At 54.8% G+C, this 57,671-nt stretch carries 54 protein-coding genes (2 of these 54 running past the window's edge); 36 read left to right on the plus strand and 18 right to left on the minus strand.

Annotated features, from left to right (window positions below):
- The 5 genes from ABH899_RS09445 to ABH899_RS09465 form a co-directional block, all read right to left on the minus strand.
- Positions 1 to 208: the start of a response regulator transcription factor gene (locus ABH899_RS09445; RefSeq protein ID WP_369995766.1), read on the minus strand. The gene continues 494 nt to the left of window position 1, outside the view; the window shows 208 of its 702 coding nt (coding positions 1-208); the start codon lies at positions 206 to 208; its stop codon lies beyond the left edge, outside the window.
- Positions 209 to 543: 335 nt separating this feature from the next.
- Complete coding sequence (locus tag ABH899_RS09450; RefSeq protein WP_369995768.1) at positions 544 to 2,445, minus strand: glycosyl hydrolase family 18 protein; 1,902 nt, start codon at positions 2,443 to 2,445, stop codon at positions 544 to 546.
- A gap of 131 nt (positions 2,446 to 2,576) precedes the next feature.
- Positions 2,577 to 2,852, minus strand: a complete 276-nt coding sequence (locus ABH899_RS09455) for a DUF2653 family protein (protein WP_009674362.1) — start codon at positions 2,850 to 2,852, stop codon at positions 2,577 to 2,579.
- Positions 2,849 to 3,280: a hypothetical protein gene (locus tag ABH899_RS09460; protein ID WP_016424029.1), complete on the minus strand. Its 432-nt coding sequence runs from the start codon at positions 3,278 to 3,280 to the stop codon at positions 2,849 to 2,851. Before ABH899_RS09460 ends, ABH899_RS09455 begins: the two co-directional genes overlap by 4 nt.
- Positions 3,281 to 3,493: 213 nt before the next feature.
- Positions 3,494 to 3,655 (minus strand): DUF1540 domain-containing protein, encoded by a 162-nt coding sequence (locus ABH899_RS09465; protein ID WP_218229964.1) that lies wholly within the window; start codon positions 3,653 to 3,655, stop codon positions 3,494 to 3,496.
- A 233-nt stretch (positions 3,656 to 3,888) separates the two neighbouring features.
- Between ABH899_RS09465 and ABH899_RS09470 the strand changes: the two genes are divergently transcribed.
- From ABH899_RS09470 to ABH899_RS09510, 9 genes are all read left to right on the plus strand, one after another.
- Positions 3,889 to 4,431: a DUF309 domain-containing protein gene (locus tag ABH899_RS09470; RefSeq protein WP_369995769.1), complete on the plus strand. Its 543-nt coding sequence runs from the start codon at positions 3,889 to 3,891 to the stop codon at positions 4,429 to 4,431.
- On the plus strand, positions 4,428 to 5,156 hold the full coding sequence (locus ABH899_RS09475; protein ID WP_369995771.1) for a response regulator transcription factor: 729 nt from the start codon (positions 4,428 to 4,430) through the stop codon (positions 5,154 to 5,156). The genes ABH899_RS09470 and ABH899_RS09475 overlap by 4 nt, the downstream gene beginning before the upstream one ends.
- Positions 5,143 to 6,672 (plus strand): sensor histidine kinase, encoded by a 1,530-nt coding sequence (locus ABH899_RS09480; RefSeq protein WP_369995772.1) that lies wholly within the window; start codon positions 5,143 to 5,145, stop codon positions 6,670 to 6,672. The genes ABH899_RS09475 and ABH899_RS09480 overlap by 14 nt, the downstream gene beginning before the upstream one ends.
- A gap of 163 nt (positions 6,673 to 6,835) precedes the next feature.
- Positions 6,836 to 7,522, plus strand: coding sequence for a hypothetical protein (locus ABH899_RS09485; protein WP_369995773.1), 687 nt, complete (start codon positions 6,836 to 6,838; stop codon positions 7,520 to 7,522).
- A 3-nt stretch (positions 7,523 to 7,525) separates the two neighbouring features.
- The gene (locus ABH899_RS09490) at positions 7,526 to 9,235 is read left to right on the plus strand and encodes a permuted SH3 domain-containing protein (RefSeq protein WP_369995775.1); all 1,710 of its coding nucleotides are present in this window, start codon (positions 7,526 to 7,528) and stop codon (positions 9,233 to 9,235) included.
- Between the two features lie 27 nt (positions 9,236 to 9,262).
- Positions 9,263 to 9,973 (plus strand): ABC transporter ATP-binding protein, encoded by a 711-nt coding sequence (locus ABH899_RS09495; RefSeq protein WP_369995776.1) that lies wholly within the window; start codon positions 9,263 to 9,265, stop codon positions 9,971 to 9,973.
- Positions 9,970 to 11,148: an ABC transporter permease gene (locus tag ABH899_RS09500; protein ID WP_009674345.1), complete on the plus strand. Its 1,179-nt coding sequence runs from the start codon at positions 9,970 to 9,972 to the stop codon at positions 11,146 to 11,148. Before ABH899_RS09495 ends, ABH899_RS09500 begins: the two co-directional genes overlap by 4 nt.
- Before the next feature lie 32 nt (positions 11,149 to 11,180).
- Positions 11,181 to 13,460 (plus strand): COG1361 family protein, encoded by a 2,280-nt coding sequence (locus tag ABH899_RS09505; RefSeq protein ID WP_369995777.1) that lies wholly within the window; start codon positions 11,181 to 11,183, stop codon positions 13,458 to 13,460.
- Between the two features lie 258 nt (positions 13,461 to 13,718).
- Positions 13,719 to 14,915, plus strand: coding sequence for an MFS transporter (locus tag ABH899_RS09510; protein WP_009674336.1), 1,197 nt, complete (start codon positions 13,719 to 13,721; stop codon positions 14,913 to 14,915).
- 142 nt (positions 14,916 to 15,057) lie between these two features.
- Here the strand turns inward: ABH899_RS09510 and ABH899_RS09515 are convergent, their stop codons facing one another.
- Both ABH899_RS09515 and ABH899_RS09520 read right to left on the minus strand, forming a co-directional pair.
- A complete protein-coding gene (locus ABH899_RS09515; protein WP_009674331.1) occupies positions 15,058 to 15,660 on the minus strand; it encodes a beta-class carbonic anhydrase in 603 nt (200 codons plus the stop codon).
- A 66-nt stretch (positions 15,661 to 15,726) separates the two neighbouring features.
- Positions 15,727 to 16,050 carry an iron-sulfur cluster biosynthesis family protein gene (locus ABH899_RS09520; RefSeq protein WP_009674353.1) on the minus strand — a complete coding sequence of 108 codons (324 nt, stop codon included), beginning with the start codon at positions 16,048 to 16,050 and terminating at the stop codon, positions 15,727 to 15,729.
- A 110-nt stretch (positions 16,051 to 16,160) separates the two neighbouring features.
- Between ABH899_RS09520 and ABH899_RS09525 the strand changes: the two genes are divergently transcribed.
- From ABH899_RS09525 to ABH899_RS09600, 16 genes are all read left to right on the plus strand, one after another.
- Entirely contained in the window at positions 16,161 to 17,681 is a 1,521-nt protein-coding gene (locus ABH899_RS09525) for a carboxypeptidase M32 (protein ID WP_369995779.1), read from the plus strand.
- A gap of 155 nt (positions 17,682 to 17,836) precedes the next feature.
- Entirely contained in the window at positions 17,837 to 18,844 is a 1,008-nt protein-coding gene (locus ABH899_RS09530) for an ABC transporter substrate-binding protein (RefSeq protein ID WP_218229975.1), read from the plus strand.
- An 85-nt stretch (positions 18,845 to 18,929) separates the two neighbouring features.
- Positions 18,930 to 19,721 carry an ABC transporter ATP-binding protein gene (locus tag ABH899_RS09535; protein WP_369995780.1) on the plus strand — a complete coding sequence of 264 codons (792 nt, stop codon included), beginning with the start codon at positions 18,930 to 18,932 and terminating at the stop codon, positions 19,719 to 19,721.
- The gene (locus tag ABH899_RS09540) at positions 19,718 to 20,602 is read left to right on the plus strand and encodes an ABC transporter permease (RefSeq protein WP_369995782.1); all 885 of its coding nucleotides are present in this window, start codon (positions 19,718 to 19,720) and stop codon (positions 20,600 to 20,602) included. Before ABH899_RS09535 ends, ABH899_RS09540 begins: the two co-directional genes overlap by 4 nt.
- Positions 20,603 to 20,710: 108 nt before the next feature.
- Positions 20,711 to 21,697 (plus strand): aromatic acid exporter family protein, encoded by a 987-nt coding sequence (locus ABH899_RS09545; protein WP_009674324.1) that lies wholly within the window; start codon positions 20,711 to 20,713, stop codon positions 21,695 to 21,697.
- Positions 21,698 to 22,098: 401 nt separating this feature from the next.
- Positions 22,099 to 22,248, plus strand: coding sequence for a hypothetical protein (locus ABH899_RS09550; protein WP_218229978.1), 150 nt, complete (start codon positions 22,099 to 22,101; stop codon positions 22,246 to 22,248).
- Positions 22,249 to 23,509: 1,261 nt separating this feature from the next.
- Entirely contained in the window at positions 23,510 to 24,073 is a 564-nt protein-coding gene (locus ABH899_RS09555) for an outer spore coat protein CotE (protein WP_009674367.1), read from the plus strand.
- Between the two features lie 101 nt (positions 24,074 to 24,174).
- Positions 24,175 to 25,683: a putative amidoligase domain-containing protein gene (locus ABH899_RS09560; protein ID WP_369995783.1), complete on the plus strand. Its 1,509-nt coding sequence runs from the start codon at positions 24,175 to 24,177 to the stop codon at positions 25,681 to 25,683.
- A 52-nt stretch (positions 25,684 to 25,735) separates the two neighbouring features.
- Entirely contained in the window at positions 25,736 to 28,459 is a 2,724-nt protein-coding gene (gene mutS / locus ABH899_RS09565) for a DNA mismatch repair protein MutS (RefSeq protein WP_369995785.1), read from the plus strand.
- 131 nt (positions 28,460 to 28,590) lie between these two features.
- Positions 28,591 to 30,030, plus strand: a complete 1,440-nt coding sequence (locus ABH899_RS09570) for a S41 family peptidase (RefSeq protein WP_369995786.1) — start codon at positions 28,591 to 28,593, stop codon at positions 30,028 to 30,030.
- 6 nt (positions 30,031 to 30,036) lie between these two features.
- Positions 30,037 to 32,403, plus strand: a complete 2,367-nt coding sequence (gene mutL, locus ABH899_RS09575) for a DNA mismatch repair endonuclease MutL (RefSeq protein WP_369995787.1) — start codon at positions 30,037 to 30,039, stop codon at positions 32,401 to 32,403.
- A gap of 202 nt (positions 32,404 to 32,605) precedes the next feature.
- Entirely contained in the window at positions 32,606 to 33,379 is a 774-nt protein-coding gene (locus ABH899_RS09580; protein ID WP_369995789.1) for a class I SAM-dependent methyltransferase, read from the plus strand.
- Complete coding sequence (gene miaA, locus ABH899_RS09585; RefSeq protein ID WP_369995790.1) at positions 33,373 to 34,347, plus strand: tRNA (adenosine(37)-N6)-dimethylallyltransferase MiaA; 975 nt, start codon at positions 33,373 to 33,375, stop codon at positions 34,345 to 34,347. Before ABH899_RS09580 ends, miaA begins: the two co-directional genes overlap by 7 nt.
- A gap of 56 nt (positions 34,348 to 34,403) precedes the next feature.
- A complete protein-coding gene (hfq, locus tag ABH899_RS09590) occupies positions 34,404 to 34,649 on the plus strand; it encodes an RNA chaperone Hfq (RefSeq protein WP_009674373.1) in 246 nt (81 codons plus the stop codon).
- Between the two features lie 152 nt (positions 34,650 to 34,801).
- Positions 34,802 to 37,372: a transglycosylase domain-containing protein gene (locus ABH899_RS09595; protein WP_369995792.1), complete on the plus strand. Its 2,571-nt coding sequence runs from the start codon at positions 34,802 to 34,804 to the stop codon at positions 37,370 to 37,372.
- A 149-nt stretch (positions 37,373 to 37,521) separates the two neighbouring features.
- Entirely contained in the window at positions 37,522 to 37,857 is a 336-nt protein-coding gene (locus ABH899_RS09600) for a hypothetical protein (RefSeq protein WP_369995793.1), read from the plus strand.
- A 145-nt stretch (positions 37,858 to 38,002) separates the two neighbouring features.
- On the opposite strand, the gene ABH899_RS09605 is transcribed toward ABH899_RS09600, so the two are convergent.
- The 3 genes from ABH899_RS09605 to ABH899_RS09615 all read right to left on the minus strand — a co-directional run bounded on the left by ABH899_RS09605 (position 38,003) and on the right by ABH899_RS09615 (position 40,130).
- The gene (locus ABH899_RS09605; protein ID WP_009674360.1) at positions 38,003 to 38,224 is read right to left on the minus strand and encodes a hypothetical protein; all 222 of its coding nucleotides are present in this window, start codon (positions 38,222 to 38,224) and stop codon (positions 38,003 to 38,005) included.
- Between the two features lie 217 nt (positions 38,225 to 38,441).
- Positions 38,442 to 39,311: an SDR family oxidoreductase gene (locus ABH899_RS09610; protein ID WP_369995794.1), complete on the minus strand. Its 870-nt coding sequence runs from the start codon at positions 39,309 to 39,311 to the stop codon at positions 38,442 to 38,444.
- Between the two features lie 45 nt (positions 39,312 to 39,356).
- The gene (locus ABH899_RS09615) at positions 39,357 to 40,130 is read right to left on the minus strand and encodes a GNAT family N-acetyltransferase (protein WP_369995796.1); all 774 of its coding nucleotides are present in this window, start codon (positions 40,128 to 40,130) and stop codon (positions 39,357 to 39,359) included.
- A gap of 210 nt (positions 40,131 to 40,340) precedes the next feature.
- Here ABH899_RS09615 and lplA point away from each other — a divergent pair, with 210 nt between their 5' ends.
- Both lplA and ABH899_RS09625 read left to right on the plus strand, forming a co-directional pair.
- Positions 40,341 to 41,351, plus strand: coding sequence for a lipoate--protein ligase (gene lplA / locus ABH899_RS09620; protein ID WP_369995797.1), 1,011 nt, complete (start codon positions 40,341 to 40,343; stop codon positions 41,349 to 41,351).
- Complete coding sequence (locus ABH899_RS09625) at positions 41,351 to 42,265, plus strand: hypothetical protein (protein WP_369995798.1); 915 nt, start codon at positions 41,351 to 41,353, stop codon at positions 42,263 to 42,265. The genes lplA and ABH899_RS09625 overlap by 1 nt, the downstream gene beginning before the upstream one ends.
- Before the next feature lie 152 nt (positions 42,266 to 42,417).
- On the opposite strand, the gene ABH899_RS09630 is transcribed toward ABH899_RS09625, so the two are convergent.
- Positions 42,418 to 43,131 (minus strand): hypothetical protein, encoded by a 714-nt coding sequence (locus ABH899_RS09630; RefSeq protein WP_369995799.1) that lies wholly within the window; start codon positions 43,129 to 43,131, stop codon positions 42,418 to 42,420.
- Positions 43,132 to 43,328: 197 nt separating this feature from the next.
- Between ABH899_RS09630 and ABH899_RS09635 the strand changes: the two genes are divergently transcribed.
- From ABH899_RS09635 to glnA, 5 genes are all read left to right on the plus strand, one after another.
- Positions 43,329 to 44,294 (plus strand): AAA family ATPase, encoded by a 966-nt coding sequence (locus ABH899_RS09635; protein ID WP_326055180.1) that lies wholly within the window; start codon positions 43,329 to 43,331, stop codon positions 44,292 to 44,294.
- A 353-nt stretch (positions 44,295 to 44,647) separates the two neighbouring features.
- Complete coding sequence (hflX, locus tag ABH899_RS09640) at positions 44,648 to 45,967, plus strand: GTPase HflX (protein WP_218229990.1); 1,320 nt, start codon at positions 44,648 to 44,650, stop codon at positions 45,965 to 45,967.
- Positions 45,968 to 45,986: 19 nt separating this feature from the next.
- Entirely contained in the window at positions 45,987 to 47,237 is a 1,251-nt protein-coding gene (locus ABH899_RS09645; protein ID WP_369995801.1) for a methionine gamma-lyase family protein, read from the plus strand.
- Between the two features lie 193 nt (positions 47,238 to 47,430).
- Complete coding sequence (locus ABH899_RS09650; RefSeq protein WP_369995802.1) at positions 47,431 to 47,844, plus strand: MerR family transcriptional regulator; 414 nt, start codon at positions 47,431 to 47,433, stop codon at positions 47,842 to 47,844.
- A 29-nt stretch (positions 47,845 to 47,873) separates the two neighbouring features.
- Positions 47,874 to 49,208 carry a type I glutamate--ammonia ligase gene (gene glnA / locus ABH899_RS09655; RefSeq protein ID WP_009674351.1) on the plus strand — a complete coding sequence of 445 codons (1,335 nt, stop codon included), beginning with the start codon at positions 47,874 to 47,876 and terminating at the stop codon, positions 49,206 to 49,208.
- 150 nt (positions 49,209 to 49,358) lie between these two features.
- Here glnA and lexA read toward each other — a convergent pair whose 3' ends face one another.
- Positions 49,359 to 49,970, minus strand: coding sequence for a transcriptional repressor LexA (gene lexA / locus ABH899_RS09660; RefSeq protein ID WP_369995804.1), 612 nt, complete (start codon positions 49,968 to 49,970; stop codon positions 49,359 to 49,361).
- A gap of 144 nt (positions 49,971 to 50,114) precedes the next feature.
- Between lexA and ABH899_RS09665 the strand changes: the two genes are divergently transcribed.
- From ABH899_RS09665 to ABH899_RS09675, 3 genes are all read left to right on the plus strand, one after another.
- Positions 50,115 to 50,648, plus strand: a complete 534-nt coding sequence (locus tag ABH899_RS09665; protein ID WP_369995805.1) for a LysM peptidoglycan-binding domain-containing protein — start codon at positions 50,115 to 50,117, stop codon at positions 50,646 to 50,648.
- A 222-nt stretch (positions 50,649 to 50,870) separates the two neighbouring features.
- A complete protein-coding gene (locus tag ABH899_RS09670) occupies positions 50,871 to 51,053 on the plus strand; it encodes a DUF896 domain-containing protein (protein WP_009674341.1) in 183 nt (60 codons plus the stop codon).
- Between the two features lie 38 nt (positions 51,054 to 51,091).
- Entirely contained in the window at positions 51,092 to 51,904 is an 813-nt protein-coding gene (locus ABH899_RS09675; protein WP_369995806.1) for an HAD family hydrolase, read from the plus strand.
- Positions 51,905 to 51,996: 92 nt separating this feature from the next.
- Here the strand turns inward: ABH899_RS09675 and ABH899_RS09680 are convergent, their stop codons facing one another.
- The 6 genes from ABH899_RS09680 to ABH899_RS09705 form a co-directional block, all read right to left on the minus strand.
- Positions 51,997 to 52,539 carry a 1,2-dihydroxy-3-keto-5-methylthiopentene dioxygenase gene (locus ABH899_RS09680; protein ID WP_369995808.1) on the minus strand — a complete coding sequence of 181 codons (543 nt, stop codon included), beginning with the start codon at positions 52,537 to 52,539 and terminating at the stop codon, positions 51,997 to 51,999.
- A 285-nt stretch (positions 52,540 to 52,824) separates the two neighbouring features.
- On the minus strand, positions 52,825 to 53,019 hold the full coding sequence (tatA, locus tag ABH899_RS09685) for a twin-arginine translocase TatA/TatE family subunit (RefSeq protein ID WP_009674378.1): 195 nt from the start codon (positions 53,017 to 53,019) through the stop codon (positions 52,825 to 52,827).
- A 44-nt stretch (positions 53,020 to 53,063) separates the two neighbouring features.
- Positions 53,064 to 53,795 carry a twin-arginine translocase subunit TatC gene (gene tatC, locus ABH899_RS09690; RefSeq protein WP_009674369.1) on the minus strand — a complete coding sequence of 244 codons (732 nt, stop codon included), beginning with the start codon at positions 53,793 to 53,795 and terminating at the stop codon, positions 53,064 to 53,066.
- A 39-nt stretch (positions 53,796 to 53,834) separates the two neighbouring features.
- Positions 53,835 to 55,556 carry a GMC family oxidoreductase gene (locus tag ABH899_RS09695; protein WP_369995809.1) on the minus strand — a complete coding sequence of 574 codons (1,722 nt, stop codon included), beginning with the start codon at positions 55,554 to 55,556 and terminating at the stop codon, positions 53,835 to 53,837.
- Between the two features lie 19 nt (positions 55,557 to 55,575).
- Complete coding sequence (locus ABH899_RS09700) at positions 55,576 to 56,361, minus strand: gluconate 2-dehydrogenase subunit 3 family protein (protein ID WP_369995810.1); 786 nt, start codon at positions 56,359 to 56,361, stop codon at positions 55,576 to 55,578.
- Between the two features lie 186 nt (positions 56,362 to 56,547).
- Entirely contained in the window at positions 56,548 to 56,970 is a 423-nt protein-coding gene (locus ABH899_RS09705) for a c-type cytochrome (protein ID WP_369995812.1), read from the minus strand.
- Positions 56,971 to 57,222: 252 nt separating this feature from the next.
- Between ABH899_RS09705 and metH the strand changes: the two genes are divergently transcribed.
- Positions 57,223 to 57,671, plus strand: the start of a protein-coding gene (gene metH / locus ABH899_RS09710; RefSeq protein ID WP_369995813.1) for a methionine synthase. It continues 2,995 nt past the right edge of the window; 449 of the gene's 3,444 nt are visible here — the first part of the coding sequence; it begins with the start codon at positions 57,223 to 57,225; the stop codon falls past the right edge of the window.

A 57,671-nucleotide genomic window follows, 5' to 3' on the forward strand; every position in this document is an offset into this window, starting at 1 on the left:
TCCTGCATAAATCATATCCTTCTCCATCTGGCAGCATAATATCTAGCAAAATAAGCTCAGGATTATACTCCTGAAACTTTTCCCAACCCTCCGCAACGGTCCCGGCAGTTACAACGTCTGCAATACCTTCTTTATGTAAAACTGTCTTCATCAGACGCGCTAAATCATCTTCATCGTCAATGATTAAAACCCATTTATGACTTACCATTTGTTTCCCTCCATAACACACTCTTTATCTACATTATAAAGTACCCTTTAATTCTTTCGTAAACAAATTCACGGTTCATACCCATGAAGCCGCTGAACACTTCCAAGTATTGGAATAAATCCCTGGTTTATTCGATGAATTCAGACTGGGTATAGCTAGTTGTTGATTCACAAGTACCAGTCATTGATGAGATGTTCTTATTAATTCTTTAATATAATAGCTGCTGAAGATATTGACGGTAGTTTGCATAATTAAGCGAGTGTGTATGATTTTTCACCTAGAATTTTAAGAATTCCATCCCAAAAAAAGCTGGCACCCAAAGGTGCCAGCTTTTTCTATTTCTCCTGCAGCATCATTTCCCACAGCTGCGGGGTGTCGTAGCCGAGACGCCAGGCGGCGACGCCGGCTAAGTCGTACTTGCGCGCGATAGCCAGGCGCTGCTTGACCGTGTCGTTGTCTTCCAGCCAGAACACGTGCTTTTTGCCGTCTTCGGTATAGTCGACCCGGTACTGCTTGAACTCGTTGTCCCACGTTTTAACGGCTTTTTTGGCCGTGATGAGCGCGGGGATGTCCTTGAGCAGGATCGCCTTGTTCTCTACTGGCTTGCCAGCGGCATCCAGGGTCCAGTCACGGACGTAGTAGGGGATGCCCATGATCAGCTTGTCGCGCGGAATCCCATAGCTCAGGAATTCGATCACGCCCTGCTCGGCCCAGGGGAGACCGGATACGGAGCCCGGCTCCGTGCTGCCTTTCCAATATTGGTCGTAGGCCATGATGGCGATGTAATCCACGTACGAAGCGAGTTTCTCATGGTCATACGCGGTTTTGTCGTTCCATTTGATGCTTCCGCGTGGCAGATCGATCGAAACGCTCAATTTTTTCGCGTGAGCGGCATCCGCAAACTGCTTGACGAAAGCAGTGTAGCTCGCCCGGTCTTTGGCACTCAGGCTTTCAAAGTCGAGATTGAGTCCGTCCACTTTCAAAGCGGCGGCTTTGTCGACGATCTGGCGGATGAAGGCGGTCTGCGCAGCGGGATTCGCCAGGAAAGCCGAGGTCATTTCCGCATTAAACTGATTGTTGATCAGGGGATACACGGTAAATCCCTGTTTTTTGAGCCAGTCGACCGTAGCCGCTTCGGATTTGTCGTCGACTTTGCCGCTCGCGTCCGCGAGCTGGAAGTAGGTAGGCGATACCACATCAAGGCCGACGGTGCCGGAAGCTTGCGCTTGGATGGTCGAGGCCGCGGAAGATCCCGTCCAGCCCCAGTACTGCATTTTGCGGAGATTATCCCAGATGACGTTGCGGTCCAGAGTGCGGATCGTGCTGTTCGAATATTTGGATGCGTACTCCAGCGCTTGGGGAATGGTGTTAAAATCCCCGATCAGCGTATTGTTCTGCAAAACTTGATAATATGGATAATTGCTCCAGATAATTTTGCCGTTGTAAGAGATTTCGCTGTGTGCCCAGCGGGAAGCGTATGCCGCAGCCGCGTCCAGCGATTGGAATTCACTCAGAAAATTGTCGCTCTGATACACTTTGTAGGAAGCCTCGTTCGTATGCACAACCGCATTGTCGGTCGTTCTGACGACTTTGGAACCTCCCCATTTGAGAGATTCGTTGACCGCGTCTTCCAGATAAGCGAAGCTCCAGGCGGGCGGCGAATATGTATCCTGATAGACCCGGTAGACAGGCGTTCCGGAACGGAGCGAGCTTTTGTCGGCGGCGCTGATGTTGTCCCAGACCCACTTGTTCGTGCCCAGGTCGATGATATGGGCGTGCCTCCACTTACGGGCTTCGGCGGTCGCGTCGGCCAGCGTCGTGAAATCCCACGATGACTGCGTGTTGTCGCCCTGATAAACACGGTATCTGGGATAGTTGTTCCAAACCCAGCCGCCGCTCTGCAAATCTCTCACGCTCGCATGTCCCCAGCGTCTGGCTTCAGCAACGGCCGCGTCCAGAGTAGGAAACGTCCATTGAGGCTGTGTAAAATCATATTGAAACACCTGATAACGGGGAAAGTTGTTCCAAAGCCACTTGCGTGTGGAGATTTCTTCGACGTGGGAATTTTTGAACTGCTTGGCATAGACCTCGGCCTGACTGTAGTCGGAGAGCTCCGTTACGATTTTGTTGTTCTGGTAAACCCGGTATTTCGTGGTTTTGTCCGCCGCCTGAGCCTGCAGGGGGGAGCAAAGACTGACGACGACGGCTCCTGTTAGTATCCAACGCACTGCTTTCATTTATCACGCCTCTTTCTATCAATCTTCCTACTATTTGACGTTCGGCCGGGCCGTTTAGTTGCGTTTTCCGGGATAAAAAAGAAAAAGCCTCCCCGGCCTCTGCCGGAAAAGGCTTTTTCCAATCTCATCGTCTACTCGTGGATATAAGCGACGATTTCGTCTTCGAGATCGAGCTGGATCTGATCGCGGAAAACGCGGATTTGCTGCTGGCTCAGATACTGCATGATGGCCTCATAAATGTTAGCCTCGATCAGAATCTGATTGCGGCCTTCCGCGAATACTTCCGCCGAGAATCCGAGATCCTCGTCCCACATGAGGACAACCTCGACTTGGGAAGGGTGGAGCTGTTTGCGCTGCGCCATGTTGACGCATAACGCGTTTGTGATTTCCTGTTCGGTCAGTTTCATGTCAGGTTGTGCTTCTCCTTCAGCTTATCGGCTTTACGCTTGTCCATGAAGTAGACGACAATGCGGCGGATCACCATTACGATGAGCAGGATCGCAAGCATGTTGACCATGAAGCCGAGTACGTTGCCGAGCATTCCCATGCCGCCGAACAATCCTCCGAAGAGCATGCCGGCCAGACCGCCGATCAGAAGGCCTTTCATCAGACCGCCGCTGAAAAATCCGCGTTTTTGAGTCGGAGCGGTAGACGTCGTTTTGGACGAATTGCTTGGTGTCGATTTGTTCACGCTTGAATCGTTGGATTTATTGGTTGTGGACGGTGTATACGATTTTTTGGTGGAGCTGTACGACTTCTTGGCCTCGACGGTTCCAGGCATAGTCACCGAAAACGTAAGCATGCAGGCCATAACTAAAAGCAACCATTTCTTCAAAATATATGTCCCCCTTAAATAATTATGCGAACGATGTTCGTCTGCAAACATGTTATACGTGCCGGAGCGGGAGACGGTTTCACTTTTTTATAAAAATTTTAGGGGAGGCCCAAAATTTCGACAATCACTGATAATAATTATCATTATTGGTTACAATGGCTTTAGGAAAACAAAAAAAGAGGCCCGTGAAAGGCCTCTCTTTTCCGGAAAGCATCAGGACAATTTCGTTTCGAACGTTTTGCAGTCGGTTTCTTCGGAATGACGGGCCTGATTGCCGCCGTGGTGGCTCACGACATAAATCGATTCGGCCGCGCATTTGTTTCCGTTGGACCAGTGTTTGCAGGAATTCACTTCACACAGAACATCTTTAGCCATGCGGATTCACCTCCCTTTTCCAGCTTTATTAGGGTGGGCGTATTCGGCATGGTTTTATACGTGCGCGGCCAATAAAATTTTAAATTTTACGGGCATCCGGCAAGTTTTTTTAGCGATGTTCCGATCTCTGGGGATATCCGTCTAAGGCGACGTTGGACGATGCCGCGTATTTTGGTTAACATGGAATGGAAGGCATGATGTCGGCGATTATTTGGGATGAGGGGAAACGGACTATGGAGCGTTATCCGAAAGAGGTACTGGATTATTTGGTTCATTTTCACGGGGACCGTGATTTTTTTGAATGTCACGAGATTTTGGAAGAATACTGGAAAGAAAATCCGGGCCTTCCGTATGCGGAAACGTTGGTCGGTTTGATCCAGGTGGCCGTCGGCCTCTACCATCAACGGAGAGGGAACAAGGCGGGGGCCGTTAAAATGCTGGGCAGTTCTCTCTCTTATCTGAAAGAGGAAGATTTGAAAGGTCTCGGCATGGCGGGGGAAGACCTGGTTGCCCGGGTGCGGCAAAGAGTGCGGGAAGCGGAGCTTGATACGGTGCCGTACGCAGATCTGGACCTTCCCGTAGAAGATCCTTCCTTGCTGGAAGCGTGCAAGCGTGAGTGCGCTCTGCGCGGATTCGGTTGGGGAGCGGCGAGCGACGCGGGCAATCTCATGCTGATCGACCGCCACAAGCTGCGGGACCGCAGCGATGTCGTGGAGGAAAGAGCGCGCCAGCTGGAAGCCAGGAAGCTGCGACGGAAGGGAGGCGAGGACCGATGAAGGACAAAATCGCGGTCGTCGACGACGAGCCGTACATTGCCGAAGTGGCCCGCCTCTATCTGGAGCATGCCGGGTACCAGCCGCTGATCGTGGATCACGCGGCGGAGGTGCTCCCTCTGCTGCGGGAGCAAAATCCGTCGCTCGTGATCCTTGACGTGATGCTGCCGGACGGGTCCGGCTTCGACGTGTGCCGCTCGATTCGCTCCATGAACAAGCCGCTCTGCGACGTCCCGGTCATTATGCTGACCGCGCGCGGCGAAGCGTTCGACAAGCTGGAGGGCTTCAATGTCGGAGCGGACGACTATCTCGTGAAGCCCTTCGATCCCAGCGAGCTGATCGCGCGGGTCAAAGCGGTTCTCCGGCGCAGCAAACCGGAAGAAACGGCCGCCGCGCCCACCGATCCGTCGCTGCCCCAGCCGATCCGCATCGGCACCCTGACCATCGACTTCGCCCGTTACCGGGTCGAGCTGGAGGGGAGCCGGATCGATTTGACGCCGAAGGAGACGGAGCTTCTCTATTTCCTCGCCAGCAGGGCGGGGAGGGTGTTTTCACGGGACGATCTGCTCGCCGGCGTCTGGGCGTTCGATTTTCCGGGCGGCACGAGAACGGTGGATGCCCACGTCAAAAATTTGCGCAAAAAGCTGGGCAGCCAACCCGAATGGCGGATCGAAACGCTTTGGGGGATCGGCTATTCGTTCGAGGTGACGGCGCATGAGAAGGGCTGAGCGCCTTCTGGAGTTTTGGCGGGGGCGGTTCGGCAGTTTGTACCTGCGGGTCTTTCTTTTGTTCCTTGCCGTGTGCGTGCTGTTTTTCGTGGGACTGGCCTTGTTCTGGAACATGTATTTCCAAAATTTCTTTTACAAAGACAAGCAGGAATTTCTGAAGAAGGGCTACGTGGAGGTAACCAAGCTGCTGTCTCCATTCCAGGAAGGAACCCTGTCCACCCGGGAGCTGCGGATGGCGACACGCATCGTCGCACGCGGAGTGAACGGGCGGATTTTTCTCGTGGACGGCAAAGGAGTTATTCTGAACGGGTCCACCGAATACGAGACGTTCAAGCTGCCGCCGACCCTGGAAAAATCGCTGGGCAGCGGCCTGGAAGGCAAGTCGGGATTCCTCTTCGACGAGCCGCCGAGCGAGAGGCGGCCGGGCGACAAGCGCCCGATGGACACGCTGCTGACGTACTATGCGCCGGCCCAGATCGGCGGCGAAACGATTGTCGTCTTCCTGCAGGTGCCCGTGGCGGAAATACGGCAGACGATCTCGGTCATCCGGCTGATCATCCTGCTGCCGCTCCTCTTCTCGCTGCTGGCCGTCGGACTGCTGCTTTATTTCATTTCGCGCCGGATGACGGCCCCGCTGAAGCAGATGAACGAGCTCGCCTCGGCCATCGAGCAGGGAGACTTGTCCCTGCGTGTGCCTGTCACCTCGAAGGACGAGGTAGGCGAGCTGGCGGAGAGCTTCAACCGCGTGGTCGACCGGCTCCAGGAGTGGGAAGGCACGCGCCAGGAGTTCCTGGCCCAGGTCTCCCACGAGCTGCGCTCCCCGCTGACCTCGCTCAGAGGGCTGATCTCCGCCATGCGGGACGGGATTATCGAGCCGGACAAGTACGGCCACTACTTCCGGATCTGCGAGTCGGAGGTCCGCCGTCTGGAGCGGCTCGTCCAGGAACTGCTCGATCTGGCCCGCATCCAGAACGGAGCCGGACTGCGCGAGCTGAAGCCGGTGGACATGGTGGCCGAGACCGAGGAAGTGCTGGACGTGATGCGGGAGATTTTCGCCCGCAAGCGGCTGGAGCTGGCCGAGCAGGTTGACGTGCCCGCCGGGGAAGGATTGTTCGCCCGCCTCGACGCCGACCGCTATGCGCAAATTGTGCACAATTTGCTGTACAACGCGGTACAATTCACGCCCGAAGGCGGGACGGTTAAGGTCCGGCTGGAGCGGAAAGCGGACAAAGCGGTTCTCACCGTGAGCGATACGGGGATCGGGATGACGGCGGAGGAAACCCAGCGGATCTGGGAGAAGTTCCACAAAGTCGACCGCACCCGCGGGGGGACGACGGAAGGCGTCGGACTCGGTCTGACGATTGTGAAGCATCTGGTCGAGGCCATGAACGGCCGGATTACCGTACAGAGCCGGCCCGGGGAAGGCACCTCTTTTTACGTGGAGTTTGCACGTGTAAGCGGAAGCGGCGGGTATCCGGGCGGAAAACCGGGCGATTCGGATTCCTCCGCTGGATGATTTTCACATTTCTTTTACAAATCGAGCATCTTTTCATCAAAGCCGTTTCTTATCCTGTTCATAGGGACAGGTTGAGATGGCGGCAAGGCAAAGCAAGTGCCAGAACGTCGTTAGACCAATCCTGCCCTTCGGGGCAGGATTTTTTGCGTTGGGGGAGGGGGCCATGAGTTATCGCCGGAAGCTTCATTCGCGCTGGATAGGGGCGGCCTGCCTGCTGCCTCTTGCGATTACGTTCACGCTTGCGTTTGCGGGCAGCCGGTCTCTTCATACGGATACGCTTGAACCGGCGGCAGCATTCTCCGCTTCACAGCCCGTTTATGAAGCAAACGGGGCTGCCGCTTTTCAAACCGGGAACCGCCCGGAGAATACGGAACCTGCCATACAGACGAGCAGGGAACGCCTTCTGGTTTTGTTCTGCGCAACGCTGCTCGAGGTCGGGAAAGAACCGGGCTTTTCACTTACCCCTGCGCAGGCGGAACAGCTTGCCGGGATCCTTCAGCGCAGCGTCGGCCGCGGTGAAATGACGCAGGAGGAGAGCGAGGAAGCAAAGCGCCTGCTTACGGGGAAGCAGAGAAATATGTTTGAGAAGGTTTTTGCGGACGACGCCAAACGAAGGTTACAGGGGCGCGCCCGCGAAACCGGAGGAAACCGGGAACACTGCGGCGATACGGCTCCCTATTTTTACGACAGCGTTCCTGACGGAGGAACAGATCCGGCCCAGGAATCTTCGGCTTTCCGGCCTGCGGAATGCGGGCCGCTTAAGGACGAGCCGGAACTAAATCTGGAGCAGCAGACACTGCATATGTTGAACCGCCAAAAATCGGCGGCCATCACAGGGAGGAACAAATAGACGATGAAATGGTCAGGTAAAGTAATCGGAATGAGCTTGGCCGGCGTTCTGCTGGTCGGAGCCGGAGGCTATTTTGCTTTCGGAGCCGTTAAAAAGCCGATGGCGGGCGCCGCCGCTCAAGAGGTTGTGGTTGCCGTCAAGAAAGGGGATATCCGCTCCACGGTTTCGGGGACGGCCCAATTCGAGCCGAAAGAAAAACAGACGATCGTCTCTCCTGCGGACGCCACGATTAAAGTGATGCATCTTACGCGGAATATGCCCGTTAAAGCGGGGGACGTGCTTGTAGAGCTGGGCAGTCCGACACTGGAAAATAATTTACAAAAAGCGCTGATGACCCAGGCGGACATCGAGAAACAGATCGCCGAGCTGCGGCAGCAGCAGGCCAACATGGGAACTTCCGCTCCAATCGGCGGACAGCTTGTGCTCGCTCCCAATATTGAAGTCGGCTCAAACGTCAATAAAAATACAAAGATCGCGACGGTCAACGATACGACCAATCTGCTGGCTTCGGCGCTTTTTCCGTACGAGGAAGCTTTGCAGCTCCGCAGCGGAGAAGAAATCGACCTGACCGTCGACGGGTTTTCGCTAACCAAAACAGGCAGGGTGGACGCTGTGAACAAGACAGGCAAGTCCGACGGAAAAGGCGGAAAAGCGCTTGAAGTGCAGATCCGTATCCAAAACGACGGCACGCTCGATGCCGGACTGAAAGTGAAGGCATCCGCAAGGATCGGGAACGTTTCTGTGGATGCGGTGGCCGAGAGCTCGCTGGAATATGCCAAATCGGCGCCGGTCGTAGCGGGTGTGCAGGGCACCGTTTCTTCACTTCCGAACAAGTCGGGAACTCTGGTCAAGGCGGGGGCCAGCGTGGCGGTGCTGGAGAACGATACTATCCAGAGCGACATTTCCGATAAGGAAGCGGCACTGGAGCAGCAAAAGCTGGCCGTGCAGGAGGCCCGGGACAAAGTGGCCGATCTGGTTGTAAAGGCTCCTTTTGACGGCGTGTTCTCGACTGACTTTGTTAATACGAAAGAAAACATTCTCGCGAGTCTGACGCCCGGAGCCAAAGTCAAAAACGCGTTCGAATTCGGCGCCGTGGCGAATATGGACCTGATGCAGCTGCCGATCCAGGTGGATGAGCTCGACCTGAATGCGATCAAAACCGGCATGAAAGCCGAAGTGTCGGTCGACTCTTTGCAGGGGAAAAAGTTCGAAGGCGAAGTGACGCAAATCTCCAGCATGGGCACGACGACTAACGGGGTGACGTTCTACGACGTGATTTTGGCCGTCAAAAATACAAACGAGCTGAAATACGGCATGACGGCGACCGCGAATATTCTGATCGAAAATAAAACGGGCGTCCTGTACGTGTCACCCGAAGCCCTTCAGTCACGCCAGGGTAAGCGCTACGTCACCCTTAAGAAAGCGGACGGTACGACGGAGGCGCAGCATGAGGTGAAGATCGGTATCCGCAGTACGACCCAGGTGGAAATCACCGAAGGGCTGAAGGAAGGCGACAAGGTCGTGGTGCCTCAGAAAACCCAGCAGACGAAAATGACCCAGCAGGAGATCGACCGGCTCAGGCAGCAGTATCAAGGGGGCCAAGGCGGTCAGGGCGGAGGAGGCTTCCAAGGCGGAGGCGGATTCCCGGGCGGAACCCAGGGAGGCCAGAGCGGCCAAGGCGGCGGAGGCCAGCGTGCGAACCAGTCGAGATAAGGCAGGTCGGTCAAGGAGGTGATTGGCATGAATATGATTGAACTTCAGGGCATTACGAAAGTGTACCGCCAAGGCGCCCAGGAGCTGACGATTCTGAAGAAGCTGGATTTATCGGTCGCCGCCGGTGAATTTGTGGCCATCGTAGGTCCGAGCGGTTCCGGAAAATCCACGTTGATGAATACGCTGGGTCTCCTGGACGTTCCGACGACCGGCAGCTACTTTCTCGACGGTGTCCAGACCGAGCGCTTATCGGACAATCAGTTGTCGGAACTGCGCAACCGCAAGATCGGATTTATTTTTCAGCAGTTTAATCTGCTTCCCCGCTTGTCGGCTTTCGAGAATGTGGAGCTGCCGATGATTTATGCGGGCATTCCCGCCAAGCAGCGGGCGGAGAAAGCGCGAGCCGTGCTGGAGAAGCTCGGCATGAAAGGGCGGGAGCATCACAAGCCCAGCGAACTGTCGGGAGGCCAGCAGCAGCGTGTGGCCATTGCCCGCTCGCTTACCTTATCGCCGCCTCTGCTGCTGGCCGACGAACCGACGGGCGCGCTGGACACGCGGACCGGGCAGGAAGTGCTGGAGCTCATTCTCGAGCTGAACGGGCAGGGGCATACCATCGCGCTGATCACGCACGATCTGCTTATCGCGGACTGCGCGAAACGTATCGTGTCGATCCGGGACGGGGAAATCGTGGGAGACCGGCTCAGCCTGCCGCAGGCGGCACAGGGGGTGCCCTCATGAAATTCACCGAGCTGATCCGGATGGCGATGAAGACGGTGACCGGCAGCCCGCTCCGCACGTTTCTTACGATGCTGGGCGTGATCATCGGCGTCTGTTCCGTCATCGCGCTCGTGGCGCTGGGCAACGGAACGACCGACAAGATCAAGGCCCAGTACGAAAATCTGGGCACGAATCTGCTCGTCGTGAACGTAAACGGCATGGGCCGCGCCACTCAACTGGATTACAACGAGCTGATGCAGTTCGAGGGCTTCCCCGAAATTAGCGCGATCGCGCCGACGATGACCAAGAACGGAGCCCATATCAAAGCGGACCGCACGCAGGATACGTCCAATGTGATCGGGACGAACGACCGTTACCAGAGCATCGTCAAAGCCGATGTGGCTTCGGGCCGGTTCTTAAGCCCGTCGGATCTGGAGTTCCGGAGCAAAGTGGCGGTAATCGGCAGCGAGGTTGCCAAAACGTATTTCGGGACGCTCGATCCGGTAGGAGAGACGATCCGCATTGAAGGCATTCCGTTTACCGTCATCGGGCAGCTGAAAGAAAAAGGCTCGAATATCGGCGGCACCTCCGTGGACAGCTCCATTCTCGTGCCGCTGGAGACGGCGCGCCGCCAGTTCCAGCTCGGAACGATCCGGACGACCTATATCGAAGCCCCGACGCGTGACGATATTTACAAAGCGCAAAACACGATGAAGTCGTATCTCACTTACAAATTCAAATCCGATACGGGATTTACCCTGATCAATCAGGATGAGCTGCTGGCCGCGAGCACGAAAGCGACCGATACGCTTACCAAACAGCTTGTCAGCGTGGCCGCGATTTCTCTGCTTGTAGGGGGCATCGGCATTATGAACATCATGCTGGTCACCGTAAGCGAAAGGACCCGCGAAATCGGAATCCGCAAGTCGATCGGAGCCAAGCGCCGGAGCATTCTGCTGCAGTTTCTCGTGGAGGCAACCGTCATCAGCGGGCTGGGCGGCCTGTTCGGTCTGCTGCTCGGCATCGGCATCGTGTACGGCTGGCCGCTCTTTTCCAAAGAGCAGACCTTGCGCCTGTCGCTGGACGTTTGTCTGTACGCGTTCGCGTTCTCGGTGCTGGTCGGCGTCGTATTCGGCCTTTATCCGGCGAACAAAGCTTCCAAGCTGCATCCGATCGACGCGCTGCGTTCCGATTAAATCCGCCCGAATTCATCTCAGGAGGTAACGAAGTGGAAAAAGACAAACGCAACAAGCTCCCTAAACTGCTCGTCACACTCACAGCCGCTGTCGCCATCTCTTCCGCGGGCTGGTCCGGCCCTTTCACCGGCAAGGCTTCCGCCGGAGCGGCAGGGATTTTCGTATCGCCGAAAGTTTACTTTACCGTCGAAGACGTATCTTTGGCCAAAGGGACCAGCAAAAGCTCTCTGCACTTCACGCTGCTGCTTCACAATGAAGGAAGCGGAACCGTCGATCTGAACGCGTTTGCGGTCAGCGTGAACGCGCCGGACGGAAGCAGATACACCCCTAAGCTCAGCGGAACTTCCTCCGCCCGGGTGTGGCCGGATTCGACGGGACGCTACATATACACGGCCGAGGTTTCCTCGCAGGCTTCGCTCGATACCTTGAAGCTTTCGCTGAACCGCTGGGCTTCGGACGGAATCTCGAAGGGTGCGGGCATCGGCAGCCTGCCTCTTGCGGCCGACGCGGCTCCCGCTCCGGATAAGCCGGTCCGGGTTCAGCTGAGCGAAGCGGATGCGTCGCTGCCCGAGGACGCTGCGCTGACGATTCGGGCTCAGGACTCCATCCGCTGGAACCGCGACAGCGGGCAGGAGCTGTACACCCACTTGACGGTTGTCAATCAGGGATCGATAGCCCTCAAGTGGAACGACAATGTCCTGCTGTCCGTGCAGGACGCCAAGGGCCGCACCTACACGGCTGCGGTCGTAAGCGGAGCGGATACCCTCCTGGAACCGCAGGAGCCGGCCGTCCTGACGGTGAAAACGTCCGCGGCGGGAAGCGCATCGCCCGGAACGGCCTTGAAGCTCGTACTCAGCGCGAAAAGCAGCGGAGGCACCTTCACGATCGGGACTGTGCCGGTTCCCGATGAAACGACTGCCGTGAGCGTGGGAGAAGCCATCCCATACGTTTACGGGGACGGGCTTGAACTGACGTACCGCAGCGCGGTGGTCAACGCCAAAACTGACGGGACGACCGTGCAGACCGTAGTCGAATTCCGCAATACGGCCAAGGAACACGTCCGGCTGCCGGATTTGTCCGCGGTGTACCAGTTCGGCAGCCGCGCAACCGTCGACGGCGTGATCGACGCGAAGCCGTCCTCGGCTTTTCTCGCCCCGGGCGAATCCGCGTCGTTCCGCTATACCGCGTCTCTGCCGGCGGGCGTCTCCAAAGACGCGATCGAGCTTCTTCTGCTCGCGAAGGAATCGGCGGCGGAGACTACAGCCGAGAGCGGCGGCGGATCAACCGGCTCGGCCGATGCGGCCGGTGCCTCCGGCGCGACCGCCTCGGGCGCGAAGGCGTCCGCTTCGTCCGCCGGGACGACCGCAGGCAGCGGGGCCTCTTCCGCGGCCAAAGCGACCGCCTCGGCGGGTTCTTCCTCCGCAGCCGCAGCGTCGTCCGGCTCCGGCAAGAGCACGGCCGCCGGCTCGACCGGCTACGTGCCGGCGGCCGCGCTGTCCCTCGCCAAGGCGGATTCCGGCAAAGGCGGCGATTATGCGGCCGCCCAGCCGTATACCCTTGGCGAGAAGCTGCCGCTTCCGAACGGAGCATTGGAAGCGGGGCTCGGCGTTTCGCTTGTGGAATTCCACAAGCACGAGAACGAAGAGATCGGCTATCAGACAGCCGTCGCCAAATACAAGTTCACCAACACGTCCGGCAAGACGCTGGATCTGCCGCAGCTCGGCATGGAACTGACCACGCCGGACGGGCTCGTCTATGCGGGCACACGCCAGTCGTCGGCAGCCGCAAGCATTCTTCCGGGCACCGCCGCGGTAGTCAGCTACTCCTACATGATCCCGCCGTCGGACAAGACCGAAACGCTTGCCATGACGATCACGGATGCCAACCAAATGTCACTCGGTTCCTACAAGGTCGCCTTCCAGGCGGAGGCGGGGAGCGGGCCGGTGTCGTTCTATCCGTTCGAGGTTGCGTTTAACGATTCCACGGTCGGCTGGACTTACAGCACGAAGACCGATGCCCAGTATACGTATAAGCTGATTCTGGACATGACGATTACGCGCAAAGAGCAGGTGATCGTGGATTCGAACTTCTCCAAAATGGAGATCGAACTGCTTGATCCCGACAACCGCTCTCTGGCCAGCCAGACGGTTCCGTTCCTGGGCACCGGCCGCCTCGTATCCGGCAAGCAGACGTTTTTCTTCAATGATGTTAAATCGGAGCAGTTCAGCTCCGGCGCCCATTTTAATATCTATGAAGTGATTGAAACTCCGAACGGTCCCGTTAGACGCCTGATCAAAACGATTCAGGGCTGACCGCTATAACTGAAATCACGATAAAACGCCGCCGACAAGCGGCGTTTTTTTCAAGGAAAAAAACTTCACACAGTGATATAATAAAGGTTTTCTCCTATTGTATAATTTCGGGAAAAATATTTCGTTGTAAAATTCCGCTTCCTTTACTAGCATAGAGAGGACGCGTTAATCCGGAAGTAGGGATGAGGGCGCTTATACAGAATGCGATCGGGCGCTTAGGGGATAGAACAGCCCTGTCGATAGAGGAGTGAGTCGGAGTTGAAACGTTTTGCGCAGGCATCCTATGTCATGTATTTTCTGGCGGGACTGGTTATCACCACGATCGGTTCCGTGCTGCCGCAAATTTTACGGCATTACGAAGTTACTTACACAATGGGAGGCCAGCTTGTTTTCTGGGGCTCCATCGGATTTCTGGTGGGGGTGCCGGTGGCGACTCTTTTGTTAAACCGTTTTAGCGAAAAGCAGATTTTGGCGCTGGCGTGTCTGATTATTGCCGGTTCCCAGTTTATGATGTGGTCGCTGCCGCCGTTTTCGGCCATGCTGGTTATCAATTTTATGAATTGTCTCGGAACGGCTGCCGTCGAAACGATTGTGGCGACGCTCATGATGGAGGTTTTTGTGGGGCGCCGGGCGGTTGTGATGAGCTACCTGGAAGTCTCGTTCGGCCTGGGGGCTCTGCTGATGCCCGTCATCTCCAGCCTGCTGATCTCGATGGATCTGTGGAGATACTCGTTCGTGGTTACGGGAGTCATGGCCCTTGCGATGACGGGAGTGTGGGTCTTTATTACCTACTCCAAAACGGATCTCGACGACAACGCCGCGAAGGATGCGAGCAACATGGCGCCGCCCGAAAACATTTCGGCCCGTCTGAAATGGCTGCTGCTCGTTTTCTTCGGGTTTATGATTTTTATGTACTGCGGCATCGAAGGAAGCATGAACAATTTCCTGTCTTCCATCTTTATCTCGTACCTGGATGCGGCGCCTTTCCTTGCGGCACTCAGCGTCGGTCTGTTCTGGGGCGCGATGGTACTGGGACGTCTCGCCACGGGCTGGATTATCCGCAAAATCACTTACAGCCGGTTTCTGTTTATCAGTATGGCAAGCAGCCTGATTGTGCTGGCCGCTTTCATCGTGCTGCAAAACATCTGGACCGGGTATGTGCTGATTGTTGCGCTCGGATTGCTGCTGTCCGGCGTGTATTCGATTACGATGGTGTATGCCAATCATACGTTTCCGGGTCTTGCCCGGCTTGTGACAAGTCTGATTACCGGCCTGGCGGGTCTCGGGGGAGCCGTTTTCCCGGCGTTGATCGGATATGTCATGGATCAGGCGGGCACTTCCCGGGCGCTCTGGATGACGGTCGGCTTCGCCGTTTTCTATCTGCTCGGTCTTGCTGTCATCGAGGCGGTCTACAAAAAAACGCGGAGATCGGACCCTTCCTCGCCAGCTTCCTAAAGCAGCGGGTCCGGCCGCTAACGACCATGGGTATTTCAATAAAAAAACCGCCTTCGGGCGGGCGCGATGCGTTTGCAGCGCCTGCCGCCAAAAGGCGGTTTTTTTGTATGTAGACAGGTGGGACGAGTGACGTTCCGGGCAATTAAATGAACGGATACTCTTCCGGATTCGTTTTTACGGGGGTGGCGTCGTATCCTTCCGTAAGCAGGTCGAGTTTACCCGTCTGCGGGTTCATGACCAGGCCGTGTACCGGAAGGTTTTTCGGCAGGAGCGGGTGATTGCGGATAATGTTCACGCTTCCGATGACCGCTTCGTCGATATGCTCGAAACCCGTCAGCCACTTGTCGAGGTTGATGCCGGAGTTATGCAGGGTGTCCAGCACTTCGGTTTGCACGCCCCGTTCCCGCGCCTTGCTCAGAACCTTCTCCGAGTTCAAGCCGGTCATGCCGCAGTCGCGGTGTCCGATTACGAGTACTTCATCGGCGTCCAGTTCATATACGGCCACGATAATGCTCCGCATAATACTTCCGAAAGGGTGGGAGACGAGAGCGCCCGCGTTTTTAATAATCTTGGAATCGCCGTTGCGCAGGTTCATCGCCTTGGGAAGCAGTTCCACCAGACGGGTGTCCATACAGGTCAGGATAACCATCCGTTTATCGGGAAACTTGGTTGTCAAATACTGTTCGTACTCTTTGGATTCCACAAACGATTCATTGTAATTGAGAATTTCGGATATCAAACTCATATAGATCCTCCGCTTCTTTTGTATGGTTTCTTTTTATGGCAAAGACAGCCTGAGGGCCGTCTTGTGCTAATTTACGCAGTTGACCAGTCTCATGGCCGGATTGTAGGTCTGCTGGCTGCTCTTCAGGACGTAGGTTCCCCGCTGGGGCATGTAGTCGACCGACAGATTTTCCTCGAAGAAAACTTCTTTGCGGGGATCGTACTGCACGGTGAACGCATTGCTCCGCGCATCTACGTCGCCTTCGGTATGGGCGGCCTGGATTTGAAGAGCGGCTACCCCGGCCAGGGCGCATCCGCAGCCTTCCGTATCGTAGAACAGCCTGAGGATCGCATCCTGGGGCAGACGGTTTGTAAGGGCTTCGACGGCCGCTTCGCTAAAGTGAATATACATGCGTAAGCTCCCTCCTTTTTATCAATTGTATCACAAACGGAAGAATTTGATTATCTCCCGCATAGAAAGTATGATGACAGTATACCTGTTTAGTGAAAGGAGAATCCACCATGAGCCAGACAGACTATCAGGGCAAACTGGATGAATTCCGCAAATACATACGTAAAATCAAACATTATGAAGAAGCAGTCGGCCTCATTTATTGGGACTTGCGCACCGGCGCTCCCAAGAAGGGGGCATCCGAGCGTTCCGAAGTCATCGGCGAGCTGTCCACCGAAGCGTTCCGGCTATCGGTATCCGACCAAATGGGCGAATACCTGGATTTCCTCTCCGATACGGCACGCATCGAGGAACTGGACGAAACGAACCGCCGCATCGTTCACGAAGCGAAGAAGGAATTTGACCGCAGCAAAAAGATTCCGCCTGAGAAGTATCAAGAATACGTCGTACTGACTTCCAAAGCGGAAAGCGTCTGGGAAGAGGCGAAGGAAAAGAACGATTTCGCCATGTTCCAGCCTTACCTGGAAAAAATCGTGGAAACGAACCTGGAATTCGTCGAGCTTTGGGGCTACAAAGGGCATAAATACAATACCCTTCTCGATATGTACGAACCCGGCATGACCGTCGAGAAGCTGGACGAAGTGTTCGGAGCTCTCCGCAGCGAAGTCGTGCCTCTCCTGGCCGAAATCAAGAAGGCGCCGCAGCCGGACCGTTCGTTCCTGCGCCAGACGTTCGACAAGGAGAAGCAGAAGCATTTCTCGCTGTTCATCTTAAAGGAACTGGGTTACGACTTCGAAGCGGGACGTCTGGACGAAACCGTCCATCCGTTCGCGACCGGCCTGAATCCGGGCGATGTCCGCATCACGACCCGTTACCTGCCTGAAGACGCGACAAGTGCGCTCTTCGGTACGATTCACGAGTGCGGGCATGCGCTCTACGAGCAGAACATTTCGGAAGACTTGATCGGAACGAATCTCTGCACGGGAACGTCGATGGGCATTCACGAGTCACAATCCCGTTTCTGGGAGAATATGGTAGGTAGAAGCCGCGAGTTCTGGTCCCGTTACTACGCCGACCTGCAGCGGACCTTCCCCGGACAGTTCGATAATGTGAGCGAAGAGGCGTTTTACCGGGCGATTAACCATACCGAGCCTTCACTGATCCGGATCGAAGCGGACGAACTGACCTACAATCTCCACATCATGATCCGCTACGAGCTTGAAAAAGCGCTGTTCAGCGGGGAGCTCAAAGTCGCCGACCTGCCCGAAGCCTGGAACGCGAAATACCGCGAGTACCTGGGCATCGAGGCGGACACGAACGCGGAAGGCGTGCTTCAGGATGTGCACTGGGCCGGCGGCTCCTTCGGGTACTTCCCGTCTTACGCGCTCGGCAACATGTATGCCGCCCAGTTCACCAACACGCTGCGCAAAGAGATTCCGGCGTTTGACGAGCTGCTGGCCAAAGGCGATTTCGCTCCGATCAAACAGTTCCTGGTCGAGCACATTTACCGCTACGGAAAATCCCAGACGCCTAACGAGATCGTCCGCCGCGTGACGGGCGAGGATCTCAATCCGCAGTATCTGGTGGATTACCTCAAGGACAAATATAAGCCGCTCTACGGCTTAAGCTAATAGAAGTTGTAAAAAAACCGCCCCGGATGACGTTGGCTGCTTCGGCCACCGCCTTTCGGGGCGGTTTTTTTTTGCCCAGAGGGCCTTCCGTCCATTAACCCGCCCGCCTGCTTGTGCATATGCTGATAGCAATCAAGAAGAATGGAGGAGACGCCATGAAACGAAGATCTATCGTCTTCCTCCTGCTGTCGGTGCTGTTGGCGGGATTGGTTCTGCCGGGCTGCTCGAAACAGGAAGAAGTCAGCAAAATCCGTATCGGTGAAGTCACGAGATCGATCTTTTACGCGCCTCAATATGTCGCGCTTTCGCAAGGCTTTTTTAAGGATGAGGGACTGGAAGTGGACCTGACGACTACGGCCGGAGGGGACAAAACGATGACCACGCTGCTCTCCGGCGGCATCGACGTGGCGCTGGTCGGATCGGAAACGTCGATTTATGTGCATCAGCAGGGAAGCGACGATCCCGTCATCAACTTTGCCCAGCTTACGCAGACGGACGGCACCTTTCTCGTATCGCGTACGAAGCCGGCCGGAAATTTCGACTGGAGCGCGCTTAAAGGAAAAACCTTCCTTGGCCAGCGCAAGGGCGGAATGCCGCAAATGGCCGGAGAGTTTGCGCTGCGCAAGCACGGCATTGACCCCCGCAAGGATTTAAACCTGATCCAGAATGTCGATTTTGCGAACATTGCTTCCGCTTTTTCTTCCGGAACGGGGGAATATGTCCAGCTTTTCGAGCCTCAGGCGTCCGTATTCGAGAAAGAGGGAAGAGGCTACGTCCTGGCCTCGTTCGGAGTCGAAAGCGGCAAACTGCCGTACACCGTTTACATGGCGAAACAAAGCTTTATCAAGAAAAACCCGAACGCGGTTCAGAAGTTTACGAATGCCGTACAGCGGGCCCAGAACTGGATGCATACGAAAAGCGTCAACGAAATCGCGGATGCGGTTCTGCCTTATTTTAAGGATACCGATCCGGAAATCGTGAGAAGCGTGGTGAAACGGTATAAAGACCAGAACACCTACGCCGGCGATCCCGTCATCGACGAAGCGGAATGGAACAACCTCCAGGACGTCATGACTCAGGCGGGTGAGCTGAAAGCGAAGGCCGATTGGAGCACGCTGGTGGACAACAGTTTTGCCGAGAAAGCTAAGGTGAACGTGAAGTGAGCAGGCACGGCCTGCTTAGTGCCGCGGCTGCCGGCTTTGGCTGCGGGGGTCTTTCTCGTGCAAGCGGATAAGGAGGGATGCGACCATGGATACAGCGGCCACGGTTCAAGTTAGCGGCATGACGCATGTTTACGTGTCGGACGCCCAGGCGAACCCGGCCTTGGAAAACATCGAACTGACCATCCGGCCGGGTGAATTCGTCAGCCTGCTTGGCCCGAGCGGTTGCGGTAAAACGACGCTTTTGTCCATTATCGCCGGTTTGATCCGGCCCACCCGGGGGCAGGTGCTGATTAACGGCCGGGAAATAGATTCCCCTACTTCCCGGGTCGGGTATATGCTGCAGCAGGATTACCTGTTTCCGTGGAGGACAATTTACGGCAATGCCGTCATCGGACTCGAGCTGCTGGGCAGGCTGAACAAGGAAACGGGAGCGTACGTCGATCATCTCCTGGAGGAGATGGGGCTTGCCGCATTCCGCGATTACCGGCCCGCCCAGTTGTCGGGCGGAATGAGGCAGCGCGTCGCCCTCGTCCGGACGCTGGCCGCGGGGCCCGAGCTGCTGCTTCTGGATGAGCCGTTTTCCGCGCTCGATTACCAGACTAAGCTGCAGCTCGAGGATCTCGTCGTGCAGACGCTCCGTTCACGGGGCAAAACGGCGCTGCTCGTCACGCATGATATCACGGAAGCCATCGCGATGAGCGACCGGATTATCCTGCTTGAACCGCACCCGGGCCGAATCCGGCGGGAGATTGCCGTCCCGGAGCCTATCCGGCGGACGCTGCCTTTCGAAGCGAGAGAAAAGCCGGGATTTCACGAGCTTTTCCACGAGATATGGCAGGAATTCGAGCGTATGGGCGGAAAGGAGGCGGAAACGTGAACCATCATCCGGCAGATGAAACCGCACAGAATCAAGTAGCCGGTATCCACGCACAGGTGAACGGTCAGAAGCATACAGACGGCGGAAAGCTTGCGGATACGATCCATGCGGCCCATCTGGAGGCCAAACGCAAAGTTGCGGTTCGTGTCCGTGTCGCCCAACTGCTCATCCTTGTGATCAGCCTGGGCGTATGGGAAGCCGCGGGCCGCCTGAAATGGATCGATGTGCTGCTGTTCAGCTATCCGAGCAAAGTTTTTGTTCTCCTGGCTTCCAAAATCGCGGACGGCTCCATTTTTCCCCACACGGGATATACCGTCTATGAGACGGTTGTCGGCTTCGTGCTCGGCACGCTTTTCGGGACGGCGCTGGCGATGCTGCTCTGGTGGTCGCCCTTCCTGTCCCGCGTGCTCGATCCGTACATCGTCGTGCTTAACAGCATGCCGAAAGTGGCGCTGGGTCCGCTGTTTATCGTCGGCTTCGGTCCCGGGATGCTGTCCATTATCGCGACCACGCTCTCGATTACCGTCATCATTACGACACTGGTGGTGTACGGGAGCTTCAAGGAAGTCGACGACAATTACGTGAAAGTTGTCCGCATCTTTGGGGGGAGCCGGGGCGAGGTCTTCCGCAAAGTGATCCTTCCCGCGTCGTTTCCCACGATAGTGGCAACGTTGAAAGCGAACGTCGGCCTTGCCTGGGTCGGGGTCATTGTCGGCGAATTCCTGGTTTCCAAAATGGGGCTCGGCTACCTCATCGTGTACGGATTCCAGGTGTTCAACTTCACTCTCGTCATAGCAAGTCTGGTCGTGATCGCGATCGTCGCGACCTTTATGTATCAGGCCGTCGTCTATTTGGAGAATAAATTGATGTCCCGCCGGTAAGTCTGAGAGAAGCATAAATTGCCGCTCTTGTGACCGGTAGACTTGAACAATATCGCCGAACATGGAATAATCGAAACAGAAAAAATCCACTAGACGGAGCAAACATCTATGAACATTCCTTTCATCGGCATTCGCGTCTTAAAAACGGCTCTGGCCGTCATCGTATCGATTACTTTGGCCCGGTGGATCGGCTTAACCAGCCCCAATTCCGCAGGGCTTCTTGCTATTTTGGGCATTCAGGTAACGAAGCGCAGAGGCATCAACAACGCTTTTCAGCGGATCGCGGCTTCCATTCTGGCCGTCCTTTTCGCATCCGTCCTGTTCAGCCTGCTCGGCTTCCACGTTTGGGTGCTCAGTTTGTTCGTACTTATCGTTTTCCCGGTCTTGCACCGGATAAAGCTGAGCGACGGAGCGGTCACGGCTTCCGTAACCATTTTTCACATTTATAATGCGCAGTTGATCAGCCCCCCGCTTATTTTAAATGAAATCATCCTTCTGATCGTCGGATTGGGAAGCGCCACGCTGATCAACATTTCGTATATGCCCAAAGCGGACAAAGAAATCGAGTTTTACCGGTCCAAAGTCGAGGGGCTTTTCTCGGATGTGTTTCTGCACATTGCCGAACATCTAAGGGATACGACTGTCGTCTGGAACGGGAAGGAACTCCTCGAGCTGGACGAAGTGCTGAAAACGGGAACCGAAACGGCCAGCCGGTCGATTGAGAACGCGCTGCTTTTCGGCACTCATACGTATACGGACATGCAGCTCTATTTTTACATGCGCAACGAGCAGTTCGAATCCCTTCAGCGGATGGCGCTGCTGGTGTCCCAGGTCAGCCGGGAGCTGCCTCTCGGGGAAAGTCTCGCTTCTATTTTCGAAGAGCTTAGCAAAGACTGCAAAGTAGACTACTACACCGGACGTTCGGAGAAAAAGCTGGCCGCCCTGCAGGCGAACTTCAAGATGGAGACGCTGCCGCAGACGCTTTCCGAGTTCGAGGCAAGAGCGGCCCTCCAGCAGTTGACCCGGGAACTGAGCTATTATTTGAACATCGCCAAAAAGCAAAAAAAACAGAAGCCCGCGTCCGCGCGCTCCTGATCATGTTGGTGCCCTTGGCGACTCCCCCGAGCCTGACGGCCGGGGGATTTTTATATAATTGATAGGAAGACTATGCCAGTTTCTCGATTGAAAGAGAAGCGCTTACGGTTGGTGTTCCTCCGCCGATTGCGTTTTGTAAAGTTAAAGCCCCCGTATTATCTATCCGGTTTAAGGTCAATACTCCGCCGGCTGTTAATTGAACGATAACCTGCCCGGTGTATGGATTGTTTCCGGCGCCGGTTCCATAGTTACTGCAGGGAACCAGGGCCGCAGGGGTCGGGCCAGCCGCGTCGGGGTCAAAGAACAAGCCGAAAGCGTTATTCCCGGCTGTAGGGAACACCTCATACGTAATTTTATAAAATCCGTTTTCATTTATGATAATGCTGGACGGAGGTGCGAATGTGACGGCTGTCGCACTGATGACGGAGTCGTTAAAGGATACGGCCCCGCCTTGCCCCCCCGGTTCGGCTGCCGCGGCTATCGTCTGCGCCGCTGTGCTGCACACAAAGGCAAACGATGAAATTCCGCCTGCGGGTCCCTGGGGTCCTTGAGGTCCGGCGGGACCTTGGATTCCCTGGGGCCCTGTTAGGCCGGCAGGACCTTGGGGTCCTTGCGGGCCTTGAGGACCGGGAAGTCCTTGGGGTCCAGGAATAGGCGTTACGTTTACGGTAGGCGGGGGACAGGATACTTTTACGATTTTCTTTTTTACAATGACGATTTTATTTTTTCTCTTCGGTTTACACACGATAACTGTTTTTTTGTGACATCTCTTTCTCTTTGGACAATTCATTTAAGATACCTCCTCGGAATGTTTAATACAAGATCATCCTATGACAGGTATCTAATGCATGAAAGGACGATAACCTATTTTTAGAAAAAGAGGTTAATGCGGAGGGGCAGCCGTTTAGTGTCTATCAACTAAGTCCAATCAAAATTTTATAGGGTTCATAAAGTGATAGCGGACAATGAGATACCTCACTATTCGAGGCCCCTTTTTAGGGGTTTTTTTTATTCAAAAGATTCACTTAACCCGTAAGATGTCAGCCCCGGATCCGGCCGTATAAGGTAACAGGCATAATTATCCCGTGATGAAGCGGTTTGCGGATCGCCGGAGGAGCCCAGTCTGCAATATCAATTTCAGTTGGTTTTGGGTTTTTTATTAGAACTCATCGTGCGGGGTTTGCCACAGCGTCAATAAAGAGCCGGGGCGCATAAAGAAGTTCCACGCAACCGGGCCGCATGCTTTGAGCATGGCTACGGAAGGCATTGAAATAAGTGTAGGCCGCATACGTACAATGCTTGAAAAAATCAAGTCCGAGCACCGATATTGGAGCTCGGGCTTTCACATAGGCCGGATATCAGTCCGGTAATCCGCAAAGTTAAAACACTTCTGCTGAAGCGCCCATGAAAGTTATCCTTGGTGCTGAATATTCGAGCGGGGTTCTTCTTATCCCCGGTAACGATTCCGTATGCAGCGGGAGAAAGCAGCCGATCTAAGTGTCATGAGGATTGGTTGACGATGGTGTGGTGGCTTGGAGCAGCGGAAATACGACACGGCCAAAGCTCGATTCGTGAAGCGGAACGAAAAAATAACCAGCTGCGTTCAACCGCAGCCGGCTACTGAAGAGTGATCGTTATCGGGTCCCATTTCATCTGGATCGGTTTATTTCCATTTAACTATTATAAGAAGACGAAGCTTGATTTAATGCGGAATTTACAAATTATCTTGATTTGATTGCGTCCGTTCAATCAACAATCGCCTATGTCCTGCATACACTTGTAATGAATGATTGCATGGAGGAGGTTGAAAGGATGTCAATAGATAGAAATTTGCAAAGCAGAGAGATCATTGTGAAAGCTGTCTGCGGCAAAGGACGCAAATTTTCGCACGTAAGTCATACCGTGACTCCGCCTCATGCTCCAACCAGTATCTTAGGCGCCTGGATCATCAACAATCAGTACGAAGCCGTCAAGTCTGGAGAAGGAGTCGAGGTCGTCGGTACTTACGATATCAACATCTGGTATTCGTATGATCGGAATACGAAAACCGATGTCGCGAAAGAAACGGTATCTTATGCGGAGGTAGTCGGCTTGTCGTACCTCGACAAGCGGCACAAGTCTGCCACGGCGGAAGTTTCTGCGGTCGCAACGCAGGAACCGAACTGTGTGGAAGCGAGCATCTCCGGAGGCGGTAACGTGCTGATCCGCGTAGAGCGCGAATTCCATGTGGAGCTGACGGCGGAAACGAAGGTGCACGTGATCGTGGATCCGAACGGCGGAGATTTCGAAGAGAAGCATGTAGACTTCGATCTCATCAGCGATGATGGAGATTTCGAAGATTTGAACCCCGATCTGCTGGAAGATGATTTAAGTTAAAGGTTCCTTCATCTTATGCACCGGAAGAAGCTGGGGCAGAGGGCGTTTGCCCTCTTTTTTGTTTCTCCGGGTAAAAATGGGCAGCCGGGAGGAGGACGACTATGCAGCTCTTCGTGCTGTACTCCGGGCGGGATAAGCAGACGGTTTCCGTTATGAGCCGGGAATTGGATCTCCTGAACATTCCGCATGGGGAAAAGCTTCCGGAGAAGACGCCTGTGAGAATCGCAGCCTGGGGCAATCTATCGGCGGAGCAGGCGCGGGAATTGGCCGCAATGCCGCGGCGCGCTCTGCTGCAGCCTCCGGAAGCGGTCTCTCTGGCGGTGAGGGAAGAGGACGCGAGGATGCAGCTTGCCGTACACGGCATCCGGACGATCCGCGGCTCCCTGGAAGATACGGAGGCCGACCGCCGAGGTCGCGGCATCCGCCGGGGCGGCCGGCCTTATTCCTACGAATACCGTATACCGGTTTTCCATATGGAGGCCCTCGCCGTTTACCGGCAGAAAAACAACCTGCTGCTCCTTCCAGGCTCGGCCGGAACAGAGCCGTCCGGTTTTCAGGAAGTCAGCCTGGAGCAGCAGACGTTTCACACCCAGCGCGCCGTCCGCGAGTCGGTCAAGGCGGTGTACGCGCTCGGCCTCGACTACGGACTCGTGCATATCGCGATCGAGCCTTCCGGCAGGACGCTCGTGCTGCGGGTAGATCCTTCGCCGCGGCCGGATCAGCCGCTGGCGGCGCTCTTTGCGCACGCCATCGGGCAATACGCCGTGCAGCTCTCGCAGGAGCTGGTGCGGACGGAGCCGGCGGTACTCGGGAGCGATCCCGAGTTTCTGCTGGTTAATCCGCGCGGCAAAGTCGTGTCCGCCTCCAAGTATCTGGAGCGGGAAGGCCAGGTCGGCTGCGACGCGATCGTGCTCAGCGGCCACCGCGTCATTCTGCCGCTGGCCGAGCTGCGGCCGCAGCCGAGCAGCGAACCGGCGCAACTGGCCGCCAACCTGCGCCGGACGATGCGTACGGCCGCGCGCAAGATCGGCGACGAGAGCCTCGCCTGGATCGCCGGCGGCATGCCGCTGCCGGGCTTTCCGCTTGGCGGGCATGTACATTTCAGCCGCTGTTGGCTGAATTCGCACCTGCTGCGCGCGCTGGATAACTACCTGACGCTCCCGCTTACGATGATCGAGGGAGAGACGACCGCGCAGCGCCGACCGCGCTACGGGCTGCTGGGGGATTACCGCCGGCAGCGGCACGGCGGGTTTGAGTACCGGACGCTTCCGAGCTGGCTGGTTTCGCCCGAAATAACCCTCGGCGTGTTCGCGCTTGCGCGGATTATCGCAGACCGTTATTTCGAGCTGGACCAAAGGCCGCTGGACGATATGGAGGCTCAGGAGAATTATTATGCAGGCAATAAGCCGGGCCTGGCGGATGCGGCGGAAAGCGTATGGGCCGATCTCGAGAAACAGCCCATGTACGGGGAATTCGCAAGGTATCTGCGTCCGCTGAGAGAACAGTCGCGGCGCATGGAAGGCTGGCAGGAACTCGCCGATTTCCGGAGGAGCTGGAAAATCGGTCCCTACGGACGGAAACAGGATGCCAGGCAGGAAAACATGCTATAATAGAAGAATCATAGACAGCCTTATCCGCTGAACGTTTCGTCGGAGGTTTAGAATGACTCAATACACACCCATGATCCAACAGTATCTGGCAATCAAGGCTCAGGTGCCGGATGCTTTTTTGTTTTTCCGTTTGGGAGATTTCTATGAATTGTTTTTCGAAGACGCCATCAACGCTTCCCGCGAGCTGGAGATAACCTTGACGGGGCGCGGCGGCGGTACGGAAGAACGGATCCCCATGTGCGGGGTTCCCTATCATTCCGCGGACAATTATATTTCCCGTCTCATAGAGAAAGGCTACAAGGCCGCCATCTGCGAGCAGGTCGAAGACCCTTCCGCAGCCAAAGGCGTCGTCCGCCGGGAAATTGTCCGGATCGTGACGCCGGGCACCGTGATGGACGGCAAGACGCTTGGAGACGCGAGCAACAATTACATAGCGGCCGTCGCACAGGTCGGCGGCCGGTACGGTTTCAGCGCCTGCGACGTGTCCACCGGAGAATTGTATGCAACCTCCCTGTCGGACTCGTTCCAAATGCTGATCGACGAGCTGAACGCGTACGCTCCGGCAGAGATTATCGGGGACGGTCCGCTTCTTGACCGGGTCCGGAGCCAGATTCCGCTTACGGCGAAGTCCACGGTGTTTACGGCATGGGAGCGGGCGGCGGACGACAAGCTCGCTCCGCAGTTCGGAGAAGGGGCGGCCGGAAAGCTGGACGCCTCCGCAAGACGCGTCGTTTCGCTTCTCTTGGCCTATTTGCATGAAACGCAGAAACAGAGCTTGACCCATATCAAAGAAATCCGCGCCTACTCGCCCCAGCAGTATATGACGATGGATCCTTTCACACGCCGCAATCTTGAGCTGGTGGAAACGGTCCGGGAACGCAGCCGTAAGGGGTCGCTCCTGTGGCTGCTGGACGAAACGGTCACCGCCATGGGCGCCCGTATGCTGCGCCGTTGGATCGAGAAACCGCTGATGCAGGCCGATGCGATCCGCAGCCGGCATGACGCGGTGGAGACGCTGTACAAACAGTTTATTTTGCGCGACGATCTTCGCACCGTTTTGAAAGAAGTGTATGATCTGGAGCGGCTCGTCGCCCGGATGGCCTACGGAAGCGCCAACGCCCGGGACATGATTGCGCTCCGGGTTTCGCTGGAGCAGGTGCCCCGTCTGAAGGACGTCTGCGCCGGTGCGGGCGCCCGGGTTCTCGAACGGCTTGTGGACGAAATGGACCCCTGCTCCGACATCTCGGAGATGATTCTCGGAGCCATCGAGGACGAACCGCCTGTGTCCGTACGCGACGGAGGCATGATCCGCGAAGGCTATCACGACTACCTGGATCAGCTCCGCGAAGCGAGCACCAACGGGAAGAAGTGGATCGCCGAGCTGGAAAGAAGCGAGCGCGAGGCGACCGGCATCAGGTCGCTCAAAGTCGGCTACAACAAAGTGTTCGGTTACTACATCGAGGTAACCAAGGCCAACGTGGGGTCCCTTCCCGAAGGGCGCTACGAGCGCAAGCAGACACTCGCGAACGCCGAACGCTTCGTCACTCCTGAATTGAAGGAGAAAGAAGCGCTTATTCTCGAAGCGGAGGACAAACGCACCGATCTGGAGTACGAGCTGTTCGTGCAGCTTCGCGAACGGATTTCCTCGCAGATCGGACGCCTCCAGAAGCTGGCCGAGGCGATAGCGGAGCTGGACGTGTACCAGTCGCTGGCAGCGGTGAGCGCGTCCAACCGGTTTATTCGTCCGGAGGTCGGCGACGGCTACGATCTGCACATCGAAGAAGGCAGGCATCCGGTCGTCGAGGCGGTGCTTGAAAGCGGGGCGTTCATCGAGAACGAAACGAAGCTTACCGCCGGCGACGGAAGCATGCTGCTGATTACCGGCCCGAACATGGCGGGTAAAAGCACGTATATGCGGCAGGTTGCCGTTATTTGCCTGATGGCGCAGATCGGCTGCTTCGTACCGGCAAGCAGCGCGAAGATTCCGATCATCGACCGTATTTTCACGCGAATCGGTGCAGCCGACGACCTGATCGGCGGCCAGAGCACGTTCATGGTGGAGATGATGGACATTCAGGTGATGACGGAGAAGGCGACCGAGCGCAGCCTTGTCATTATCGACGAGCTGGGCCGGGGAACCTCGACAGGAGAAGGCATGGCGATCGCCCAGGCGGTCATCGAGTTCCTCCATCACGAGATCGGGTGCAAAACGCTCGTCTCCACACACTTTCACGAGCTGGCCCATCTGGAAGAAAGTCTTCCGCAGCTGCGGAATTACTGCATGGCCGTCAAGGAAAGCGGGCAGCAGGTTACGTTCCTGCGCAAGCTGATCCGGGGCGCGGCCAGTACGAGCTACGGCATCTACTGCGCCCAGATTGCGGGTCTGCCTGACGGGATTATATCCCGCTCGTACGAGCTTCTGCAGACTTTCGAGGCGCGTGCGGCAGCCGAAGGTCCGGAACCGGGAGCCGGGTCATCCGGCGGGGACGTTCTGACGGGGGCGCCTGCAGCCCGTACGTCCGCGAATTCGTCAGGATCCGGGGAGGCGAGCGCTCCTTACGGTGCGCCGGAGGAAGCGGCGTCCCAGCGCTCCGCCGTAGAGCAGCTGAGCTTTTTCGAGGAGGCGAAGCCGGTCCGGGCACAGGCGGCTTCCGCCAAGCCGGACCCGCAGACGCAAGCGGTCATCGAGGAGCTTAAAGCGCTGGATCTGCTAAACATTACACCGCTTCAGGCAATTAATGTCATTTACGAGCTGAAGAAAAAACTACAGAACTGACAGCGGAAAACCGCTTTTTTTCCAAATAAATGATTCTCAACAAGATGACGCACGAAGCCGGGATTAAGCGATACCTAGGGTCCGCCTCCGTTTTCCTGTCGCATCGTATCTTAATAAAAGGGTGATTATGAATGGGTTTTCCCGGTATTCGTAAATTAAAAACGGCCGCAGCCGCCGTAGTAGTGTTCGGTGCGGTAATCCCTGCTTCGGCATGGGCTCAGGAGAGCGCGCAGACAACGGATGAAGTAAGACAAGTACTCGGCCAATACCATGTAAGCGGGATTACGGCCGATGAGCTTAAAGGTCTGACCATTGCCGACATGCTGAAAAAAATTAACGCCAAGGACCCGTACACCACATACTTCACTAAAGAACAGCTGGAAAAATTTACGGACAGCCTGGAAAACAATTATTACGGAATCGGCGCCCAGATGGGTTATGACGATATCGGCGTGTATGCGGACAAGATTTTCGAAGGATCGCCTGCGGAGAAGGGCGGACTAAAAAAAGGCGATTACATTCTGAAAGTCGCCGGCGTTTCCACGCAAGGAAAGAACCTGAGCGAAGTGGTAAGCGGTGTTCTCGGTCCCGAAGGAACCAAAATCGAACTGACGGTCAAGCGTGACGGCAAAGAGCTGAACCTGACTTTAACCCGGGCGAAAATACATTTGCCGAACGTGGAGGGCTACCTCATAACGCCAAGCACCGGGTACATTAAAATCGACAGCTTTTCAAGCGATGCCGATGAAATCTTCGACGCGACGTTTTCGGCCCTGCAAAAAATGGGCATGAAATCGCTGGTCATCGATTTGCGCGATAACCCGGGCGGTCTCGTGGAATCGGCGCAGAATATCGCCTCCAAGTTCATCAAGGAAGGTGTCTTCGCCCATACGAAAAACCGTAACAACGAAGATACGCCTCTGCAAATCAAAGGCGGGACGACTCAGAACCTTCCGGTATTTATGCTGATGAACGAAAACAGCGCCAGCGCTTCCGAAATGCTTGCCGGTGCCCTGAGAGACTATGGAGTTGCCGAGGTTATCGGCATGAAGAGCTATGGCAAGGGGAGCATGCAGAGCTTGCACAGTCTCAGCGACGAAAGCGCCGTGAAGGTGACCTTCGAAGAATATTTGACGCCCAAAATGAAGCCGGTCAACGGAGTCGGCATTGCGCCCGACATCGAAGCGGACGGCTATACGGCCCAGCTCATTACGGCCCTGCGCAAAGCGGGAACGAATTCCTTCCAGGTGCGGGTAACCAAGCATGACGTAACCGTCAATCAGGTGGAAGTGACGGAGCCGTACAGACCGATCCGCGAAGGAGGCAACGTCTTTGTCGCTTCCCGTACGCTGGCTGCCCTGATCGGCGCCGATATCAAGTGGAATCAGACCGCACAGGCCGTTAACATAAGCACCGGTAAAGGAATCCACACATTCGCGATGTCGCCCGACACCCTTCTGCTTAAGAACGGGACGAGCTACATTAATCTGGATAAATTCGACGATATCTATCCGCAGCTGCACTGGGAAGATGCCGATAATCTTTTGCAGTTGGAAACGGAGAAGGAGTAGGTTAAGATGGGCAAAATTCGGCTTCTTGACGAGCATATCGCCAACCAAATCGCAGCTGGCGAAGTAGTAGAGCGTCCGGCATCGGTCGTGAAGGAACTGGTGGAGAACTCCATTGACGCCGGAAGCAGCCGCATCGATGTCGTGGCGGAAGAAGGCGGATTGCAGCTCATCCGCGTAACCGATAACGGTTCCGGAATCGAGAGCGAGGATTGCGAGCTGGCTTTCTACCGCCATGCGACGAGCAAAATTCAGTCGGGCAAAGATCTCTTTTCCATCCGCACCTTGGGATTTCGCGGTGAGGCGCTGCCGAGTATCGCGGCCGTTTCCAAGACGGAATTCGTGACCTCGACGGACGGCAGCGGTCTCGGGCGCAAGCTTGCCGTGGAAGGCGGGGACGTTGTTACACAGGAAGAAACGTCCGCCCGCAAAGGGACGGATATTTCGGTCAAAGAGCTGTTTTACAACACACCTGCCCGGCTGAAATATATGAAAACCATCCAGACGGAGCTGGGTCATATTTCCGACTATATGTACCGGCTCGCGCTGGCGCACCCGGAAATCGCTTTTACCTTGAAGCATAACGGCAACAGTCTGCTGCAAACTCTCGGCGGCGGCGACCTGCTTCAAGTTATCGCGGGGGTGTACGGGTCGGCTGTCGGCAAGCAAATGATCGCGGTCGGAGGAGAGAGCCTGGATTACAAAATTTCCGGCTATATCTCCCGTCCCGAGCTGAACCGGGCGAACCGCAGCGCCATGTCCATTATGGTGAACGGGCGTTACGTGAGGAGTTTTGCCGTACAACATGCCATTATGAACGGATTCCATACGCTTCTTCCGATCAACCGTTTTCCGGTGGTCGTTTTGCATATTGAGATGGACCCTTCTCTTGTGGATGTGAACGTGCATCCGTCCAAACTTGAAGTCCGTTTCAGCAAAGAGCCGGAGCTGGTAAAAATGATCGAGGACATGATCAAGGAAGCTTTGGGGCGCCAGGTTCTTATTCCGAAAGGCGTCCAGGCTTCCGCACGGATCAAGGAATCGTTCGTTCAGGAGACGATGACGCTGTACCGCCCGGAGGCGGATCCCTTGCTGAAGCAGGGAGTTACCCCGGCGCAGTGGAGAGAACAGCTGTCCGTCCCCGCGGATGGACAAGCTCCGGCTTCCGCGGACAACCGCGAAGGGGCCGGGGAAGGGCGTGACACCGCCCAAGAGGCGGACGAGCGCCGGCGCAGCCTGGCTTCGCTCGACTCGCTTGCTCCGCCGGGCGCCGCCGGCGAAAGCGGAGCCGGATCGTCAGGCTCCGCGGCAGAAACCGGCGCAGCGGACGGCGACGGCAGGCGGGAGCAGCAGCCTCCCGCTGACGGAACAACCGGCGCGCCGGCCGGGACCGAAGCGGCGCACAGGCCGCCGGGCAGCGCGGGAGCGCAGGACGCCGGCGGCGAAGCTGCGGGCTCGTCTGCGCCGTTCGCAGCGGACGACCGGCGCTCAGGCTCCGCCTCGGACGCGGCAGTCCCGGGCGGTCCGGGCAGCGTGCCCGCGTCTGCCGCGCGGGAAGCGGGGGCTTCCCGCCTGCGCGAGCCGCAATCCCGGCCGTCCGCAGCGGAGCCGTACGGCGCTCCGTACGGCTCCGGGGCTTATGGCGGCCAGCCGCGCGGCGGGGCAGCCGCCGGGGGAGGCCGTGCCGGCCGCGCACCCGCGCAGGACGACCGGCCATACTCCCGCGAAGCGGCGGGGAGCCTGCTTGCCGCGCTGCCGACGCGCAGCGACAAGGAAGCGCTCAAGCGGCCGGATTTCCCGTCGCTTTCGCCGATCGGCCAGCTGCACGGCACGTATTTGCTCGCCCAGAACGAAGCGGGCTTTTATATGATCGATCAGCATGCCGCCCACGAGCGGATTAATTACGAATACTACTACACCAAGTTCGGAGAACCCCAGGAAGCCAGCCAGGAACTCCTTGTTCCGATCCCGCTGGAATTTACTTCGGCGGATTTTCAAGCCCTTCGGGACAAGCTGCCGCTTTTGGAGCAGGTAGGCGTTTATCTGGAAGCTTTTGGGGGTAATACGTACCTGGTGAGAGCCTATCCGCACTGGTTTCCGGCAGGAGACGAGCAGGCAATCGTAGAGGAAATGTGCGAATGGATTTTGACGGAGCGCAAGGGAGTGGACCTGTCCAAGCTGCGTGAAAAATCATCCACTCTATGTTCCTGCAAAGCTTCGATCAAAGCCAACCAGAGTCTGAGTACCGCGGAAATGGAAGCGCTGCTTGACCGCTTGGGCGGATGCGGCAATCCTTACACGTGTCCTCACGGCAGACCGATCGTCATTTCGTTTTCGACCTACGAGCTGGAGAAAATGTTCAAACGCGTCATGTAAAAGTTGGCATCCATCCGCTTGATTGAAGCGGCAAATGCCTTGGTACAGCGCGCTTTTCCGGCCTGCTGCCTGTTTGAAACGATACGAACACGCGTTTTGACGTGCGGAAAGACTTTGTGATATGGTGTACATGTCCTTTGGCGGAACGGGCGACCGTCCCGTCATCGGCTTAAAACTCGCTAACGGATAATGAGGGAATGTTGTGCTTGTAACCACATCTTACGACCCAGCCTCCGAAGACGTGGATAAAGCGATCGCCGCAGCCCGGACGCTGGGCGGCCGCTTTGTACCGCGAAAACGGCTGACGCTTTCCGGATTGCGTTCGCGTTTCGGAGAAAACGAAATCCTTCTGATTACGAAGGAAGGCTTAAAATATGACTTCGGCGGTCCTCACGCGCTCTTTTTCCATCCGAGCATGGCCTTGGTCCGCTACAAACGGCTTAGGCAGGGTTCTTCCGATCCGCTTCTTCAATTGTCGGGAGCGGACCGCGGCGATGCCGTTGTAGACTGCACGGCCGGACTCGCTTCCGATTCGATCCTTTTTTCCTTCGCAGTGGGGGGAGAAGGTTCCGTAACGGCTTGGGAACACGGCCGGGTTTTGGCCTATTTGCTCGAGCAAGGCCTGGAGTCCTACCGGACGGGAGAAGCCGAATTCGACGCCGCCATGAAGCGCGTCGCCATCCGGCAGGGAGATCATCTTGACGGGCTGCGCGCCATGGAGGACAACAGCTGCGACATCGTGTATTTCGATCCGATGTTCCGGGCGCCGATCCAGGAGTCTTCGGGTTTGTCGCCTCTGCGCAGTGCGGCGGACGACCGCCCTCTGGAAGCGGCCGCCGTGGAAGAAGCCCGGCGTGTCGCCCGGCGCTGCGTCATCCTCAAGGAAGGCCGGCAAAGCGGAGAATTCGAGAGGCTCGGTTTCCGGGAGACTGTTCCTACGGGCAGCAAGCTGGCATACGGGGTGATCCGATGCTGAACAGCCAAGGCGTTAAACCGAAGCTGCTTGTTCTGATCGGCCCCACCGCGGTCGGCAAAACAAAGCTGAGCCTGGAAATAGCGGAGAGGTGGAACTGCGAGATCCTTTCCGGGGATTCCATGCAGGTCTACAGAGGGATGGATATCGGGACCGCGAAAGCGACACCCGAAGAGAGAGCCGCAATCCCTCATCATATGATCGATATTCACGATCCCGGTTACCCTTACTCCGTCGCCGAGTTTCAGCAGCGCGTCAGGCAGCTTGTGCCTGAGATTACGGAACGGGGGAAACTTCCTTTCCTCGTCGGCGGGACGGGACTCTACGTGGAGTCCGTCTGCTACGAGTATCAGTTTCTGGAAGCCGGGGCGGATGAAGAGTTCCGCCGCCAGAAGAATCGGTTCGCGGAGGAGCATGGAGATGAAGCTCTCCACCGGACGCTTGCCGAGGTGGACCCGGATTCCGCGCTTAAGCTGCATCCCAACGACCGGCGGCGCGTCATCCGCGCGTTGGAAGTGTATCATCTGACGGGAAAACCGTTATCGGCCCATAACGCCGCCCAGAAAAAAGAATCCCCTTACGAACTATGTATAGTCGGACTGACCATGGACCGTCAGCTGCTGTACGGGCGCATCGAAGAGAGAATCGACATCATGATGGCCGAAGGGCTGGTTGATGAAGTGAAAAGACTGCTCGAAAGCGGAGTGCCCCGCCAATCGGTTGCGATGCAGGGCCTCGGCTACAAGGAAATGGTCTCTTACCTGGACGGGGAGATCTCCTTGGAAAGAGCGGTCGAACTCTTGAAACGGGACACGAGACACTTTGCCAAAAGGCAGCTTTCCTGGTTCCGTCACATGAAGGATATCCGGTGGATAGACGTCACGGATACCGCAAACTTTTCTGGGCATCTCGAACATTTCCATGCTATAATAACAGGAAAGTTTGTACACGATAACGAATATAATGCATAAGCAAACGCTTGCTTATAGACTTGGCTCAGTTTGATTATGTTAAGGGGGACCTTCTGATGAAACAATCGATCAATATTCAGGACAATTTTCTGAACCAGCTCCGTAAAGAAAGCATTCCCGTTACCGTTTACTTAACCAACGGGTTTCAAATCAGAGGGTTGATCCGCGCTTTTGACAACTTTACGATCATTATCGACAGCGACGGCAGACAGCAAATGGTATACAAGCACGCCATCTCCACGTTTACGCCTCAGCGATCCGTATCTTTGATGCCGGCGCCTGAGCAGTCCGCTGCCGAATAAACGATCGGCAACTTTTTGTTTACCTGCTTCGTCTAAATTAAAGAACCGTCCGGAACAACCTTATTTTATAGGGTTGTTCTTTTACTAGGTTGACACTTTTGCAAGGCAGCCTGCCCCAGAGAGAGCCATGCACAGAAAGAGAGGGAGCGTTGATGGCAGCAAGCAGTAAAACGCCTTCGAAAGGCAAGAAACCGAAAAAAAAGGGGAATGCGGCGAAGGTTATATTGGGTGTGATTATTGCCGCCCTTCTCGCGCTTATATGCGCGATGAGCATTTATTTAGTCGTTTATTTGAATGGTCTTAAAATCCTTAATGCGAACATAGACAAATTGGACGATGCCCTGGGAGCATCGGTTATTTATGATGCCGACAAACAGGAAATCGCCAAGGTCATTAAGGAGAACCGCGAGAACGTCAAGTTCGATCAGTTTCCGAAGCAGCTTGTGAATGCTTTCGTGGCGACGGAAGACCGCCGCTTTTTCGAACATGCGGGGGTTGATTTCTGGTCGCTCGGCCGTGCGGTCGTCAAAGACGTTATTGCACGCAGTGCCGTTGAGGGTGGGAGCACGATTACTCAGCAGCTCGCGAAGAACGTATTCCTGAACTCGGATAAAACGTTCTTCCGAAAAGGGACCGAGATGTCCATCGCGCTGGCCATCGACAACCAGTTCACCAAGGAAAAAATTCTGGAAAAATACCTCAACCGAATCTATTTCGGCAGCCAGGCTTACGGGGTAAAAGCGGCGGCGAAAAGGTATTTCGGCGTGACCGATTTGAACGACCTGAAACTGTGGCAAATCGCCACGCTGGCGGGTCTTCCGAAAGCACCTTCGAAGTATTCGCCGATCTCGGATCCCGAGGCTTCCAAAGACCGCAGAGCCGTTGTTCTCAGACTCATGACGGATCAAGGGTTGATCACCGAAGAAGAGCGCGCCCAGGCGGCGGCCGTCGATTACGATCCGAAGAAGCAAACGCCGGTTGCGCAAAGCGACCTGTTCCCGAGCTTCCGTGACTACGTCATCAAAGAAGCTTACGACTTATACGGGGTTACGGATGAGCAAATCTCCAACGGCGGGTATAAAATTTATACGACGCTGAACAGCACGGCCCAGAAGGCGATGGATAAGGCGTACACGAACGCGAAGCTGTTCCAGCCGGACGGACCGGAGCAGCCGATGCAGAGTTCGATGGTCATTATCGATAACGCCAGCGGCGGGATCGTCGCGATGACAGGCGGCCGGGACTATAAATCGGGAACGTGGAACCGTGCGTATAAGCCGCGGCAGCCGGGCTCCTCGTTTAAACCGCTGGTTGTTTACGCACCGGCGATTGAGAAGAAGGGCTACCTGCCTACATCCATGCTGGACGACACCAAGCAGGAATTCGGCAAATACGCCCCGAGAAACTATGACGGGCAGTATCTGGGTCAAGTCGATATGACCTATGCGATCAAGAAATCCAAAAATATTCCGGCCGTTTGGACGTTAAGCAAAATCGGCATCAACACCGGTAAAGATTTCGCCAAGCAGCTCGGCATTACGTTCGACGAAAACGACAATAACCTGGCCATGGCCTTGGGCGGTATGACCAAAGGGGAGTCTCCGCTGCAGATGGCGCAAGCCTATGCGGCCTTTGCGAACAACGGCGTTTATAATCAGGGACACGCGATCTTGAAAATCGAGAAAAGCGACGGAACCGCAATCGATTATAAAGCCGAGCCGAAGAAAGTGATGAGCGAGAAAACATCCTGGTATATGACTCAAATGATGAGGGAAGTCGTAACCAGCGGCGGAACGGGTGTAAAAGCGGATTTCGGTCGTCCTCTCGCCGGTAAAACAGGTTCGACCCAGCTCGATTTGAAGGGGCTGGAATCCCACTACCGCGATATCTGGTTCGTCGGTTATACGCCTCAGTGGACCGGAGCCGTCTGGGCCGGTTTCGATAAGACGGATTCGAAGCACTATATCCGCAAAAATTATTCGGACCGCGCCAACATGGTCTTTAGCGCCGTCATGGCCGAAGCGATGAAAGGCATTCCTGTAAAAGATTTCGAGCGTCCGAGCGGAGGCAAACAAATCGAGCAGGAGAAGCCTCCGGTCCAAGAGAAGAAGAGCGTGACGGACTTGAGAGCAGGCTGGCAAAACAGCGGCGTGCGCTTGAGCTGGACGGCTGCTGAAGGAACAAGCGCCTACCAGGTCTTCCGCAAGGGACCGGGGGAAACCGACTTCAGCCAGCTTACGCCTTCCAACTCAACGGAATACATGGATCAAACCGTCCAGCCCGGCGGCACTTACGAGTACTATGTCGTTCCGGCCAACGGAGACGCCGCAGGGGTTCAATCCAACGTTGCGTCCGTTACCATTCCGGGAACGGAGCCGACTCCGACGCCTCCGAATCCAGATGACAATAACGGAGAAAACGGCAATGGAAACAACAACGGAAACGGGAATGGCAACGGGAATGGCAACGGAACTAACAACGGCAATAACAACGGAAATGGGAATAACAACGGCAATAACAATGGAAACGGCAATGGAAACGGCAACCACGGTAAAGATAAAGACAAGGATAAAGAGAAGAACCCGGGCAATACGGGCGGCCCAGGAAACGGCGGCAGTTCCGGCGGGACTGCTTCACCGACACCGACCCCAACGCCGTCTGAACCGGCAGGATCGGGAACCTCGGGTTCCAGAGACGATGACCGGCAGCAAAATAACGGCTAGCAGCCGTACATTCAACATCCCTTACTTAACAAGTGAGGGGTGTTTTTTTATGAGGTGAAAATAGTTGTCAATTATTTCAATTCGCCTCTTGTATTTCTTATTAATCCCAGTATAATACTAGGTATAAGGTGCTGAAGGAGCTGATGGTCATGCGAACCCCCTCTGTACAAGAATGGTCCCGTAAATGGGTAGATGATCATCTGGATCTGTATAATTACGCCGGCTCCCTTGGAGATACAGAGTGGCAGCAAGCGATAATGGAATCGCTCATGTTCAGAGACATTTACGTCCAGCAGGAAATTCGGGCGAGATTGAGGCAAGATCTTTGGAAGATGTATGATTCGATCAATCTGAAAATGCTGGAGCTGTTCGAACAGCTGAGGCAGAGCAAGGACAGCACTCAGATTGAAACGATTCGGGAACAAGTATGGGTTCTTAAATCGCAGAGGATTGAAATATCGAAGAAAATATTAGCGGTCAAGTAAGGCCGGCATGTTTTGAAGTTCATTCGGCTTCTTACGGCGGAAAGCCTTAAAAAGGCAAAAAAAAAGACATGCGGTCGTCCGCTCTGCCGAGATGATGCTCCTACTCATTGTGGGATGAATAGGGGATTCAGTTAGAAAGTCCGGATTACATAGACATTTGTTTCATTTCGCTCATCATCTTCATCATCATCGTCATTTTCTCGTCGCACTCTTGCATCTTACCCATCATCATGTCCATATCCATGTTCATTTCAGACATCATGTTCATTTGCATCATGCTGTCCATCATGGATTTCATGGTGTTCATTTTGCACATCATTTCATCCATACACATGGTCATCATCATTTGCATGCACATTTTCTCCATTTTTGTCGCCTCCTTTCACTATCAAATTTTTGCTACTCTAGTAAGATACCCCATTTCCCAATAAAAGACAACCTATATCGGACAATTCGACAGAAATATTCCTGTCTTTTTTTGGATTTTAACAGAATTGTCAAGATATCCGGACCCGGACAGCAAAAAACTGACGAGAGAATGTCTCTGCGTCAGTTTTTATCGTTAATCCGCTGCCGGTATCGGGTCAGCCATTAACGACGGTGCCGCCGTTGACATTAAGAATTTGCCCCGACATATAAGAAGAGTCGTCCGAAGCAAGGAAGACGTAGCTCGGAGCGAGCTCCTCGGGCTGTCCGGCTCTTTGCATAGGTGTATCCGAACCGAAAGCAGCTACCTTGTCCTCCGTAAAGGTGGAAGGAATAAGCGGGGTCCAGATCGGTCCCGGTGCTACGCCGTTTACGCGGATCCCTTTTTCGATAACGGATTGGGAGAGCGAGCGGGTAAAGGAAACGATGGCCCCTTTGGTGGACGAGTAGTCGATCAGCGTCGGGTTTCCTTTATAAGCGGTGATGGAAGCCGTGTTGATAACGGCGCTTCCTCTTTTTAAATGAGGGAGAGCCGCCTTCGTAAGGAAGAACATCGAGAAAATGTTGGTCCGGAACGTTTTTTCGAGCTGCTCCACCGTAATATCTTCAAGGCTGTTCTGCGGATGCTGCTCCGCCGCGTTGTTGACGAGAATGTCGAGCTTGCCGAGCCTGCTGACGGTCTGGTCGATCACTTTTTTACAGAAGGATTCGTCTCCGAGGTCTCCGGGAATCAGAAGACATTTGCGGCCCTCCTGCTCTACAAGGGACTTGGCTTTCTCTGCATCCGAATGCTCGCTTAAGTAAACGATGGCCACGTCCGCCCCTTCTTGTGCGTAAGCGACGGCGACTGCCCGTCCGATTCCGCTGTCACCGCCGGTAATGAGCGCGACCTTGCCTGTAAGCTTGCCGGCCGGCCTGTATTTGCTGTCCTCGAATTGCGGCTGAGGAGTCATTTGCGTCTCAATACCGGGTTGATTGTTCTGATGCTGCGGCGGGAATGTCTGCTTCTGCTCATTGTTCGTCGTCATGAAAACCGTCTCCTTTCTATTCTAGCTGACCTTCCTTGGAAAAAATCAATCTTGCTGCAAAACCCTGTAATGGTACTTGAATTCGGGCTTAAATCCTGCGCTTTCATACAAATGAAGAGCGGCCGCATTGTCCTGCAGCACCTGCAGAAAGACCGACCGGGCTCCGTTGTCGGCAGACCAGACAGCCAAATGAGCCAGCAGCGCTTTCGCGAAGCCTTGACCCCGGCAGTCTTCCCGGACAATGATATTGGACAAAATCGCCCAGCCGCCAGAGGCATGGGCCGTACCCAGTGCGACGGTCTCTCCATCGTCCGACATCAGACGGACGAAGACCTTCGGAGCGGGCATGCGTTCCAGCAGACCTTCGTAGAAGGAGCGTGCTTCCGCGGCATGACCTTCCAGCAGCATGTAATCTTCCATCCATGCCGGGTCCGGGGCCGCAAGCAGCTCGGCGGCGACGTCGGTACGGTCTTGATGCGGACGCAGCCTCGCGTTCATTTCCGCTGCCGGAGCCATCATGCCGAAGCAGGGGGCCGTTACGATGCCGCCTTTGTCTTCCAGCATGAGATCCAGCTCCGGCGGCGACGAATCGCTGATATGAAACGCGGCCGGCAGTCCGCGGTCCGAATAGAAGCGGCATATCCGCTCGTACCAGTCCGGATCATCCGGCAGGTCTCCGACGGCAAGCACGCTGTTCGCGCGCTTCGTAAACCCTCCCGACGCTCTCAGGCGCCAATGGCCAAGCGCTTCACTTACCTCCGGCGGCCACTGGTTTGCAGCCCATTTTTCCAAAGCGAGCCAATCCATCTTTGTTCTCATCGGGTCATCTCCTTGACCTAACTCGTCTTTACCACACAGGGAAAACAATTAAACGAGCCGGCATCTTATAAACATGCATAGTTATGTATAAAAATACATTGTTCTAAATTTTTATTCAAGCAATTTCATGATCAGATCCGTCGTCGGCATGAAAATATCTTTTTCGACAAAAATGATTTAAAATAAAAGAAAAACGCTGTGGAGGTCCCTATGCTGTTTATCGACAATCAATCCATTACAAAACCGCAAATCAATTTGGCGATAGAGGAATATGCACTCAAAAATTTGCCCGCAGATGAAACCTATCTGCTTTTTTACATAAACGAGCCTTCGATTATTATAGGGAAAAATCAGAACACGGTGGAGGAAATCAACACGGAGTATGTGGAACAGAACGGGATTCACGTCGTCAGACGTTTGTCGGGAGGCGGAGCCGTTTATCACGATCACGGCAATCTGAATTTCAGCTTCATCACCAAGGATGACGGCGAATCGTTCCATAACTTCCGTAAATTCACGGAGCCCGTTGTACAAGCCCTGCGCAAGCTGGGGGTGGATGCCGAGCTGAGCGGACGCAACGATATTCAGGTGGGAGAACGCAAAATTTCGGGCAACGCCATGTTCGCGACGAAAGGGCGCTTGTTCAGCCACGGAACGCTGCTTTTTCAGTCGGATATCGAGCATGTCGTTTCGGCGCTCCGGGTCAAAGCGGACAAAATTCAATCCAAAGGCATCAAATCCATCCGCAGCCGTGTCGCCAACATTACGGAATTCCTTAAGAAGCCTATGACGATCGAAGAATTCAGACAAGAGCTTCTGGAAACTATTTTCGGTATGAGCGCATCGGAAGTGCCTCAGTATGTTTTAACGGAGAAGGACTGGAAGGCGATCCACGAGCTTTCGGCGGAGCGCTACGGCAACTGGGATTGGAATTACGGCAAATCGCCGAAAAGCGAGCTCGTCAATTCCAAGCGTTTTCCGGCGGGAACGATTGATGTACGGATGAATCTGGAGGAAGGCCGCATCGGTAAAATGAAAATTTACGGGGACTTCTTCGGGGTCAAAGATGCCGAGGAAATCGAACGCCTGCTTACCGGTGTGAAATACGATACCCAGTCGCTGGAACAGGCTCTCGAGGGGACGGATATTACCGCCTATTTCGGCGCGGTCGGCAAGGAAGAATTTATCGGGCTGCTGACTTTGAAAGGAGAGGAGGCGTAATGCCTCGTCTCTCCCGCAAATCATCGCCTCCGGCGGCATGTCCCCAGTGCAGCGGCAAAAAGTACATTTCTTTTAACTGGGCCCGGTTCCAGCACGGCCACGATGCCGAGTCGAAGCAGGTGCAGCGGGCGCTCAAGATCGAGAGACAACTGAAGCACGGCTGGGAATACGCGTGTGAAAATTGCGGCAGCAGATGGTACCTGGGCAGGGACGGCATTATGATGTCGTATATTCATCCTTCCAAAGCCGGGCTGGTGGAGCATTGGAATGCGGGTACCTATGAGGTATCCGATGAAATTTGGGACGAGCTGGGGAAAATCGGGGCCACGGCTCAAGGCAGCATCGCGGGCGGACGGACTTCCGCGGAAGTCCCCTGCCGGGTGACGACCGTGCGCGGCGAAACGTTCGACATGGCGTACGTCAGCTTTCAAAGCCGGCCCCCGATTGATTTGTGGCAGGACGGCCGCCGTATCCGTTTTTGCGACGAGGTCGCAAGCGTGGAGCCGTCTCCTTATACGCTTCCGGCCGATGTCCGGCTGGCCACGTCCCGGGCGCAGGAGATCCGGATGGGCTACGCGCCTACTGCGGTTCAGGCGCCTGACGGTCATCTTTTCCAGCTGAACTGGGCGAATGATTTTTTTGCCTCGGGACCCTATAAGGGAGAAGATCTCAGGCTCACCGACTTGGCTGGGGATTGGGATCAAGCGGACATGGCGGGCGTGCCTTCGGAGTATATTCTCTACTTTGTGGCGGATTGGCGTGCCGATCTGGATTCGCTTTATTTGGACGCGGGAGGCGGCCGAGCTTCGGAGCGAATATCCGCGGCGCCGGAGGAAGGCGAAAATCGTGACGCTTCGGCAGAGAATGAATCCGGTCGGTTGGAGCAAGCTGAAGGCACGAAAGAGCGCGATTGATGATTTCGTTAAGCCGGTAAAATTTGATGCGAGCCTGTTTTGAAGTGAATATAGAGGAAAGAGGGGCGGAGGAGCCCCTCTTTTTTATGGTTAAACCGACATGGGTCCGGTTTTTTTATGAAACTTTTGCGATAGGGAAAACGAAAGTTTTTCTAAAAATCAATAGAGTATTCCACACTTTTAGGGACAGTGGAAGAAACGGTTTCGACGATCCCCCGGTCATGTTGAACCTCTCTTATATAAATGGATTTGTAATATTGTTTATAAATATCGGTCTGACGAACCTGCGTTGAATAGGTGTCGTACTGGATAGCTCCATAATAATCTCGATGAAAAGGCACTGTTTCCGGTGCCTTGTACACCTTGGAATCCGGCCATACATAGCTGAATTCTCCCGAAGCGTTGCCGACTACGGCCAGCTTTACAAGACCGGTGATACCGCTGTTATATATTCCCCTAATCTGCATAGAAGCGCTTATTTGCTTAGGTTCCGTTATGGTGTGGCTGCTGCCGCGAGCGGAAGACCCTAGAAAAATGTCATTTTCTCTGGGCTTAGTATCCAAACCGGTTATGCCCGTTCCCGCGTTGGAATAGACGGAGTGATCATAAATTTCGGAAATTTGTTCCACCGGCGGGAGAGACGGTTTACTTTGCAGGGCGGAGCTCTTGTGTTTACGCTTGGGATCCGTATACTGAACGGCCGCATCTGTAATTCCACGGTGCTCGGAGAGAATGCTGAATGTGCTGAACCGGATACTGATCGCGGCATCCGTATACTCGGATTCTAAAGCTGCCGCATAAGCCGTAGTTACTGGAGAGACTGCCGGAGCAGCTGCGGCAAGCAATGCCGAAACTAATTTCTTCACGCACTCACTTCCTCCAAAAAAGATAAAGATACAAAGCGAACTTAACATATATTCCAACATATAACAATTGTGTGGTTGGTTTGGGCGCCCGGTATCCGGGTCGCAGCCTCCCTTCAAATAACCCGCCCGTCCCGCCGCCAAGTTTGTTGCATGACCGCGTTCCTTCCCTGCATATAATTACGAAAGAGGTGAGGAGAATGGACGCAACTTCAAGACGAATAACGGTCAGAAGCAATTCGCAGATCAATATTGTGTTCAACAGTCAAGAGGCTGCGCCACTTATACAGGAACCGGAAAGCACGACTTTGGACATCCAATCCGAAACGTTCAACGAAACGCTTAAGGAACTGAACACGATGATCGGCCTGCAGGAAGTGAAAGATCTTATTTATCAAATGTACGCTACCCTGCATATCAACAAGTTGAGAAGCGCAGCCGGACTTAAAGATAATTCGCAGGTTTACCATATGATTTTTAAAGGCAATCCGGGGACGGGAAAAACGACCGTGGCGAGAATACTGGCCAAGTTGTTTAAAAGCCTGGGGGTTCTTAGCAAAGGTCATTTGATCGAGGTGGAGCGTGCCGATCTCGTCGGAGAATATATCGGGCATACGGCCATCAAAACGAGGGATTTGATTAAAAAAGCGCTCGGCGGCATTCTTTTTATCGATGAAGCCTATAGTCTGGCAAGAGGCGGGGAAAAGGATTTCGGCAAGGAGGCTATCGACTGTCTCGTAAAAAGCCTGGAAGATCACAAAAATGATTTTATATTGATTCTCGCCGGGTATCCCGACGAAATCGATTATTTTTTATCGACGAATCCGGGGCTGCCTTCGCGTTTTCCGATTCAGGTTGATTTTACGGATTACAATGTGGATCAGCTTATTCAAATCGCGGAATTGATGATCAACGAGCGTGACTACACCATGCGCCTCGAATCCGTCAATAAACTGAGGGACATCATTATTATGGAAAAGGAAACGAGCCTTAACTTCAATAATGCGCGGTTCGTACGCAACGTGATTGAGAAATCGATAAGAAATCAGGCGGTCCGGTTATTAAGCCGGTACAAAAAACCGTCCAAGCAGGACCTGATGGAGATTCTTCCTCAAGATGTGACGGCGGCGGAAAATAAGCTTAAAATGGAGTACGGCGTTTCCTGACTCACCTGAATGGAAAATGCAGAGCTAAAGCAGGGCGGCGGAACGGCGTGAAAACCGCCGACTAAAGCTGGGAAGCACGATCCGTCCCGCGAAGGGCGAAAAAACTTATCTGCAAAAAGATAAGTTTTTTTATTTGGCAGCCGTTTGTTCTTTTCCGCCTTAAATCCGCCTTGACGCTGCGGGAAAAGACCCCTTATAGGCGATGAAAGGATGAGACCTCGCCGGACGCAAAAGAAATTGGTGAATACCTTTGTAAAAAAGGTAATAATGAGAGATAATGATGATTTAGATCCCCTAACGAGCCTATAATTCCCACTAATATGGCGATACATATACCCAGAAGGAGACACGGCATGAAACAAACAGGTCATGAAGTCAGAACCGGAATGAAAGACCGCGCTATTCTTGTGAGTCTGGTTACGGATAAAATGAAAAAGCACGAAGAACTCGTGGCTTACTCTCTGCAGGAACTGATCCAGCTGGCGGAAACGGCCGGCGTCGAAGTGCTGGAAACGTTGACGCAGAACCGGGAAAGCGCCGATACGAAATGGTTTATCGGCAAAGGCAAGGTCGAAGAGCTGAAGGCCCTGATCGATGAGCACCAGGCAACGACGGCGATCTTCGACCAGGAGCTGTCGGGCGCGCAGGTCCGCAACCTGGAGGAATCGCTGGACGTCAAAATTATCGACCGGACGCAGCTGATCCTCGATATTTTTGCCGGACGCGCCCGCACCCGCGAAGGGATCGTGCAGGTGGAGCTGGCGCAGCTGAGCTACCTGCTTCCGCGGCTGTCGGGACACGGGAAGAACTTGTCCCGTCTCGGCGGGGGCATCGGGACAAGAGGTCCCGGCGAGTCCAAGCTGGAGACGGACCGCCGTCACATCCGCGGGCGCATCGGCGAGCTGAAGGCGCACCTTCAGGAGATGGTCCGCCACCGCACGCTGCACCGCGAACGCCGGCGCAAAACCGGTGTCTACCAGGTGGCTCTGGTGGGGTACACGAACTCGGGTAAATCGACCCTCCTGCGCCAATTGACCAACGCGGATGTGTACGTACAGAACGAGCTGTTCGCCACGCTCGATCCGACTTCCCGCACGCTGGAGCTTCCGAGCGGCAAGGAGGTTGTGCTGACCGATACGGTAGGATTTATCCAGAATCTGCCTCACGATGTAGTAGCGGCATTCCGGGCCACCCTGGAAGAAGCCTGCGAAGCCGATTTTCTGCTTCACGTCGTGGACAGCTCCAGCCCGATGCGCGAGGAGCAGATGCGGGTAGTGAATGAAGTGCTTGGCGATTTGGGCGCGAGCGGCAAGCCTCAGGCGGTGCTTTTTAACAAGATCGACTTGTGCACGGAGCAGGAGCTTCAAATGCTGACGACAAACCTGCCGCACTTGCGGATCTCCGCCTATGACGAGGAAGACCAGGAAAGAGTAAGACTCCTGATTCAGGAAACGCTGATGGGAGACAGCCGCACGTTCCGTATTCCTGCGGATAAGGGAGATATCATCGCTCTTGTGTACCGGGTAGGCGACGTGGCGGAAAGCGGGGCGGAGGAAGATGTACTGACGTTCCGGGTGAACATTAACAAGGAAGATTACGATAAAGTGCAGTATCTGCTTGCTCCTTACGAAGTTAAGGAAGAGAAGGACAAACAGGATAAGCAGGGAGAATAAGGGAGAGGGAACGGACGATATGCAATTCGATTCAGACATCATGGCCATTATGGAACAGGCGGAGGAGGGCGTTCAGCCGCGCTTCCGTGAGATTGAACGGACGATCGACCACAACCAGTGGAAGGTTATCGCCGCTTTTCAAAAGCAGGGAATAAGCGATTATCATTTCGCTTCTTCTACGGGTTACGGCTACAACGACAGAGGACGCGAGCTGCTTGATCTCGTGTACGCCGAAGTGTTCGGCGCGGAGGCCGCGCTCGTGCGTCCTCATTTCGTATCGGGGACCCATACGATCGGCACGGCGCTTTTCGGCGTATTACGGCCGGGGGACGAGCTGCTGTACATCACGGGCAAGCCTTACGATACGCTGCATAAAGTAATCGGGAAGCCGGGAGACGGCACCGGTTCTCTCCGGGACTTCGGAATCGGCTACCGGGAGGTTCTCCTCCTGGCTGACGGCTCCATCGACGAAGCCGGCATCCGTGCGGCGATTACGCCGAAAACGAAGGTCATCGGCATCCAGCGTTCGAGAGGATACGACTGGCGGGCGTCGTTTACCGTTGCGGCCATCGGGGAGATGGTGGAGCTTGTGAAAAGCATCCGTTCGGACCTGATCGTATTCGTTGACAACTGTTACGGCGAATTTACCGAACGGCTGGAGCCGAACCAGGTCGGAGCTGATCTCATCGCCGGGTCTTTGATCAAGAATCCGGGAGGCGGGCTTGCGGCTTCGGGCGGTTATATCGCCGGCCGCAAAGAGCTTGTCGAGATGGCGGCCTACCGGCTGACGGCGCCGGGAATCGGCGGCGAAGTCGGAGCCATGCTGGGAACGACCCGCTCCCTGTATCAGGGGCTGTTCCTGGCCCCCCATCTCGTCGGACAAGCCGTGAAAGGCTCGGTGGTCGCCGCGGCCGTTTTCGAGCGGCTCGGCTTCAAAACCCGGCCGAGACCGGAAGATCCCCGCACGGATCTGATTCAGGCGATCGAGTTCACGAGCGCCGAGCATCTGATCACGTTCGTGCAGGGAGTTCAGCGGGCATCGGCGGTAGACGCGCATGTGACGCCGGAGCCGTGGGATATGCCGGGGTACGAACACCCGGTCATTATGGCGGCGGGCACCTTCATCCAAGGGGGAAGCCTGGAATTGTCCGCCGACGCGCCGATCCGGGAGCCGTATATCGCCTATATGCAGGGCGGTTTGACCTATTCCCATTGTAAACTGGGCGTGCTGACGGCTTTGCAGCACATGAAGGAGCGGGGCCTGCTTTAAACGTCATGTGAGGTTCGGGCAAAAGCAGGAGGATAATCCGCGAAAAGCGGAAAACAAACAGACATTTTGGCTTTTTAGGGGGCCGGAATGTCTGTTTTATTTTCTCTTGTAAATTAATCTAACATGACTTGACATGTTTCCGTACTTTCCTTTACAATAAGAGCAGAACTTAACGTTCAGGAGTGAATCGATCATGAGTGATGATATCCGCAGAAACATGGCTCTTTTTCCAATCGGTATTGTGATGAAACTGACCGATTTGACAGCCAGACAAATTCGTTACTATGAGCAGCACGAACTCGTGATCCCGGCAAGAACCTCCGGCAACCAGCGGTTGTATTCGTTCAACGATGTGGAGAGACTGCTTGAGATCAAGGATCTGATTGAGAAAGGCGTTAACATTGCGGGCATTAAACAAGTGCTGCTGCCGATCTCCAAAGACTCCGAGGAAGCTACCGTTATTACCGAACAAACCGAAGTGAAACGCAAAGAACTGACAGACACCCAGTTGCACAAAATGTTGAAGCAGCAGCTGCTCGGCGGAGGCAAACGTCTGGGTCAAGTATCGCTGATTCAAGGTGAGTTATCCCGATTTTTTCCAAAATAAAAAGCATGGGGTAAGAGGAGGAGAAGTTTATGACAGTTTCTTACACAAAAGAGGATATTCTACGAATCGCCAAAGAAGAGAACGTCCGTTTTATCCGTCTTCAATTCACCGATCTCCTTGGCACGATCAAAAACGTGGAAATCCCGGTCAGTCAGCTTCAAAAAGCGCTTGATAACAAAATGATGTTCGACGGTTCGTCCATCGAAGGTTACGTGCGTATCGAGGAATCCGATATGTATCTGTACCCGGATCTGAATACGTGGGTCATCTTCCCTTGGGTGACGGAAAGCAAAGTTGCCCGTCTGATCTGCGACGTTTATCTGCCTGACGGTACTCCTTTCCCCGGCGATCCGCGCGGAATTCTGAAACGTGCTCTGAAGGAAGCCGAGGAAATGGGCTACACGTCGATGAACGTAGGTCCCGAGCCGGAATTCTTCCTGTTCAAAACCGACGAGAAAGGCAATCCGACCCTCGAACTGAACGACCAAGGCGGATACTTTGATCTGGCTCCTACGGATCTTGGCGAGAACTGCCGTCGTGAAATCGTACTTAAGCTTGAAGAAATGGGCTTCGAGATCGAGGCTTCCCACCATGAAGTGGCTCCGGGACAGCACGAAATCGACTTTAAATATGCGGATGCGATTAAAGCTTCCGACCAGATTCAGACGTTTAAACTTGTCGTTAAAACGATCGCCAGACAGCATGGCCTGCACGCAACGTTCATGCCGAAGCCGCTCTTCGGCGTAAACGGTTCCGGTATGCACTGCAACCAGTCTTTGTTCAAAGGCGAAGAGAACGCATTCGTAGACGAGAAAGATCCGCTGGGTCTCAGCGCAGACGCTCGTCACTTCATGGCCGGTGTCCTGCAACATGCCCGTGCATTCGCAGCGATTACAAACCCGACCGTCAACTCATACAAGCGTCTCGTGCCTGGATACGAAGCACCTTGTTATGTAGCCTGGTCTGCGAGCAACCGCAGCCCGATGATCCGTATTCCGGCTTCCCGCGGCCTCAGCACACGTGTTGAAGTTCGTAACCCGGATCCGGCGGCTAACCCGTACCTGGCTCTGGCGGTTCTGCTGAGAGCGGGTCTGGACGGCATCAAGAAAAAAACTCAGCTGCCGCCTCCAACTGACCGCAACATCTATGTGATGACCGAAGAAGAGCGTATCGAGCAGGGGATCCCTAGCCTGCCGGGCAACCTTAGAGAAGCGCTTGACGAGCTGCTCAAAAGCGAAGTAATCAGCGACGCGCTGGGCGAACACGCGCTTGCGCATTTCGTGGAACTGAAAGAAATCGAGTACGACATGTACCGCACTCAAGTTCACGCTTGGGAACGCGAGCAGTACATGACGCTTTACTAAGATAGCCGGGTAAGGCGGATCGAAGGTCGGTATCCAAGATCATAAGATCAGCTCCCGGGCTGCTTCATAAAAAAAGAACCCGCAGAAAGCAATTTCTGCGGGTTCTTCTATGTTATTAGCGTAATAGGCAGCTCCATTGCCAAGGCCGGATTAATGGATATTGCGGAACAGACCAATCACTTTGCCCAGAATCGTCACATTATTGAGCAAAATCGGATCCATGGCGGAATTCTCGGGCTGCAGACGGATATGATCGCGTTCTTTGTAGAAACGCTTCACCGTCGCTTCGTCCTCATCGGTCATGGCGACGACGATGTCTCCGTTGTTCGCCGTTTGCTGCTGACGGACGATCACCATGTCTCCGTTGTGAATGCCGGCTTCGATCATGCTCTCGCCCACGACATTAAGCATAAAGACGTTATAATCGCTTACGAGGTGCATCGGAAGAGGGAAGTAGTCTTCAATGTTCTCGGTAGCCGTAATCGGCACACCTGCGGTTACTTTGCCGATGAGAGGGACTTGTGCGATGGAAAGCGCGAAATCGGAATCCCCGTCCGTAATCTCGATGGCTCTCGGTTTCGTCGGATCCCGGCGGATCAGCCCCTTCTTCTCCAGACGTTCGAGATGCCCGTGCACCGTCGAGCTGGATGCCAGACCTACGGCTTCCCCGATTTCTCTGACGGATGGCGGATAGCCTTTATCTTTCACTTCATTCTTGATAAATTCAAGGATGGCCAGTTGGCGCTGCGAGACCTTGCCCATTACGTATCACTCCAGTATGTATAAATTACCTAAAGTATAGCACAGAACCGGAGTTCGTACAAACATAAGTTCGAAAAAATGCGTTGACACAAACATTCGTTCGTGTTAAATTCAAAACAGAACAAATGTTTGGAGGCGTTATTGATGAATGCATACTTTGCCAATCCGGAACTATCCTTACATACAAGAAGCGGGGATCAACCCGCGACTGACAAGGCTTCACCGCAACCAACGGCGGTTAATAAATCGAACGATCATCGGGAGAACAGCAGCCGTTTTGCGTCGCGTGTCTCCGATTTCAAGGACGAACAGGGTGCCCTTAAAGCAGGAGAGAGAACGAATGTTCGATATGTGAAGAACTCTAATCGCAATATCGTCCGCACGGCCGTAATCGCGATTGTGCTGCTGATCGCCTTCAGCTGCGGCATTATGGTTCAAGCGTTCGCGAGCGGCGAGAACAACCCGGCCGACGGACAACGTCAGGCTGCGGCTTTTAACAAGCAGGAGAGCGCAGAACCATCCGTCATCGTACAAAGAGGGGACACGCTGTGGAGTATCGCTGCGACTCAAGCTCCGGAAGGTTCTGATGTGCGGGCGTATATTTACAAGCTGCGCAAGGTCAATCAGTTATCTGCGGGAGACGTCCTTAAAGCAGGGGATGTCATCAAGCTGCCGTAAGTCTTTCTTCTATTAGAAGGTTTATCTGCAAGTATCTGCATGCCCCATCCGCAGGCCGTTAACGGACCTGAAATGAAAATATCGGATAATTGAAAGACATGTCCTGTCAGGATATGTCTTTTTATCGTTTATCGTGTCTGTTTAAGTCAGGCAGCTTCTTGACAATCCCCATAGCGAATGGCAAAGTATAAGATATTGAACGGCTGAATAGGAGGTTTACGTATGAGTGACAGTTTCCAACTTAAAGTACAGCGCATTAATGAGTTGGCCCGGAAAGCAAAAAGCGTCGGATTATCGGAGGCTGAGCTTGAGGAGCGCAACGAACTGCGTAAAGAATATATTGCAGCTATGAAAACACAGCTAAGAGGTCAGCTGGATTCCATCCATTATACGGATGAACAATAAATCATCGGCCGCCTGAGGCAGTAAAGGGGATCTATAAGATGACGGTAAAAGCAATTTTGTTCGACTTGGACGACACTCTCTTATGGGATGACCGGAGTGTGAAGGAAGCGTTTCAGGCTACCTGTGAGGAAGCGGCCCGCCATGCGGATGTGAATCCCGCGGAGTTGGAAGCTTCCGTGCGCAAGGAAGCACGCGCTTTGTATGAAGCCTACGAAACGTTTCCTTTCACCCAGCACATCGGAATCAACCCGTTTGAAGGGCTGTGGGCCAACTTTACGGAAGGAAAGCAGGAAGAGTTCCGCAAGCTGCAGGCTTTGGCGCCCGGTTACCGCAAAGAAGCGTGGACCCGCGGACTCGCTGCTCTCGGCGTTAACGATCCGGAGCTGGGAGCGCGGCTCGCCGAGCAGTTTCCTGCCGAACGGAGATCTCGTCCCATCGTTTACGAAGAGACGTTCGAAGTGCTCGCCGAGCTTAAGAAGTCTTACAAATTGCTCCTGCTGACGAACGGATCCCCTGATCTGCAACGCGAAAAACTGGCGGGAGTCCCGGAGCTGGCTCCTTACTTCGATCACATTGTGATCTCCGGCGATTTCGGCGACGGTAAGCCGGCCGTCACGATTTTCAATCACGCCATGGAGCTTCTCGGTCTAAAAGCCGGGGAATGTGTGATGGTAGGCGACAAGCTGACGACCGATATTCTCGGGTCTTTCCGCTGCGGGATGAAGAACATGTGGATTAACCGGCATGGCATGCTCTTTAACGGAGAAGCTAGGCCGACGTTTGAAATCACCTCTCTTCGCGACATCCGGGGTATTCTGGAAGCGGAGCGGGAAGTTCAAATATCGGGATGAAAACAAAACCCGCCGCTCGTTTAAAAACGAGCGGCGGGTTTTTTCTTTTATAAGTTCAAATGAGTAAGCGCCGTTATTCGGCTTGAGGCGTCTTATGCTTTTTGAAAAGTCGGATCCTCGAACGGGTGGGCAATCCAGCCTTCGGTTTCGATAAAGAGGCGGACGGCAACGATTTGACGATTGTCCATCAGAGTGAAGAAGTGCGGCTTGTGCTCGGGTACGGAAATGACATCGCCCGCTTCCAGCTCTACGTTGAAATAACCGACATCGTCGGAACCTTTGATGATAAAGATTCCTTTACCGGCCGTGATGGCACGGACTTCGTCCTCGGTGTGCGTATGCACTTGTTCGAATTTTTTAAGAAGCTCGTCCAGGTTCGGAGTCGCGTCGGAAAGTGCGATGATGTCCCAAGTCTGGTAACCGCGGCGTTTGGCGAGATCGCGGATTTCCTCGTCGTAGGTGCTCAGAATTTGAGCTTTCTCCTCGTCGGACAAAATAAATTTCTCCTGAATGTCGGCAGGCAGCTTAGCCGGGTTCCAGTGCTCGTACAAAACTTCCTGGCGGTCCAGAAACGTCCGGACATTCTCCTCTCCGGAAATGCGTTCACCCGTGTTGCGAATATGAATTTCAGCCATTTCTCATCCCTCTTTCTTTCTCGGAAATAATAGCCGCCCGTAGGTCGGAATAGGTTTATATCTGATTATAGAGGATAAACTCCCGACTGTCGATGATTCCCGGCAAAAAATACGACTTTTCCGATGGGATTTGAAAAGAACGTCCCTCCGGATGGAGAGACGCTCGCTTTTTTTGCCGATATAGAGCTCCGATCAAGGAGACAAGTCGAGATGGCGAAGGAGACGTAATGCGCTTTCTTGGTGTGACGGGCGGGTGCGCCGCTTCCCGTTGTATCCTTTAACCTGTCAGGATTGTTTATCCCGGTCTGTCGTTTCGATGCTTTTTTCCACATCGTCCACCATTTCTTTGGTCGACGTGCGGAATTCGCGCAGCGTATCTCCGAAAGCGCGTCCGAGCTGCGGAAGCTTGGAAGGGCCGAACAAAATGAGGGCCAGCATCAAGATGATGAGCAGTCCCGATATGCCGATATTGTTGAGCATGGGTGTGCCTCCTTCCCAGGTTGATTTAGGTGCCCGAATTGAACTTAACTTGTTCCGGCGGACAGGTTCATCCTGCGGACATAGCGGGCGGACAGAAGAATGCTGCATTCAAACAGCGCGATCAGCGGAATCGTGACGGCAATGTGGGAGAAGAAGTCGGGAGGCGAGATCGAAGCCCCGACGATTGCCAGTCCGATGTAGGTATATTTGCGCGTTTTACGCAAGTTTTCGGGCGTCAGCAGACCGAGCCTTGTCAGAAACAGCACGAGGAGCGGCAGCTCGAACGCGATCCCGAGCGGGAACACGACGTTGAAGACGAGTCCGAAAAAACGGTCGATGCCGTAGGTCTCGGCGGCCCCGATGCTGCGGTTGATGGTCTGCATAAACCGGATCATCATCGGAAGCACGACCGTGTAGCCGAAAGCGGCGCCCGACAGGAAAAGCGCAAAGGAAGCGGGGACATAGATCAGCGTCCCTTTGGCCTCCTGCTCGCTCAGGCCCGGCCTGACAAACGCCCACAGCTGGTACAAGAGCAGCGGCAGCGTAAGCAGGACGGCGAACAAAACGGCGCATTTCATGTAAATGGCCAAGCCGTCCGGAAGGGCGAACACGTTCCAGTGAAACGAAAGCGCCGCCGGAGAATCTTTTACCGCGTTCAGAATAGCGGGGGAGACGTAAAGCCCTCCGATCAGAGCCAGCAAAAACCAGGCCGCCACCAGAATCAGCCGTTTGCGCAGCTCCTCCAGATGACCGATTATTTCGGATGGCCGGTCCATAAGCCGTCACCTCATTTCCATGCCCGGGGCCCTGACGGTTCAGACCAGCGGGCCGCTTTTTTTCAAATAAGTCAAAATTCCTTCGGCGGCGCGGTAAGCGAGTGCCCCCAGTGTTCCGGTCGGATTATACCCGCTGTTGTGAGGGAAAGCGGAAGCGCCGACGACAAACAGATTTTCGACATCCCACATTTGCATGTAGCTGTTGACGGCGGAGGTTGAAGGGTCGGCCCCCATGATGACGCCTCCCGTGTTATGAGTGGACTGATAGGGCACGATGTTATAGGTGCTGATCGTGTTGGACGTCTCGACCTTGGTCGGTTTCATTTCCTTCATCACGGCCGTCGTTTTCTCGGCGAGGTATTTGACCATTTCCTTGTCCTGGTCTTCGAAATCGTAGGTCAGGCGGAGCAAGGGAAGCCCGTAAATATCCTTGTAGGTCGGATCGAGATCCAGATAGTGATGCTGCCAAGGCATGTTGGCGCCCTGCGTGCTGACGTTCAGGAACCGGTTGGCGTATTTGATCGTGGTCTGCTTAAAATCTTTGCCCCACCTCGGGGTGCCTTGGGGCGCCGGGTTGTGGGCGATCGGGCGCAGGCCGGCCTGGGTAAAGCGGATGTTCGCCCCGTGCAGAAAATTAAGGGAGCTGTGGTCGAAGTTGTCGCCGTTAAAATCGTCGAAGCAGCTCCCCAGCGCCCCCGCCCCCGCGAAGATGTTAAACTCCTGGTCGTCGTAAAAACCGGCTGCGCCCCCGCCCGTAATCTGATAGGCGTAGTTTTTGCCGATGACGCCCGTGCCACTTTTCGGATCGTAAGGTTTGCCCAGATTGGACGTGAGCAGAAGCCGGACGTTGTTAAACACATAACTAGCCAGAATGACAAGGTCCGCAGGCTGCTCGAATTCTTCGCCGGTAGGCGTATTGACATACACGACGCCCGTCACTTTGCCACCGGTATGCAAAAGCTTGATGACGTTCGAGTTGGTGCGGATTTCGAGATTGCCGGTTTTCTCGGCAACGGGAATAACGGTGACGACAGGATCGGCTTTCGCCCCGTACTCGCACCCGTACCGGTCGCAGAACGCGCAGTACTGGCAGGCCGCCCGGGCGATTCCGTCGGGATTCGTGTAGTTCTCCGACAAGTTGGCGGACGGGATGGCATAGGGGTGATAGCCGAGCTTTTTGGCGGCGTCCTCGAAAAGGACCATGCCCGGCGTCTTTTTCATCGGGCCGGTAGGAAAGGCGGCGGAACGCTTGCCGACCATTTCGTTTTGCTCCTTATCGCCGGAGATTCCGGCCATTTTCTCATACTTGTCGAAGTACGGTTCCAACTGGTCGTAGGTGATGCCCCAGTCCTGCAGCATCATGCCCTGCGGAATTTTATTTTTGCCGTAGCGTTCAATCGTTTTGGAACGGATTTCGAAATCGTAGGGCAGAAAACGGTAGTTCTGTCCGTTCCAGTGCACGCCGGCCCCGCCGACGCCGTCTCCCATCAGGAAGGAACCGTACGAGCGCATCGGAAGGGCGCGTACTTTCTCGCTGCTGCGGAACGTCACCGTCTCCTTCGACAAGTCCTGCATCAGCTCGTAGCGCTGGGAATAGCGGAGTTCGTCATGGGCCATGTAATAGTCTTCGGTTTTGCGGCTTTTGCCGCGTTCAAGCGCGACGACTTTATGCCCGGCCTTCGTTAACTCCGCGGCCAGAATACCGCCGGACCAGCCCATTCCGACGATCAGGATAGGTACTTTGGGAAGTTTGGTTGCCATTCTTCGTTGCTCCTCCTTGTCAGGAATGATTCGTGTGGTCGTGCAAGCTGAGCGGTTCCATGACGGCAAACTCTTTTTTGTCAATGATCGCCGTATAGCTCATCTGGTCGCCGGGGTATTTGCGCATTCTCCAGCCCGCCATGTTTTTGTTGCCGCCGTAAAGCGGGTCCGCATACGCGCCTTCGATGGTCAAGCTGCGCAGCATTTCGAAAAAAGTCTGGCTCGGTACGCCGTTCAGCTGTACGTCTTTGCCGCTTTCGAACGCTTTCAGCACTTCGTCCTGCTCGTTCTCGGCTAGGTCCGCGAAGCCTTTCTGGTACTTTTGCCTGCTGTGGTCGTTCATGACCGTAAGGCCCATAACAAAAAGCTCATGCCGCTTGTAGCTTGCCTGGTAGCCCTGAGTCGCCTCGGCTTTATAAAAGGGACCCATCATATAATCGCGGGCGTTCATCCCCCACTGGCCGGCAAGCTGATGGTCGATATAGTAAGCGACACCAAGCTCCTTGGCTCCGGGGCCCAGTTCGTCTTTCGGAAAAATGCGCTCCGTCGCCGCTTCGGCTATACGCAGCTGCTCCTGATTGAAAAACATGGGAGCCTGGTTGTAGTCCTTGGTGTTGCCTGTCTGTGCCTGCCCTTGACCCTGGGGGGTGCCCGGAGCGGCCTGCTTGTTCTTGGCCATGGAATTGCCGACAATACCGCCGACGACTCCGCCCGCCACAATTCCGCCGAGCGCTACGCCGGACAGTTTCAGAAACTTCCGCCGGGATTCGTCCCGGGGCTGTTTGGTCTGCTGATTTTCTGACATGATGTTCCTCCTGTAAGGGAAGTGGGGGTATTCGAGATAGGTGGTTATATCCAAGTATCACCTTTTCGCCGATATGTATGTAAGAAAAAAGAAAAAACGGAATCTTTCGGAAGATTCCGTTTTCTAAAGCTGTTCCGCGCGCTTGTTTAAGATGACTTGTTTAAGCTTTACAGCGAGTCAAAACGGTTATTTCTTGGCGGCGAGCCATGCGGCCAGCGCCTGAATATCCGTATCGCTCAGGTTGCCCTTGAAAGCAGGCATTCCGCCTCTTCCGTTCAGAAGAATGTTCTTGACGTCCGCCTCGCTGAGGCGGCTGCCCGCTTTTTGAAGGTTCGGGCCTACTCCGCCGCCCATATCGACGCCATGGCACGCGATACACTGGGCCTTGTAAAGAGATTCGGCCTGTGCCGTCTGGCTTCCGCTGCCTGCGCCTTCGGGCGCGTTACCGCCTGCAGCGGCTCCGGGGGAAGCGGTCGGCGACGCCGCGGGCGGTGCCGTTGATGCCGGAGTCGTCGGCTGAGGCGTAGGCTCGGTTTGCTTTTGGCCGCAGGCCGCCAGCGAAGCGGTTACGAGCAGGATGCCGACCAAGGCTGTCATCCGTTTGTTCATGCAAATCACCTCCGTTCGATTCGATTCAGTAAAAGTTTCCCGACTATAGTTTGGCGTCCGTGTCCCGGAGATATTCTTGTTCGCGCATTGAGGTTTCGAAGGCTTTTGCAATCCGTTGCGTTTTATGGCGAAAAAACGACAAATTTCTTTTCTTCGCCCCACGTATCTGCTAAACTATTTCTTAACTTGTGCGCTTTTCTACGTTAATGGGCGCGTTCTAGCAGGAGGTTCGTGGAAAGGGTAGGGTGGACGATGAAACCTAGTTTGAAAGAACAACTACAGAAAAAAATTCTCATTCTGGACGGTGCCATGGGCACGATGATCCAGCAGGAAGATTTGTCGGCCGAAGATTTCGGAGGAGAAGAACTCGACGGCTGTAATGAAATGCTCGTTCTTACACGTCCGGATGTCATTCAGCGCATCCATGAGAAATATTTCGAAGCCGGTTCGGATATCGTTGAAACAAATACGTTCGGGGCAACGAGCGTCGTACTGGCCGAATACGATATACCGGAGAAGGCGCGCGAAATTAACCTGGCCGCAGCCAAACTGGCCGTCGAAGCCGCCCGGAAATATTCAACTCCCGAATGGCCGCGTTATGTCGCCGGCGCACTCGGGCCGACGACGAAGACGCTTTCGGTAACCGGAGGCGTTACGTTCGAGGACCTTGAAGAGAGCTATTACGAGCAGACGATCGCCTT

It is taken from the genome of Paenibacillus sp. RC84, from assembly GCF_041260495.1.
Lineage (GTDB): Bacteria > Bacillota > Bacilli > Paenibacillales > NBRC-103111 > Paenibacillus_F.

Coding starts and splice junctions, on each gene's coding strand:
- ABH899_RS09535 (WP_369995780.1), top strand. CDS start 18,930: ATGGATACAGCGGCCACGGTTCAAGTTAGCGGCATGACGCATGTTTAC.
- ABH899_RS09470 (WP_369995769.1), top strand. CDS start 3,889: ATGGAGCGTTATCCGAAAGAGGTACTGGATTATTTGGTTCATTTTCAC.
- ABH899_RS09455 (WP_009674362.1), bottom strand. CDS start 2,852: ATGAAACTGACCGAACAGGAAATCACAAACGCGTTATGCGTCAACATG.
- ABH899_RS09650 (WP_369995802.1), top strand. CDS start 47,431: ATGAGTGATGATATCCGCAGAAACATGGCTCTTTTTCCAATCGGTATT.
- hfq (WP_009674373.1), top strand. CDS start 34,404: ATGAAACAATCGATCAATATTCAGGACAATTTTCTGAACCAGCTCCGT.
- ABH899_RS09700 (WP_369995810.1), bottom strand. CDS start 56,361: ATGTCAGAAAATCAGCAGACCAAACAGCCCCGGGACGAATCCCGGCGG.
- ABH899_RS09485 (WP_369995773.1), top strand. CDS start 6,836: ATGAGTTATCGCCGGAAGCTTCATTCGCGCTGGATAGGGGCGGCCTGC.
- ABH899_RS09465 (WP_218229964.1), bottom strand. CDS start 3,655: ATGGCTAAAGATGTTCTGTGTGAAGTGAATTCCTGCAAACACTGGTCC.
- ABH899_RS09595 (WP_369995792.1), top strand. CDS start 34,802: ATGGCAGCAAGCAGTAAAACGCCTTCGAAAGGCAAGAAACCGAAAAAA.
- ABH899_RS09635 (WP_326055180.1), top strand. CDS start 43,329: ATGGACGCAACTTCAAGACGAATAACGGTCAGAAGCAATTCGCAGATC.
- ABH899_RS09495 (WP_369995776.1), top strand. CDS start 9,263: ATGAATATGATTGAACTTCAGGGCATTACGAAAGTGTACCGCCAAGGC.
- ABH899_RS09625 (WP_369995798.1), top strand. CDS start 41,351: ATGCCTCGTCTCTCCCGCAAATCATCGCCTCCGGCGGCATGTCCCCAG.
- ABH899_RS09515 (WP_009674331.1), bottom strand. CDS start 15,660: ATGAGTTTGATATCCGAAATTCTCAATTACAATGAATCGTTTGTGGAA.
- ABH899_RS09570 (WP_369995786.1), top strand. CDS start 28,591: ATGGGTTTTCCCGGTATTCGTAAATTAAAAACGGCCGCAGCCGCCGTA.
- ABH899_RS09670 (WP_009674341.1), top strand. CDS start 50,871: ATGAGTGACAGTTTCCAACTTAAAGTACAGCGCATTAATGAGTTGGCC.
- mutS (WP_369995785.1), top strand. CDS start 25,736: ATGACTCAATACACACCCATGATCCAACAGTATCTGGCAATCAAGGCT.
- ABH899_RS09610 (WP_369995794.1), bottom strand. CDS start 39,311: ATGACGACGAACAATGAGCAGAAGCAGACATTCCCGCCGCAGCATCAG.
- glnA (WP_009674351.1), top strand. CDS start 47,874: ATGACAGTTTCTTACACAAAAGAGGATATTCTACGAATCGCCAAAGAA.
- hflX (WP_218229990.1), top strand. CDS start 44,648: ATGAAACAAACAGGTCATGAAGTCAGAACCGGAATGAAAGACCGCGCT.
- ABH899_RS09520 (WP_009674353.1), bottom strand. CDS start 16,050: ATGTATATTCACTTTAGCGAAGCGGCCGTCGAAGCCCTTACAAACCGT.
- lexA (WP_369995804.1), bottom strand. CDS start 49,970: ATGGGCAAGGTCTCGCAGCGCCAACTGGCCATCCTTGAATTTATCAAG.
- ABH899_RS09555 (WP_009674367.1), top strand. CDS start 23,510: ATGTCAATAGATAGAAATTTGCAAAGCAGAGAGATCATTGTGAAAGCT.
- ABH899_RS09450 (WP_369995768.1), bottom strand. CDS start 2,445: ATGAAAGCAGTGCGTTGGATACTAACAGGAGCCGTCGTCGTCAGTCTT.
- lplA (WP_369995797.1), top strand. CDS start 40,341: ATGCTGTTTATCGACAATCAATCCATTACAAAACCGCAAATCAATTTG.
- ABH899_RS09665 (WP_369995805.1), top strand. CDS start 50,115: ATGAATGCATACTTTGCCAATCCGGAACTATCCTTACATACAAGAAGC.
- tatA (WP_009674378.1), bottom strand. CDS start 53,019: ATGCTCAACAATATCGGCATATCGGGACTGCTCATCATCTTGATGCTG.
- tatC (WP_009674369.1), bottom strand. CDS start 53,795: ATGGACCGGCCATCCGAAATAATCGGTCATCTGGAGGAGCTGCGCAAA.
- miaA (WP_369995790.1), top strand. CDS start 33,373: ATGCTGAACAGCCAAGGCGTTAAACCGAAGCTGCTTGTTCTGATCGGC.
- ABH899_RS09525 (WP_369995779.1), top strand. CDS start 16,161: ATGAGCCAGACAGACTATCAGGGCAAACTGGATGAATTCCGCAAATAC.
- ABH899_RS09675 (WP_369995806.1), top strand. CDS start 51,092: ATGACGGTAAAAGCAATTTTGTTCGACTTGGACGACACTCTCTTATGG.
- ABH899_RS09615 (WP_369995796.1), bottom strand. CDS start 40,130: ATGAGAACAAAGATGGATTGGCTCGCTTTGGAAAAATGGGCTGCAAAC.
- mutL (WP_369995787.1), top strand. CDS start 30,037: ATGGGCAAAATTCGGCTTCTTGACGAGCATATCGCCAACCAAATCGCA.
- ABH899_RS09600 (WP_369995793.1), top strand. CDS start 37,522: ATGCGAACCCCCTCTGTACAAGAATGGTCCCGTAAATGGGTAGATGAT.
- ABH899_RS09480 (WP_369995772.1), top strand. CDS start 5,143: ATGAGAAGGGCTGAGCGCCTTCTGGAGTTTTGGCGGGGGCGGTTCGGC.
- ABH899_RS09605 (WP_009674360.1), bottom strand. CDS start 38,224: ATGGAGAAAATGTGCATGCAAATGATGATGACCATGTGTATGGATGAA.
- ABH899_RS09560 (WP_369995783.1), top strand. CDS start 24,175: ATGCAGCTCTTCGTGCTGTACTCCGGGCGGGATAAGCAGACGGTTTCC.
- ABH899_RS09705 (WP_369995812.1), bottom strand. CDS start 56,970: ATGAACAAACGGATGACAGCCTTGGTCGGCATCCTGCTCGTAACCGCT.
- ABH899_RS09645 (WP_369995801.1), top strand. CDS start 45,987: ATGCAATTCGATTCAGACATCATGGCCATTATGGAACAGGCGGAGGAG.
- ABH899_RS09695 (WP_369995809.1), bottom strand. CDS start 55,556: ATGGCAACCAAACTTCCCAAAGTACCTATCCTGATCGTCGGAATGGGC.
- ABH899_RS09500 (WP_009674345.1), top strand. CDS start 9,970: ATGAAATTCACCGAGCTGATCCGGATGGCGATGAAGACGGTGACCGGC.
- ABH899_RS09530 (WP_218229975.1), top strand. CDS start 17,837: ATGAAACGAAGATCTATCGTCTTCCTCCTGCTGTCGGTGCTGTTGGCG.
- ABH899_RS09490 (WP_369995775.1), top strand. CDS start 7,526: ATGAAATGGTCAGGTAAAGTAATCGGAATGAGCTTGGCCGGCGTTCTG.
- ABH899_RS09545 (WP_009674324.1), top strand. CDS start 20,711: ATGAACATTCCTTTCATCGGCATTCGCGTCTTAAAAACGGCTCTGGCC.
- ABH899_RS09680 (WP_369995808.1), bottom strand. CDS start 52,539: ATGGCTGAAATTCATATTCGCAACACGGGTGAACGCATTTCCGGAGAG.
- ABH899_RS09475 (WP_369995771.1), top strand. CDS start 4,428: ATGAAGGACAAAATCGCGGTCGTCGACGACGAGCCGTACATTGCCGAA.